Origin of the sequence: Photobacterium sagamiensis (assembly GCF_050337085.1) — a bacterium.
Taxonomy (GTDB): Bacteria; Pseudomonadota; Gammaproteobacteria; order Enterobacterales; family Vibrionaceae; genus Photobacterium; species Photobacterium sagamiensis.
In genome coordinates, this window is record NZ_JAKJSP010000048.1 from 1 (window position 1) to 52,662 (window position 52,662).

Consider the following 52,662-nt stretch of genomic DNA (forward strand, 5'->3'; position numbering starts at 1 on the left):
CCATGGGATCGATCAGAAAACCCTAGAACACTGGCTGATGCAACATTACATGATATTGGTCTATCTTCCGGTATACAGTCCGGAATTGAATCTGATCGAAATCCTTTGGAAACAGGCCAAGTATTACAGACGCCGCTTTATTACTTGGAGTAAAGAAACACTGGAAGCAGAAATCGCTGCCTTGTTAGATGGCTATGGCAACTTATTTGAAATAAGTTTTTCTTAGTTACTTACTTAAGGACTGTTTTCTTCTTTCTCCTGAAAGCGACGACCGTCTGGCTTCAGCAATTAAAACCGCAGAAAAATATAACTTCCTTCCTCTGGTAAGGTTATTTCGGCACACAAAACAGTTTATGGAACAAGAAATGCTGCTCACCTTGAATCATGGAGATAATGAATGACGACTCTGATACACAGTGAAGATCAATTAGGCCTTGAAGGCTTAGGGGAGCAAGGTGATGCCTTTGGACCGGTACGTATTGCTTTAATTGATAGTGCAGGTTATTGCTATTGCGAACTTCCGCTTGATTTACATATGCTGCTCATTGCGCCAGGGAATACAGGGAAATCCGCAGCACTTCAGGCGCTAAAACTCTTTCTGCTTCCTGAGGACTCTTTAAAAAAAGCCGAAAAAAAGTTTCGATTTGCACATAAATCTGGCTATTACTCTGGTGAGCAAAGCCATTCGTTCTACTTTCCTGCCGCCAACTCCATGTTGATTTTAGAAGTAGAGAATGCCTTTGGTTATCACTGCCAAATATTGTTTGTTGGACGCGGCGCTCTCCGTTATGAACGCTTGTTTGTTCCCGCCCGATTAGATGCCATTTCACCTTTTATCTGGAATAAGTCTGTAGGTGATTGTGGTTGCCCAGAAGCACAATTTTCACCAACATTGATGCGAGAACAACTAAAGAAAACGTATCCGGGAACAGTACACGCTCAGAATCGCGATCAGGTGAGCCAGCTTCTCTACCCTGAACGCGCTTTAGATCCTGAAACGGGACGCTTCGCTCTGTTGCCTCTCAAAAAAGTAGACCATTCTACCCTCAACGCTTTGCGCACCATGACCCATATGATGTTTGAAGATACGACCGATGGAAAGCAACTGGCAAAATCAATTGCAGCGTTAATTGAGGCATCAAAGCGTGATGAAACCGATAACCTTGAACTCGATCTTGAAGCTATCGAAGAAGAGCACCGCCGCCTAGAATCAGATACTGCTTATATTGCTAATGTCGAAGGGTTAGAAGATAAATATAATCTCCTACTTCAGCAATACAACAATTTAAATCGCCTGCATGATATAAATATTCGCTGGAACAGCTTGTTTTTTTCAGCACGAAAACTAGCGCAAACGCTGAATGAAAATAGCAAACCACTTGCAGAGAAGGTCTTTCACAGCAATGAAGCATTTGAACAAGCGAAACAAAGCCTCAAGCAAATAAGTACCCAAGCTAAAGAGCTGGAAATAACCATAGGTAACAACGGAGATCAGGTAAATAACGGCAAAGGCATTAAAGGTGACATTCAATTATTCAAATCACGCATTGATCAGGTAAATGTCATTTGCGCACGGCAGCCCGGCACTCAAATAAACGAAGTCATTCTGAGCCTTGAAGAATACCGGCAAGAGAGAGAGAAGCGCCTTTCCGTTCTTCAAAACAATGTAGATAATGCACATCGAAGACAGGAACTACAAAAAAATAAAGAAAACCTGGAAAACAAGCTTTTTGCGGATAATGAGAAGATTGAGCACATCAACCGCCTTCTTGGCAGCCACCTGACACCTCATGCACAAGACGTTATCGCGACATTAATCCCCGATATGATGATAGAAGTATTGTCTGACGAGGAGTTACGCCAAGCGATACCGAAAATTGAACATTTTGGCGAATTATTTAACGTTGATGATGAACAAATTTCCTTTCACCAACAATATTGGAAAAAACACCCCTTCAGCACAAAAAAACAACTGCAAAAAAACATTGCTTCTCTTGAAAGAAAACTACAAGACTGTAACAACCAAATCGTTGATATACAGCAGTATCAGTCTGAGCCAGCAAATGTACTGAATAAACTGAAGCGTGAAGTTACGGAAGCGAGAAATGACTTAGGGTTATTAAATGGCATTCAGCAAACCCGCCAAGATCTCCACGATAAAAAAGAACACCTGATTGAAGCGGAAAAGCAATTTACTCAAGCAAAACAAAAAATAATTGAGTGTCAAAGTCAGGTGACAAAAACTGACGCAGCACACAAAAAACATCAAGATGCTCAAACACTCTTATTGAAGCAATCTGATGAGATAAATGCCATTGTGACATCATTGGCTCAACTTCAAAAATACCATGAAGGTCGACTATATGAAGAACATGCCCTAGCGACGGTATGTTCGCCAACGAAAGAGCTTGTTGAAACATTGGAAAACGATATTGAACAGGCGAGGAAACTGAGAGAAAACGTACTAAATGGATTACGGGTATTCTTTGAACAGCAAATTATCCACGATCCACATCGTATTGCCATGAGCCAATCGCCAAGCGGACAACATGTTAAAGAAGGCATGGAATCGCTAAAACTGGTTTATCGCGAGCTTCCGGAAAAGAAAACGGCGTTAAAGCACGCCTATACCGAACATAATCACCTGCTCAATACAAAAACACAAACGCTGATTGATAATGTGACATTAATTGAACATTTCCAACGAAACCTCAATCAAGATCTCAACGAAACAAATATCAATAATTTATCTGGCCTAAAATTTTCCATCAGCCTCGATAACCGGTTCAAAAAACTGGTATCAGAAATACAGGCGGTCGACTTTTATGCTGAACAATCACTGGGTGAGAGTTTCTACCGCAGTTTGGTTAACTTCTGCCAAGAATTTTTCGCCCGAGGAGAAAGTCAGACATTAACACTAGAAGACATCATTCTGAATGTTGATATCAGCTATAAAATTATTGGTTCAGAACGTTGGCTCGATAAGCCACAGAGCAATAGTACAACCAGCCTAACGACGCTGGCGATAGTTCAATATTTGATGCAAAGGCTCTTCAAGCCCGGCGTTAAGTACCATATCCCCTATGTTATGGATGAGCTGCCAACTATCGATCCGCCCCAAATTCCTCCGGTTTTAAAAGAAGCTGAAACAAGAGGCTTTACTCTCTTTTGCGCTTCAACCCGGGCCGTCGGTGTTGATGTTATTGCTGCGGTTGGAAACCACTGCAATATTGGAGACATACAAGCTGACAAATTCTTTAGTCAGGAACGGCGCATCGTTTATTGGGGCGCATTGGAGTCATTAGGCCCTTTAGATGATCCAGAAATGCAATTAACTGAAGATGCGAAATTCGATGAACACATCTCTCACGCAGAGGTCATCGATGAAACACTTTGACACCCTAACAACGACAAAGATCCTTTTTGATCATGTACAGCTAATGGATCGCATTATCACGTTGATGGATAGCCGTGGCCATAACAATATCTTAATTCATAGCTACGAACTGATGTTGGCCGATTATATTCGCCGCTATGTTAATCAAGATGAATCAGAAAAAAGAAGAGTGAATATTGCCTTCAGTGTAAAGAACTTACAACAGGCAAACCTTCTTGCTGACTTGCACTTAGGTGAAGGCGTCATGGTTTTTCAACCCTCTTTAATCACCTTATTACGGCTATGTAACAGTGAGCTGGTAAAAGAGCTCAGTGATATTGAGTTTAAAGCTATGTTAAGCCGCTTAAAGGAGCTTCGGGACGCGTTAGATAACTTATCATTTAGCGATCAAAATGATGATTTTCGAGAGACCAGACAGTTCATCTTTGAGCATATCGTCGAAATACGCAGTAAACTACGTTCAAATGAACTAAAAATGAAACAGCTATCACAGCGATTAAGCCAGATTGCAAAAGAAACCACCCAGTCAGAACAAAACTTCATCGAAAATAAGCTGACAATGTTTCGCGAAGCAAGCCAGCTATCGCTCCGTTCCATTACACCCGCTCTTCAATTTCTTGACCCTCATTACGCGGTAGAAAAAGGTAACCTTCATCAAGTCATCGATAGCATTAGAGAAAAATTCGAAAGCCACCAACGCTATGAAGATGCCAATGATCTTTTACTACTGGGGCTAAATCTACTTCAAAGTTACCAACCTATCGAACAATGTAATCGTGAAGTTCAGGCTTTTCTCAGAAAGAACCACCGAACGGTCAGAGAATACAATGCGATGGAAGCGGCATACAGCGCCCTAAAAGCAGAGTATTCACAGACATTAACGAAACGACTCAATCGATTCTATATTCAAGATTCATCGTCATGGGTTAAGAATAATGATTTCGTGCTTGGGCTTAAAAATAATTCAAAAAATCAGCCTAAGCGACTAAATATATTTTCAACAGAAAGCTACCTTGATGGTTTTTGGCGTCAGCTACAACTGCGTATTGATGATGCAAAATTGATGTCATTTACTATCGGGCAAGCCGATTCTGCAACAATTAATCGAACACAAACCAATCGTCTCAGGCGTGACAGCCTTATTTTAGAAATAGCAGATAAAATGCGATTAGTTGATACGCCTGATCTTCATGCCCATATTCACCCCCGCCTGAGTATCATGCTATCGAGCCATCACTTAACCTACCAGCTCACGGATCTACTATTAGTTATCAATCGTTTCAAAACGACACGTAATAACATTGTTACAACATTAAAGCGCAGAAAAATTGCTGATGGACAACAAGCATACCGTTACCAAGTAATACGTTTTGAATCTCAGGGAGAAAACAGTAATGACAAATGAACATCAACGTTTCAGTAGTTTTGACCTTGTAAGCGCAAAAGATAGCCGAAATGTATACAAAGCCTTTCAAGCCGGCAAGGTCATCACCAAATTTCTGTTTAATAATGGCACAGGCTCTTATACAGAATCGCATCTATACCAGTCATTATTTAACCACTTAGATCACTACACAACTTTATATAGCCACATAGGATCTGAGTTGGTTTTTGAACCTGAAGGTGATTTTTTTTATATCCGTGGTCTAAATTTAGATGAAGATGAATCCGATGCAACGGCTTTGAAAATACAAGCAACATTGATTCTTCTCGGTAACATCTTTACCCGCCGTGGATTTAATCTTGAGCATCTATCCTCTATCCAATACGGTATTGATGACAACGACCTCATTTATTTAAAAGCGCAAAGTGGATCTCTTGATATTCTAAAAGCATGTAAGCTAGAAGGTTGGGAGGATGCATTGAGTTTTCTGGTAAAAAGAAACATTGCTTTTTATAACCACCATAACAATCTGATTTTAACGTCAGCTGGTCAATACTTCCTCAATAAACTTGTCGATAGTTACAGCTCTCGCCCTGAGAATGAAAGGCCTGTGGGATGAGATTAACTCACAGACTATCACTGGCTTGTTACTATAGCACTAGAGGTACTAACGCTTAAATAATCGGCCATTTATGATTTTCAATCGCCATTTCATCCGTTTTCATTGATGTCGCCATGATTTGCGCCATAATACTGGATATACATCCAGTCAATTAGTGAGGTGCAGATGAAAACCATAGCTACAGTAATGCCTCATGCTAGTCGTTTCTTTACACTTCACAGTGAACGGCAATAAGTGGCTAATTTCAGCACCCATCTGAACTATGCCGCTATCGCCAGTGGTCTTGCTGCGACGGCATTGCTGTCAGCAGGCCATATCCAACCGATCACCGCCTTATGGCTCGCTTTCGTAGGCGCGATTGGCGGGCTACTACCCGATATTGACTCTGACAATTCAACGTCGATGAATACATTATTCGGGCTGTTGGCGGGGATCTGCAGCTTTGTGATGGTGTGCCATATTTACCCCCATGTCACTATGCTTGAATTGATCCTGTATGCGGTTTCGCTCTATGCTTTTATCCGCTACGGTGCCAAATCACTATTTGAAAAAATCACTATACATCGCGGATGCTGTCATTCGTTGGCGTTTATTGTATTACTGGGGATGTGTATTGTTTGCTTATCCCGTTTGATGGGATATAGCGATACCACCAGCTGGCTATCTGGTCTCTTTGTAACCGCAGGTGGCGTATTGCATCTTCTTTTGGATGAAGTGTGTAGCGTCGATCTGGCAAACAGGAAGATCAAGTCATCATTTGGCACTGCGCTGAAAATTATTTCACTGCGAAACCCGGTGATCAGTTTGGCTCAAATCGCGGCTATTATCGCACTGTACGTATCGGCCCCACCCTATGATTCAACACTGAGTTTACTCGCAGATTGGCAACACTTTCAGTTCCGTCCCGCATGGCTAAATTTAAAAACCGTCTCGTATTGCCTGCGTGACTTTATTACCTCGACGGCTGATATTTTTCAGGGCTTTTCAAATACCGCATAGTGCCGCCCACACTTTATACATGAATCACCACCGCCTCGGCGGTGGTTTAAAGGATTATAAAACCAATTGGTATAACTACAGTATTTTGGATAAGAACTGCTGTAATCGAGAATGTTTTGCGCTATCGAAAATATTTTCTGGCGTATCACTTACCAGCAATTCCCCCTCTTCCATAAACAGCACTCTGTCGGCGACCTCCCGGGCAAATCCCATTTCGTGGGTAACCACCACCATAGTCATGCCATCTGCTGCGAGAGCTTTCATTACATCCAGTACTTCGCCGACCATTTCTGGGTCAAGCGCTGATGTTGGCTCATCAAACAGCATAATATCAGGCTTCATTGCCAATGCACGCGCAATGGCAACGCGCTGCTGCTGTCCACCAGAAAGGTGAGAGGGATATACATCCATTTTTTCAGCTAAACCAACTCGATATAGCAGGCTTTCTGCTTGCTCTTCAACCTCTTTCGCTGTCCGTTTGGTCACGGTTAATGGTGCCAGCATTACGTTGCCCTTCACTGTCTTGTGAGGGAACAGATTAAATGACTGGAACACCATACCCACATTTTCACGCAGGGCGTTAATGTCTGTTCCACGGGCATACATATCCATACCATCAATCATGATATTGCCAGAGTTGATATCTTCCAGCTGATTAAGCGTGCGCAGAAAAGTAGACTTACCCGAGCCCGATGGGCCGATAATCACGACCACTTCCCCCCGCTTGATGGTCGCACTGACCTTTTTCAACGCATGACAGTTATTCGGATATATTTTGTCGACTTGGGTCGCGACTATCATCTCATCGCCGTTGTAATCTCTAGTCACTGGACGCTAACCTTTTTTCAATGCGTTGAATAAACCAAGATAACGAAGTGGTTAAAAGCAAATATAACCCCGCTACCACGAACCAGATTTCGAACGTGGCAAAACTCCCGCTGATCACTTCACGACCGGCTTTAGTGAGATCTGTAATTGAAATGACAGAGACTAAAGAGGAATCTTTAATTAATGTGATCAACTGTCCGGCCATCGGCGGCAGCGTGCGTTTAAATGCCTGAGGCAATATCACATAAACCATTGCCTTGGGGTAACTCATGCCGAGAGAACGGGCCGCTTCCATCTGGCCTGGTGGAATGGATTGGATACCAGAACGAATAATCTCTGCGATATACGCTCCGGTGAAAATCGACAATGCAACGACACCGGCGGTAAACCGTTCCAAATCCATTATCGTACCTATGAAAAAGTAGACGATGAATATCTGTACCAGTAAAGGCGTGCCGCGGATAATTTCAACATAAAGAAATGAGAAGTTCTTGGTAACCGGATTATCCGATATCCGCATGAGTCCCGCGACTAAACCGAGAATGACAGCGAAGAATAAAGAAATAACCGATATTTTCAGTGTCACCCAAAGCCCGAACACTAATGGGCCGATTGACCAATGTTCTGAGCGCGCAATAATATCTCCCTCAAATACAATGTCGCCGTCTTCAACTAAACGTTCATCATAGATCTTCACCTGTTGAGGGATATCGTCGAAATCAAGATCAACGGCCAGTGAGCCATTGTCATTAACAACAACAGTTCCATCACCGCCAGCTCTGATTTCCAGAGGAGAGGTATCTAGCAAATAAGGTGTTACCCTTTCCCATTGCCAGTTGTAATTTATTTGTTTGGAGGATTGATACACACCAAGAAAGGAGAACCCGAGAATAACAAAAAAAATGCCGTGCCACAGCCAACGATTCGACGTCCTAAACATAACTTCTTCCATTAGGAGTTGGGAGATTAAAACAAGTCGGCCAGACGCTGCCGCCTGGCCGATGATGGTTATTGCACTTGCTTCAACCAACGGTCGTTTTTAAACCACTTAGCGTAGACGCGATCATACGTACCATCGCCTTTAATCTGACGAAGGAAGTTATTTAAAAAATTCAGCATATCGTTATCGCCCTGTACGACAGCCCAACCTAATGGTTCGAACGTAAATGGCTGCTCCAGATGCACAACTTTGCCTGCGTTTTGCGATGCATAAATAGCATTAAACGGCATGTCGTAAATAAACGCATCGGCCTTACCGTTTGCCACTTCAAGTACCGCATCAGACTGGGTTTCAAATACATTTAGCTTGGCTTTACTGATCATACGTTTAATTGCTTGCTCACCCGTCGTACCCAGCTTAGTCGCAATGGTGTATTTACTATCATTCAAATCTTTATAACTGGTGATTTTCCCTTCAAGCTCAGGATTAAGCAAAATACTCTGACCAACGACAATATACGGATCAGCGAAATTGACTCGCATATTACGCTTAGCATTGATTGTCATGCCGGCATTAATCATATGGCATTTACCCGTAAGCAGGGTTGGTATAATTCCGTCCCAGGCCGTATTAATCGGCACATATTTCACATCCATCTGACGTGCCATTAACTTACCGATATCGATATCAAACCCAATAAAAGAGCCATTTTTACTTTTCATTTCAAACGGCATATAACCAGCATCAAAACAAACCCGCAACTCACCTGATTTCGCAATATCATCGAGGATAGGACCGGCAGACGTTGTAGCTGACGTAGTAAGAAGTGCTAAAGCAGCGACAAAACCACCAAATAATTTGCGCATAGACATCCCTGTATAGTTAGCGCTGCATAAATATTTAATTTAAACAGCAAATTAGTTACAAATTCACCAGCATCAATACGACACCGTTGTTTTTATAACAAATTAACCACCACAAATTCAAACACTCACGAAACAAATAACAGTAAGGATATTAACAACAAGCACCTTTTGGCGATATGATTGATGGTAATACATGGCTATTAGAGTCATTACCACCCCATCAGTAACACCAGACCCGTGAATACTTTGAAAATGAGATAATATTCAGAATTTTAGAAAACTTATTCTTAGAATGGTTTTGTACTAATAATATTAAAAATTAAATGATATCCGTCACGTTATATGACTCATACGATTCGGCAATATGCGGCTGAATTCCGGCATCTCGAAACTGCAATGAGGATTTATTGATACTGTTCTGAAAGTCATGATGATGCGCATGTCGCATTTCGACACCAGCCCGGCTTAGTCACAGAGCAACCTCTCGGTATTTAGGGGCTTTCCTCAATCAAATATCAGAAATCATATAAGGGCGCCTTATCACGGCGCCCTTGGCGGAATTCAAAAAGTGGAATGAGTGATGGCCGGATCAGGGTTTAACTGGATAATTTTTTGATAAAAACATCAGCACTTTTGCCCAATACTCAGGATAGGCACCAATATCATGGCCTTTATCGGCAGCATATACATGCTCAAATGGGTAAGCATAACGGTGATCACGTAATCGCTGCATCACAGTTTCTGACATATCGTAAGAGGGCCAGACAGGATCCAGCTTGCCTGAAAGCAACAATACTGCCGCATTCATCTGCTCAACCGGGATTGCCGACATGGCCGCAATAGCTGGATCAGCCAGCGACGCCCGGAATGAGTTAACTAAAGTATCTTTAGGCACAAAAGGCGCGAAAGGGATCGGCTCACTGCCATGGGTCCAGGAACTGACTCCTTTCATACCAATCCCTTCAAACACATTGGACGCAGGCACAATTCCCACCACAGCTCTAATTTCCGGATATTTACTGGCCAGCAACAGGGACATCTCTCCACCTTTTGAGATTCCCATCACCGCAATATCCTGACTGTTCACGGCAGGCTGCTCTGTCAACCAATGATGGCCCTGCTCAAACACTTCTAAAGGAATATTTTCCAGGGTAGCCGGTAACCCTTCAAGCCCAAAATAGGCCATAGATAGTGCAGCATAGCCCTGCTGAACCAGATCTCGGCGATTTTGTTTGAAATCACCGTCGCCACTCCAGGTTTTACCGCCACGAGAGCCGCCCAGCAGGATCAAAGGCTGCTTGTTGGCTCTGTGTTTATTATAGAAATAGTCCGCCACGATCTCACCGTTATCCACGACACGACCGGTAAATCCGACATGTTCGCCAGTGGCTTCAGGCACCAGGGTCAGCGTGCCCGTCTCAGGAATTGCTGTTACCTGTGCGACTCCATTTTCAACCCGCACAATATCGGTATGAGCATCTTTTTGAATTCCAGGAGTAGGCTGATCTGGCCGCTGTCTACTTTCCACAAATTGCCAACCCGCAGGGACCGGAATGGCCACACTGACAATGTAATTGAAGTTAGCATTTGCAATCGTGTCTGTGATCGACACTTCAACTTGCTGTTCGGTCGAAGAGAGGACCTTGATATTGAGATCGCTGACATAGGACCATACATCTCCCTCTTGTTGCGTCGGTGGTTGGCCTTCATTCCACCATTTAGCCTGCCAAATTTTGCCATCAGACAGCATCATGTCGCCGCCGGTATATACCTTAGTCTGGCTCCACGACGATACCGTTTTTTCATGCTGCTCCATCCAGGCACTTTGCTCACCATCTATGGGTTTTTGCCCCTGTGACCACCATTTAGCCTGCCAAAGCTTGCCATCATAAAGGGCTTCATCCCCTTTATTGTAGATTCGAACATCATGCCAATGACTTATCGCCATCGCTTGCCCTGATACCGCCAAGGCCAGTAGTGATGCTAAAAAACGTTTTTTCGAAAATATATGAGGCACATGCATAGTAATTCCCTTTAAAGTCCTTTCCCTATATTCAATTAATTTATCATCAATTAATTGAATATTTAGTGACCAGGGAACAATATAACGATGAATGCAGCAGAAAATACAGCTAATATTCAATGTTTTGATAGAACGGATTTGTACAGAGTGGAGTGGGGTTCATCGCCTCAGTTGGATGTGTACTGAGGCGCAAGAAAAAAGCGCGAAGCATTAGGTACTTATGGCTTGAAGCTGCGGGAATTTTTGATATTTCAGAGGAATAACAATCGGTAAACATTTACTGCTGAAACAGCGACGGAAATGCTCCCACTGCCGGGGTAATTTCAACGTACAGCTTCATGTTATGTTTAACCCGTTTGATGTACTGCTGGGTTTCTTTGTAAGGGGGGATGCCACGGTACTTTCTTACCGTGCCCTCACCTGCGTTATAGGCCGCAAGTGCCATATCGATATTGCCCTGATACATTTTGAGCAACCGGGCCATCATTGCAGTTCCTACTTTGATATTCTGCTCAGGTAAGAACGGATTGATCTGCCAATGGCGGGAATTACTATCCATCAACTGCATCAACCCTTTAGCCCCCTTGTGACTCACTGCGTTCGGGTTAAAATTTGATTCCGCCTTGATGATCCCCAGGATCAGAGCTGCCGGTACGTTGTACTGTCTGGTGTAACGCGAAACCAAATCATAAAACCGTGGTTTTTTTTTCGTTTGCACGTCAGCAAACAGGCCTGCCCCCCAGCCCGAGGGAACATCAGCGACCAATGAATGTGAAGACTTCGGCTGATCGCTGGCAATAAGATTCAACACAATGTCGTTCTCTGGTATCGCCTTCGATGCGTTAGAAAATAGCAAGAGGAGTAGGAGTAGGCATGCGTGCTTCCTCATTGTTTGTTTTACCTATATGCCGGGGAGCTGTTATGTACCACATAAATCGCCGCAGAGTTTATAGCATTCTCCCTGGCAGGGATAGATCATAGATGGTGGGTCATAAAAATTTATGGCTGTTCTTTCGCAAACGCAGATATAACTCTTCCATCGATTCTATATACGAATTATCGCGATCCCAGAATGAAGGATAATCACCGCCTTTTTTGATAATAAGTGCCGGGATGATGGTCTCACTGACAGGTTCGATCTCAGACGGTATCGGTTCTTTTCCATGCCAAAAGCTTCTGACATCAACCAACTCTGGCACATCGGCCTTTTTAGGGCGAGTAAAATAGCTACTATGAGATGGCGGCACGCGCTCCTTGGTCTGAAGTGATTGCAGCAATACTTTTCCCAACGATGAGCGCGCCAGCTCTTGGTGTAACTTTTCACGCGACAGACCGCGTAGTTCGAACAGTAAAAACGGATCGTTATCTAACTGCTCACCCAACCGATAACAGACCCCGGCGATATGCTTACAAGGCACGGAATAGTCAGGGCAAGAACACGACACTTTAAAGTCTTTATAGCTGACTGGTAGCAAATTCAGTTTCGCAGCCTTAAATAACAGTTCAATGTCATCTGGCATCTCGTTCATCATCAGCTTGCAAATAGAGGCGGCGTTATCACCAATTGACGCCAGCACTTTATCCCACTCCTTTTGTGAAATAGGAGTTAGCGCTACGTTCGTTGTGTAAGTGGGCGCTACGTCGACACCAAAATAAGGATTCGCGTTACCCAAGATCTTAGCGGTTACTTTGCTGCCGCTGATGTCCCATTGTTTGACACGCTTATCTGTCCGATACGCCCGGCCTCGAGACAAGCGGCCACTGTCGGTAAAGCCTTCCAATGCATCGATAAATTTCTGGCCCCACCAGGTTTTACTTTTTGTGCTCATTGCCCTACTCCATTATCGACTGTTTGTTTAGCGCAATAAGCGATTTAAAGGCTTCATTGTCCAGTTTGGCTAACCAGCTTTCATCGTTGCCGACAATGCTGTCTGCTATCTGTTTTTTATCTTCAATCATCTCATCGATACGCTCTTCAAGCGTGCCCATGGTGATGAACTTATGGACAAAGACATTCTTTTTCTGACCAATACGGAAGGCTCGGTCGGTTGCCTGATCTTCAACCGCAGGGTTCCACCAGCGATCAAAGTGGAAAACGTGATTAGCCCTGGTTAAGGTGATACCGACACCACCCGCTTTGAGTGACAGAACAAATACCGACGGCTCAGTTGTCGGATCCTGGAATTCACTGATCATGGTTTCACGTTTTTTCCGTGAAACACCACCATGCAGGTAATAACAGTTAACGCGTTTTTCCCGCTCAAGATAGCGGATCAGCTGTTCGCCAATCTCAGTGAATTGGGTAAAGATAAGCACACTGTCACCTTCCGATTGTGCCTCTTCAATCATCTCGCCAATGCGTTCCAGTTTATGGGAACGCTCGGGCGAAAATTCACTGCCATCTTGTAAGAACTGCATCGGATGATTACAGATTTGTTTGAGCTTCATAAGCGTAGACAGCATTAAGCCCTGGCGTGCAATGCCTTCTTTTTCTTCAAGCTGTTTCGCCACATCATTCACGACCACTTCATAGAGCGCTGCCTGCTCTTTGCTGAGGTTGCAGTACTGCTTGTTTTCAACTTTATCAGGCAGATCTTTGATGATGTTCTTGTCGGTTTTCATGCGGCGTAAGATAAACGGCTCGATCAATTTTTTCAGCAATACTGATTGGGTCGCATTGTTAGCCTGCTGAATGGGTAATTCATAGGCTTTACGAAACTGTGCTTGGGTGCCGAGATAACCGGGATTTAAAAAGTTAAATATCGACCAGAGATCCATCAGTCGGTTTTCAACCGGGGTACCGGTTAAAGCCAGACGAGAGTTCGCGTTCAGCTTAAAGATCGCCTTAGTTTGTGCTGATTTCGGATTCTTAATATTTTGCGCTTCATCCAGTACGATACGGTGCCAGTCAACCATCTCTAGCAACTTAATATCTTTGCGCACCAGACTATAGGAGGTGATAACCATATCTTGCTCGAAGCAAAAATCTTCGAATTCATCGGCATCTTTTATCCGCTTGGTGCCATGGTGAATAGCTGTTTTCAGGTGCGGAGCAAATTTTTCGACCTCTTTTTGCCAGTTACCCATTACCGATGTCGGTGCAATCAGCAGCGTTGGCCCTGATTTTTCGTTTTCAGCGAGAACAAGATTCGCGATCACCTGGATCGTTTTACCCAAGCCCATGTCATCCGCTAAACAGCCGTTAAGCCCCAGTTGCTCAAGGTAACGCAACCATGACACGCCGCGCTTCTGATAATCACGCAGTTCGGCATTGAGTCGTTCCGGGTTGTCTATCGGTTCCAGTTCCGCATCATTAACCAGTTTATCCAGCATGGCAGCAAGGCTATCGCTTGGATCGAGCTCGAAGATCTCATCTTCTTCCGCCAGCTTTTTCAGCAATTCAGGCATCGATACCTGTGAGCTGTCATTGCCGTGTTGTTGCCAGAATTCCAGCATGTATTGCATTTTCTCTGGCTCTAATTCCATCCATTGACCACGAAACTGAATCAACGGGGTTTGCGCAGCCAATAGTTGATCCCACTCATTCGGTGTCAGCGGCTGATCGCCAATCGCGAGCTCATAACGGTAATCAACCAGATTATCTAACGACAACAGGCCTTTGCTACTTGTTGTAGAAGATGACGCACTTTTTCCCGTACCTGTTCGGAGTCGGATTTTGGCTCGCTGACGACCTTTCGGCGTCCACCAGGCCGGCACCATGACTTTAAAGCCGGCATCTTCCAATACCCACGCGCTCTCTTTTAAAAACTCAAACGCTTCATCCAATGTCAGTTGCACGCCCTCTGGTTGGCGCGTCGCCATGCCCTGCCATAACTTCGGGTAAATACGCGCAGCAGCACCCAAACTTAATAGCAACTGATGTTCAAAATCGTCTCCCATCACAGCTTCAAGATCGCTTTTTTCTTTCGCTGACAAGGCCCAATAAGCGGATAAATCCTGCTTGAAAGAGGGGGGCTGACGGGACACTGCGATAAAATGGATTGACCAATTGTCCGACTCTTCCGTCTCGGCTTCATGGAGCCGAAAACAGAGCTGAATACTGTTATTTTTAGTTAACTCACTCACTTCTTGCTGCCAGGCATGCCACTTTTCAAACTCAGCCTGCAAAACGTTTCCGGAACCCATTAAATGATTTGGCGAAAAGAAATCTTCCAGCAAAGTATTGGCAAACTTTTTCTGCGTGCTTTGCGGCGTTTTGGCGTTTGCTCTATCTAGAGTCTCGTTGATTGTTTCCTCGGAAAAGTGCCGCAGCAGGCTCTGTGGCTCGAACCCTTGCGAACAAACAAGGGGCATCTGTTTGATCGCGTGTTCTAATAAAGCTTCATAGCCAGCCGAAACAATCTGCCAATTCCGATAAATCTTGTTGTTAGCCCCCTCAACAGCCTTACTCTGCAAGAGGGCCGGAATGTATTGATCTTTATAGATCACTTGCTTGATTGACTGGCTAAAGTAGTACCAAAATAGAAAATCGCTGCCAAGACGCACGTCAGTAGTCTGATAACAACTAAGGAAATGGATTTGATTTATTGCCTGCAAGGGCAGATCCAGTGGTAAGCACTCAACCTGCCAAGTCTTTAGAGAAATTTCTTGAGGCGCGTCATTGCCAACCAGACCACTTCTCAGTTCTGGCGATGCTAATGGTGTCTCGTTGCTCTGATCACTGGAGCCTGACGGCAGCAGAATACCTTTATGACTAAACGGATAAATAAACGGATGAATAGACGAATGAGATAACGATGATTTCGGGCCCTGAGTAAATTTCAACTCAGTCTGCAGAAATTCATTTAACGCTATACCTTGTAAGTGGCGTGGATGAATATCACCGCCACTCTGACATGTCGCATGTTCCGTCTCAACCCAGATACAGAATTGACCCGTTTGAATGAAATCTTCCCCTGAAGAGGGGTTCCAAAAACCATGTATTATCTTCATTTTCTTATATTTATGATCAATCGCTTAGTCTTGTCCTCATTATGCATCACTTACGGTATTGGTGACTACCACAGTTACGCTTATACCCAAGTGACCTCAAGATGCAGGATTCAGAGTGAGCTCAGCGAGTTCAATTCAAGGGAAATGAGTACAGGAATGGTCATTCATTTCAAGCTCATTTGACGCAGAAGTGGGCTCGCTGACTCACTCCCAAAGGGCGAGTTTTATTGGCTCCTATGCTGCGTTGCTGATTTGTGACGTAGAACAACTATGTCTTCAAATCAGCGCCTTGCCTAGAAGCCAATAAATTCTCGCTGAAACGAGCATCTTGAGGTTACTTGGGTATATACAGTTCACTCACCGCCTCGCCCTAGCCCTCGCAACAACAATCAATCGGTTCACCAGCACGCTTTTCTTGGTCACTTGTGCTGATTTTAATTCACGAAGAACGCGCGCTATTTCTGAATCGAGATACTTTGCCGTTTTGGTTTTTACCAGCGCACGAATAACTTTTTCAGCATTTTTCGGGATCGGTTGTTCCAGCGCCCATACATAACTGTAAGAGTCACTTTCACTTAGTGGTTGTAAGGCTTTACTCAATTCAGCCATCGCCGCTTCTTGTAGGGGTTCATGTTTTACAGGCTCAGGCTCTAAAACGTCATCCAACCGACCCAGGCGCTTATAGTATTCATAAACAATGGGGGATTTATGATGTGGCAATTTGCCCGTTTGGTATAACTGAGGGCCCAGTTCGCAGGCGATGTCGACTTTGGCTTCCGGTACAAAAGAGCTCGCGTTTTTCATTTGCTGTGCTTTATTGCCGGAACTGTTTTTTGCACCGCTACTGGGCACACTGTAGTAGATTTTTGCGATGTTCTTGGCGCGGGTAAGCCCAACATAAGCCAGCCTGCGTTCTTCTTCCGTATCAGCAGAAATACTGACTGCCGACTTATTCACGTAAGGGAAAGCATCTTTATCCCAATAAGGCAGATAAACCTGATTATATTCACAACCTTTCGCACGGAAGATCGTTGTAAGCTGAATGCCTTGAGGGTTTTTGTTCATTGAGGCTGATTGTTGCGAATAATACTCAAAATACTGTAAGGCTTTTTCACAGTTTTGATCCATCGATTCCAGCACCGTCTCAATACTGTTTAATCGCTCAATCGCTTCCTCAATTTCTGAGGCTGTCGCTTCTGTTTTCCAGATCCAGTTGTCAAGCTGGCTTTCTCTTCGATACTGGCGATAGACATCTAAGGCTTTGAACGCCCCTTTTCGCGCTAATCGCACGATGAGATCAAGCCTGTCGGTCAAGTTATCAAATTTACTGTCACGGCCCGCAGTCTCGTGGTTCTTAATATACACAGCCCACTTTCCTGTTGGTATTACGGCCAGCTCGTCACAGATCGGACGCAGTTGCTTATTCGGTACATAACAGTGCGGAAAACATAACAGGTTAAACAGCAGCGTTGATTTCTGCTGATGACTCAATTCATCATAACGACCGGTTGCAACAGACATCAGATCGATCAGTAACTTCACTTCACGGCTATTGGCCAACACAGAGGGAACCGGCATCTGATAAGCAATCTGCTTGCTTAAAAATGCCAGTTCAAACAGTAAGGTCTGAGACCAGCGCCTGACCAGAATCGCAACATCGGAGGCATCACCACCACTAGTAATATATGCCTGAATAGATTGCACGATTTCCCCGACCTGACGCGCACTTCCCGTCACTTCAACTTGAGTATCGGCAACATTGTCGTGCGAGACGGTCAAAAAATCATGAAATCGTTGTTTGTTATTAGCAATAAGATGGCTTGCCGACAGCGCAAGGCTATGACCAAATCGAAATGTTCTCGACAGTGAGTAAGTACTCGCTGGCGAAAAATCGGTTTCGAAGTTGAGCATGAATTGCGGTGCACTTCCACGCCACTTATAAATACACTGATCGACGTCACCAACGGCAATCAGCTGAGCTTGCGGCCCTAGCAGCTGCTTTAATAATTGATACTGCGCCGTATTAATATCCTGGAATTCATCAACCACAATCAATTGGAATTGTTGATGATAGTAGTTCCGTATTGCCTCTGAGTTTTTGAGCACATTGACTGATTCGACAAGCCAATCATCAAAGAACAGTAATTTGTGTTCTTTCCGTAACGTCTCAAACTGCCAGTACGCATTAATAATAAACCGGTATTCACGGTTGATATCAGATAATTCGAACACTTCCTTCGGCGGCATCATATGCGCTTTGACTAAGCCAATAAAACTCATGAGAAGTTCGATTGACTTAGGATCTTTGATCATCTGCTGGCGTTGATACGCTTTCTCGTGCCCAGCCATCGTTCGAAGCACGGATTTGGCCAATCCTTTATCCCGATCACCCTCCTGAAAATCGAGCTGGTAACCCGTTTCTCTTAAGTATCCGGTCTGATTCAGCAGCTTTAGACAAAAACTGTGAAAGGTATGGACCGGGACGGCATCGGTGATCCCGGATGTTTGCAGCTTGTGTTGAAAATCGGTGCGAATATCCCGGTTAAACATCAGAACCAGCATCGAACTTGCCGGTATGCTAGCCAGTTTATGCTTGATAAGCCCCACCAGCGTGGTCGTTTTCCCCGTTCCGGCTCCCGCTACACATAAAGCATTTCCGGCTTGATGATGAATAAATGCTTTTTGCTCAGGGGTAAAACTTGCCATGGGTGCAACCAGATCTCAAAATCTCTCGAATAAAGAGGATTCTGCCATAGTTAAGCGCAATATTCCCAACTATGACAGCATCAGCAACTCATCGTTCCTATGAAAATGGCAAGCTGGAATCAAAGATTTAATCGAATTCGGTTAAACAGGCCAATGCAGGCGCGGCCATTGCTGCTGATCTTCATCAATATAGACCGTTATCTTGATCCTCGACGCGTAAGGAAGTTCAATGCGGCTTAAATGGGTATCGTCCTTCGGTAGCTTGAGCAGTTGCTGAATAAGTTGTCTCATTACACCAGCATGAGTAACCACTAACAGATGTTTCCCGGCGTGATCACGGAGTAGTTGCTGAAATGCATTTCGAATTCGGCTATCAAACGCAACCAGATCCTCACCATTGGGAGGCGTATGCGACCAGGGATCAGCCCAATACAGACTTAAGCGTTCTTTCTCTTGCTGCCATAACTGCGCGTAGGGAATACCATCCCAGTCACCAAAATCAATTTCTTGCCACTGATCGATAACTTTTACCGGCTTCTCTGCCTGTTGCCCGAATCGTTTGGCAAACGCTGCGCAACGAACAAGCGGTGAGGTAATAATGCAATCGATACCCGAAGTACTCTCTGGCTGGCGATCCAAAGCGTGCTGCATCTGCTCCCACCCTGCCGGGCTAAGAGAGACATCTGTTCTTCCTCGCATGCAGTCACTATCTGTTGGCTGGCCATGCCGTAATAACTCTATTGTTGTGGTCGTCATAACTACGCCTATTATATCTAATTACGGTTAAAATCAGGTTATACAAATGAGATTACGGCAGGCTCACCATTGCTCGTGATCCCCGCCCCTTGATGCCACGAAGGCGTTCCGGATATGATATTACGCAGTGCCCGTAACCATTCGCCATGACTGACCACCAGCACGTTACGTCCTTTATATTTTTCACCAACCTCATCAAGCCAGCTCATGATGCGCTGTTCAAGCTGTAACTCCGATTCAACCCCCGGAACATCCGCCATCGGGGTACGATAACGCTGATGATAGGCTTGCCAATGCGCCCCGCCAGCCTCGTGATCAATAATATTTTTTCCCTCTAAAATACCGAAACACCGTTCACGTAACCGCCAATCAGTCACTATATGACTGCCGGTAATATTAGCTGCAATACGTGCAGTTGCCTGTGCCCGCCCCAAATCGCTACTGTAGATAACCGCGTTTTGAAGCTTGGCACCCGGCAACGCTGCAAGCCGGCGCTTGGCTTGAGGGGTTAATTGACTATCGCGCCAGCCTTGAAGTTTCCGGGCCATATTCCATTGCGTCTGGCCATGACGTAACAAAATCAGCTTCATTGCTCTGCCACTTTGCCTAGAAATATATCGGCAACCAATTTTGGATTTGACGGGAAGTACCAATGGATATAAGAGGCAATCAGGTTGTTTTTCATCCATACCGGATCGGTTTTACGGCCACGCTGAGACACAGGTTGAGTTAAGACCTGCTCATTCGATTCGGTGGTTGAATAATGGAAAGTATGTCCACGTAATGTGTAGCTGTTATTGCGAGTGTTGTTATCGTGACTAAAAGTCGCTTCGACCATACCAAGTGCAGCCAGTTTCGGCTGCATGGCTGAATCGGCATCTAACACGCCGCTTAGTATGGTTGCTGTGCCATCTAACGTCGTCAGTGAGCGGTTGAGATAAAGCATCCCTCCACATTCCGCCAGACACGGTTTCCCTTGCTCAACATGCTGTTTAATCTGCGCAATTAGCGTCTGATTTTCCGCCAGCGCACCGGTCGATAATTCAGGATAACCACCGGGCAGATACAGCGCATCGCAATCAGGCAAACCATCACCCGAGACCGGTGAGAAGAATTGCACGTCTGCTCCCATCGCTTGTAGAAGCTCAATATTTGCCCGATAGATAAAGCTAAATGCGCGATCACGGGCTATGGCGATGGTTTTACCCGCTAAATGGGGCAAGACCGTATCAGCACTAACATCATCAAAAGCCATCGGTGCCGGTAACGTGACTTTACCAAATTCACCAATCAGTTCTGCCGCCCGATCTAATCGTTGCTCAAGATCTTCCAGCTCATCGGCCTGAACCAGCCCTAAATGACGTTCCGGTAAGGTGATCTCACTCTCTTTCGGTAACCATCCACAAAACGCTAGATTTTCCGGCAGGCTTTCTTGCAGCATTTTGGCGTGATGGACTGAGCCTACACGATTGGCGACCACACCAAACATCTCGATATCATCTCGATAATTGGCAAGACCATAGGCCAGTGCCCCGAACGTCTGTGCCATGGCTCCCGCGTCAATCACAGCCAAAACCGGAATGCCGAGCCGGGCCGCGATATCAGCACTTGAGCAGTGGCCATCGAACATGCCCATTACGCCTTCAATGAGGATCAGATCGGCTTCTTTCGCTGCCTCTGCAATTAACGCTTTGCAGTGTTTCTCGCCGCACATCCAAAAATCGAGCTGATAAACCGGTTGTTGCGAAGCAAACTCTAAAAAACGCGGATCGATAAAATCCGGCCCGGTTTTAAATACCCGGACCTTCTTTCCTTGTAAATGAAAGTGACGAGCCAGGGCCGCAACTACGGTGGTTTTTCCGCTGCCCGATGAAGGTGCGGTAACAACTAATGCCGGGCAATGTACGGTTGAGTTACTCATTGTTATTTCCACCTATAGCTCGAACTCTGGCCATAATTTTTTCAAATCCAATGACGTTTCAATGGCATCGGCAACGCGATCGATGCCTTCTTCACGTAATGTCGCAAAATCAACACCTTGCGCATTATGTAAACCGACCCATTGCAAAATGGCCTGACAAGCCTTTTCCGATTCAAAAATACCGTGAACATAGCTGCCGAAGACCTGATTATCCATATCCAGGGCGCCATCAGGACCGCCGTCTAACTGCACCGGTGCATCACTCGCGACTCCCTCGGTCACACCAGCATGAATTTCATAACCCGTAATATCTACCGGTTGCTGTTCAGGCAATTGCAACGTCCCTTTTACCTGACGCAAGTGCTTATGGGCTTTAAGCTCGGTATCAATGGCTAAATAACCCAGCCCTTCACTGACACCCGGCTCGCCTTCGATACCGGCAGGATCAGCCACCGTACGCCCGAGCATTTGATAACCGCCACAAATTCCCATGACCTTGCCCCCGAGACGCAAATGACGGGCAATTTGTTGCTGCCAGCCTTGCTCACGTAAAAAGGCCAAATCGCTACGAACGCTTTTCGAGCCCGGTATAATAATCAGATCGGCAGGTGGCAATGGCTGGCCTTTGTGCACAAATACTAAGTCAACGTTCGGATGCATACGCAAAGGATCGAAATCGGTATGGTTGCTGATCCTAGGCAGAACGGGAACCACCACTTTTAACAGTTCACCATCACCTTTATGCTGATTGATATTGATCGCATCCTCAGCTTCTAACATCAGGCCATGCAGATAAGGCAACACGCCTAATACCGGCTTTCCTGTCTTCTCTTCCAGCCAGGTTAAACCCGACTCTAGTAAACTGATATCGCCGCGGAAACGGTTAATAACGAAACCTGCCACGCGCGCTTGTTCAGATTCTGAAAGCAGCGCCAGGGTGCCATATAAGTGGGCGAATACCCCACCCCGATCGATATCTGCCACAATGATCACCGGGACATCCGCACGCTCAGCAAAGCCCATGTTGGCGATATCATGTTCGCGCAAGTTAATTTCAGCTGGGCTGCCGGCCCCTTCGATAATGATCGTTTGATACTGCTGCTGTAACCGGGCAAAAGAGTCCATGACATCGCCCATCACAACGGGCTTATAGTTGTGATAGGCCACGGCATCCATGTCTTGCCGTGCTTTTCCATGAACGATAACCTGAGCGCCGATGTCTGTGTTGGGCTTGAGTAATATCGGATTCATATCGGTTGTTGGTTCAATGCCACACGCAAATGCTTGTACGGCTTGTGCACGTCCGATTTCGCCGCCATCGATAGTGACAGCGCTATTAAGAGCCATATTTTGCGGCTTAAAAGGGGCAACGACAATACCACGTCTTGCCAGCACACGGCATAAACCCGCGACGAGAACTGTTTTTCCGGCATCGGACGTTGTTCCCTGAACCATCAAAGCTTGAGTTGTTAATTGCATAAATAGAATTCCAAAAAAGTGGTGATTAACTACATCCGTGGCGATTTATACCAATCAGTATTATTCCAGCCACGGCTTTACCGCCGCATCTAAGCTGTCCATGATTTGCTGTTGTGATAACCCGCTTTGCTCAGCCAGTACCAAACATCCCCCCAACCCGCAGCCCTCAACGACATACCCTTGCTCGTATAAATGCAGGGCGCGGTAAGATGAGCGACCAAAATCAGTCGTTGATGGTGTTACCGTATAAGCCGAAGGTAATTTCGACAGCACGGCCTGCGCATCATTGCCCTCGAGCACCCAACGCGTCATCGAGATCTTTAACCTGTGCTTGATGGCATCGGAGCCAATCGCCAGCAAAGGCGCTACAAACATCATTCCGCCCGCGAGTTTCAATTCCAGCGCAGTGTTGTCGCTGCAAGGTGTCATCAATAAGGCAGAAAGCGCGCGCTGGATGGGATCAGATGCTTGGTTATGTTGCAGAAACTGGTGGACATCACATGGCAAATGGGCAAATTCTTGTCCCAGCCGCGCGAGGAGTTGCTCTTTAATTGCCAGCTTATCGGGGTCTTTTGTACTCCCGGCCAGGGTTATTGATTGGTCCAGCCAACGTCTTAACCACAAAGTCGCAAACGTCGTACCTCCCACGCCGCATTCCGCAATGACATGTCCTTCTCCGGCTTTCGCCTGACGTGCTAATTCAGGAAGGAGTTGCTGGTGGATCAAGCTTGCTTCTTCGCCAATATCACAGCGGTGGCAGACAATCTCATCCATCATGCTGCCGCTAAAATCAGGCAACTGCTCAAGCCCCAGCTGATAACAATGGAGACGGATTTTTGTGCCTTGCTTCTGCAATGCTCGCAACACGCCATGTACCAAAATAGCCGGAGTTACAGATTGCGAACCTATCACCGGCGACGCTGACAACTGTCCGCCTAATGTGGTATTTGCACGCCCGCATGCAATCAGTTCGGTATCTCTGGTTGGCGTTAGCTGCATCAGGTTTTCACCCACGCCGGCATCACTGATCTGATGCAATTCGGGAAGAGGTGCGGCCGCATTAAAAATAATGAAGTTAATCCAATTCATTGGTAGCGCCTTTCAGTACCTGCGGCAAGCCTGCAATCACAAAGACCACCCGATCAGCCTGCTTGGCAATTGCCTGATGTAGCCATCCGGCCTCATCAACAAAGCGACGCGACATTTCCCCCATCGGGACAATACCCTGCCCGACTTCGTTTGAAACTAAGATGACTTGGCCCTGAGCCTGATCTAATGCTTCTAACAATTGTGCTTTGGCATCAGACCACATGAGATCGTGCTCGCCAAACAAACAGTTGGTTAGCCATAACGTCAGGCAATCAACCAGCAAGCAGCTGTCGGGAGTACTGTGACAACGTATCGCTTCAGCCAGTGCCAGCGGCTCTTCAATAACCTGCCAATGTGCCGGTCGTTGTTGCTGATGATGGATGACACGTTGTGCCATTTCGTCGTCATGCACTGTGGCGGTCGCAATATATTTCACCGTCAGCCCAGAATCCTGTGCCCGGCGTTCGGCATAGCTACTTTTGCCAGAACGTGCACCACCGAGAATAAGTTCAACTTGAGCCATTCTCTTCTTCATCTCATATTCCTTCCGACCGAGTGATTATTGTTGGGTGATTTTCGATAACGTTAATTCAAGTTTTTTCCATTCTAACTCATTGCTTGGCAAGCCAAAACGCAGTGCATCTTGCTCATCACACAATCGAGTTAAGATAGCGTGCTGACATAGTTGATGGTGAATCATGGGAGCATCCGGCAATGCGACAGTCTGAAACAACTCGGTGCCACTGATCTTGCCTGTGAAATAATGCGTTAACAATGTGCGTAATCGTGAAGAGCTATCAGCCAAACGCTGGCACATATGTTGTTGCCAAATACTATCAAGTAGCGCCTCGCGGGTGATCCAACGGCTCGGGCCGGGGATCGTCCACGGACCCATTTTTTGTGCAATTGAGTCAAGCAATCCCTGTTGTCCGAAAAGAAACCCGACCCGGGCGCCGGCAAGACCAAAAAACTTGCCGATCGAACGCAGGACAATCACATTGTCATCGAGAGGACGAGTCAACAGAGATTGTTCTGGAGTACAATCGATAAATGCTTCATCGACAATCAACATGCCTTGCCGCTGTTGCAACTGTTGTTGCCACAACCGAAGTTGCTCCAGTGGCAGTCTGACACCAGTTGGGTTGTTCGGATTGATACATACAACAATGTCTGCTCGTGCTAATAGCGAAGTACTCGGAATATCTTCGTAATATTCAATCTGCCACCGTGCCCCGTCTACGCCGCAATAGCTTTGCCAGGCATGCTGATGTTCCTTGTAACCCACCCGCGGTAAGGCAACCACACCGAGTCGCCCCCGCTGCTGCGCGACAACCTCAGGCAATGCCATAATTGCAGCTTGTGAGCCCGCAACTGCCAGCAGTGATCCACAGCCATAATATTCAGCGGCGGCCTGCTCCAGTCCGTCATTGAGTTCGGGTAACCGATTCCATGCATCGAAAGGTACCGGCGGACAAGGATACGTAAACGGGCTGACCCCGGTAGAGAGATCGAGCCACTCTGCAACTGGCATCTGATATTGCTGTGCAAATTTTATTAAGTTGCCACCATGTTCTAACATCATTGCCCCGCTTGATTATCCAAGACCGATAAGAAGTAACACTAACACCCAGATCCAAGCGCCATGATTGACCAGACGGTTGGCCTGAGGAATAACCTGATAACCGGCAAACTCACCGCATCCCATATAGATTTTATCGTGACGTTTTCCATGATAAATTGCCGGCCCGCCAATGGAGGTATTGAGCGCGCCAGCACCGGCGCACATCACCACCCCGCCATTGGGGCTTGAACATTGAGGGGCTTGCTCTTTCCAGCATTTCATCGCCGACTGCAAATTACCCTGTATGCCATAAGTCACGGCAGTCAGACGTGCGGGTAGCCAGCCCAGCAGATCGTCAAGTTTGGCTGCCGCAAAACCAAAGTCATAATAGCGCTCGTTTTTATAGCCCCACATAGCATCTAAGGTGTTGGCCATCCGAAAAATCAAAGCGCCCGGCGCCCCTGCAACTACAAACCAGAACAACGCGCCAAATACCGCATCATTGCCATTTTCCAGTACTGACTCAACGGCCGCTGACGTGATCTGATCGGCATCCATGGTTGTCGTTTCGCGGCTGACAATTAAACCGATTTTTTCGCGCGCTAAGATGAGATCACCATTTTTTAACGGGCGATAAATCTCGCTGGCATGAAAAACTAAGCTGTTACCGCCAATGGTCAAATAGAGCACCACAACATTGGCAGCTAACCATAGCCACGGTGAAAGGTAAAATAGCCATACCAGCAGCAGGCAAGCCAGTAATGCAATCGGCAGTACCGCCAGGCCCCATGCCACCATGCCACTGATCCGGATCCGTAGCGGTGAAGGCGATGGCGTCGTGGCAGCCATTGAGGACAATGAATGGCTTACTGAAGATGAAGTAGCCTGCTTACGGCACTGCTTCTCAACCCAATTCGCCCAACGGCCAAAGCCAACCAGCGGATGAAACCGGCTCGGCTCACCGAGAATACGGTCCATCAATAGTGCCGCGGCCACCATCGCCGCAGCAACTACAAGCCCGGAGCCGGCAGGCAGATGCAGCCCGTCAAGCCACATTCTTCACCTCATCGTCTTTATGAAGCGCAGCTTCAAATGTTGCGAGATCCCACTGACGATTAGGCAGAGAGCCAGCCCAATGTCGTGCGGTCTCGTTTAACGGGATAATCGTGGCTTGTTTCAATCCCGGTTGCTGGCTAAGCAGCGATTCCGCCTGAATAATATCCTCCACCATTAGCCAGTTAATTTCCGGTAACTGGAAGCGTAAAGGCACCGGACGTCGGCAACCAATATAGCGATGCAAGCTGTTATGAGCGGCCTGGCACTCCGTCTCTGACGGTACCGATAGCACCACACAGTTCTCAGAAACAGCCTCCGGTACGGTTTCAGCGATGATACCAATCTGTTTCAGCGCTTGTGCCGTCTCTGCGTTCTCGGCGCCAATTGGCATCGCAAAACGGCGAAGATCCCATTGATAGTCATTCACCCCTTGCCACCACAAAGTCACCGCAGCAACATCGGCAAATTTTAGTGCCGGTAACTGACAAAGTTCAGCAAGCAAATCTTCATCAACATAGCTTTCCAATTGACATGAAGGGGCTTCAAATACTTCCGCGCCAGCCGATTTAAGCTGCGCTGAATGTGAGTCATTCATATGAAAGGAAGGGCCACACAACAAAGCACGCTCGCCAGAGAGCGGCAGTAAATGACGCCACCCCAGCTCATCAGCCTGTGCGACCACGCCTCCCATGACCACGAGTGCCGGATCATGATTATCAAGAGCCAGAACGAGTTCACCAATGGTCGCTAAGGTTCCTTTGGTAACGGTATGGCTGGCACAAGTTGCAGAAGAGATATGAGCAACTGGTGTGGTCGGGCAACGGCCCTGCTCAATCAGCTTCTGCGCATGCTGAGCCAGTTTTTTTGCGCCCATGTAGATCACTAACGTGCCACTTGACTGGCCTAATGCCGCCCAGGAAGAGAGCGCTTTTGAGCTTTGATGACCACTGGCAAACGTAACATCAGAAGCAATACCGGCACTGGTTAAAGGAAAACCCGAATAAGCCGCGGCACCCAGCGCTGCAGTTATTCCCGGTACAATTTCATAATCAATACCGTGCTCGTTTAAGTTACGGCACTCTTCCGTTGTGCGGCCGAAAATACACGGGTCGCCCGCTTTTAAGCGCAATACCTGCTTGCCCTGAAGGGCAAAATTAATCACATCGGGGTGCATGCCGTAATCAATATGACAATGGCGATAGCCCCGATAGCCGACTTCATAGAGCTGCACATGATCAGGTACGCACGCTAAAATTGCCGGACTGACTAACTTGTCGTAACACACCACATCGCAGCTATGCATTAAATTAAAAGCGCGGCGCGTCAACAAATCAGGATCACCCGGTCCCGCACCAACCAGAAATACCTTACCCTCGCTCATCATGGTGCTCCTGATCTGTTTGTAGATAGCCCGTTTGTAGAGCTGTTTGTAGAGATCCCGCTTCTGGCTCACCTTCAATTACCGTCGCCTTACGGAAATCATGGGAGAAGCTAGGATCATAGAGTTTAGAGTCAGCAAAATCATCAATAGCAAACACTTTACTGACGATGATCATCGCCGTTGAGCGGATCTTGGCTTCATGCATTTTTTCGGCAATATCGGCTAGGGTGCCGCGAATGATACGCTGCTCCGGATGAGATGCTTTTTCGACAACGGCAACCGGCCAGGTCGAAGGATAGACATCTTCAAGCTCTCGTACGACTTTGCGGATCAGCGTGGCACTGAGGAATAAGCACAAAGTGGCTTCATGAGCCGCCAGTGATTTTAGATTTTCCTTCTCGGGTACCGGCGTACGACCGGAGGCGCGACTGAGAATAATGGTCTGACATTCCTCAGGAAGCGTCAGTTCCTGACCAAGTGCCGCAGCAGCAGCCTGAAAAGAAGACACACCCGGTACCACTTTCCAGTCAATACCCAGTGCTTTTAAGCGACGTGTCTGCTCGGCCAATGAGGAGTAAATCGATAAATCACCGGTTTGTACACGCGCGACATCATGGCCCTTTTCAAATGCATCCACATAGACCTGAGTCATTTCATTGAGATCCATACCGGCAGAGTTCAGCACGAGCGCATCAGGATGTGCCCTTTCGATTACTGCTTTCGGTACAAGGCTGCCGGTATAAAGTACCACCGGGCAAGATTCGACTAATTTAGCCCCTTTGACTGTGATTAAATCAGGATCACCCGGACCCGCACCAATAAAGTAAACTGTCATAATTCTATTCCGTTATTATTCTTCTGAAGTGTCGATGGCAAGTGCACGACCGCGTTTTTGTCCCGGTAAGGTGACACCATCATCTAATTGATATTTATTGCGATAACCGCGAGGAGTCACGATCCAGTCGTGATACTGAAAACTACTGCTATTACCCACAATCACGGCGGCGTTCATGCCAAAATCCAGCTCGGTAAAATGCGCTAGGGTCGACAGGCTCACCTGCTGATCATCACGATAAGCGGCATTGACCACAGCCACCGGCGTCGTCGGCTCACGATATTGCAGCAAGATACGCTGCGCATTCTCGATATGGCTTTTACGCTTACGTGAACGAGGGTTATAAAAAGTGATCGCAAAATCCGCGTCTGCCGCCGCGTGGATCCGTTTTTCAATCACCGGCCATGGTGTCAGCAAGTCAGATAATGAAATCGTGCAGCTATCGTGACCAAGAGGCGCCCCAACCAGAGAAGCACAGGCATTGGCCGCAGTAATACCCGGAACGATTTCAATTTCTGGTCCCTGCTCTGGATCCCAACCCTGTTCAGTCAATAATTCCAATACCAGCGGTGCCATCGCATACATGCCGGCATCGCCTGAGCAAACTAAGACGACATTACGTCCGGCTTTCGCTTGTACAACGGCTGCGGCAACCCGATCCCATTCACGAGTCATTCCGTTTTGAATCACTTCCTGCTGATCAATCAGATCTCTGACTAAATCCACATAAGGGCGGTACCCGGCAACAACATCAGCATCCAAAATGGCTTGTCGTGCACGCAGTGACATTAAATCCAGGCTACCTGGGCCAAGTCCGACAAGAGTTAATTTAGCCACAACACACCTCCGTTTCTGGCGCACGTAAACGGACTAAACCATCCGCAATTTGTTGTTCAACTACCGCAATCAATTCGGGTAAATCAAGTAAGCAAAACTTATCACCGCTGATCGGCGTTGCTGCTGACACATCGAAAACCGGCTCAAGATCTTGTTTGATATCAGCCAAGTCGTTGACAAAGTGATTGCCGGAAACAAGCAACAAAGGCACCAAACGCAATCGAGGCTTAACCTCACTGCTAGAAACTGAAGGCCGTGCATTTTGAGAAGCCTGTAACATTTCCTTTTCTAACGATTCAGAAATCAGGCGGTATGGCCACGCTCCTTCTAATGAGCAGGTGAAATTCTTCGTCGATAACTTCGACAGTAAGCTGTCACAATAGTGGATAGCCTGATGACCGGGATTGTCCAATAATGGCGCGCCATGATGAATGAACAAATTCACATCGCTATCGTTAGCAAAACGGGCATTCAATGCTGCTAATATCGCACTGGTGTGAGAAGTGTGATGCATAATCGCCGGAGTATGTTCAATGTTCGCCAGCGAGAACTGACGGAAGCCTTGCACCATATTACACAGCTGTAGGTGTTCATCGGTTGGGAACAAGTAGCAAGAAACCACTAGAATTCGCTGGAAACCTTCCATATCAAGATCGGCCAGCACCTGCGGCAGACCTTGATATTGCTCTCCCTGCAGTGCCAGTTTTTTAACTACCATTTTCGAACTAAACGCTATTTTCACTGCGCAGTCCGGATAGCGCTCAGCGATCCGTTGTTGCAAAATAAGGTAGCGTTGCTGCTCTACTACCGAGCCAAAGCAACTTAAGACAATTGCCGTCCCTTTGGTATGGTGTCGTAATCGTTTCATTGTTGTACTGTTCCTTGTGAACCTTCAAATATCTCGCCTTTTGAACCACTCTCAGGAGAGTCAATCGCAGCGATAAGTTCCGGTTCCAATATTGAAGTCAATGGCACTCGCTGGGCCAATGCCGCGAATAACTCACGCCATTGCGTTATCGATAAGTTTTCGATATTTCGCAGCCAGCAGCCGTTATTAATCGGTGTTTCGTTCGAAGTAAGACGTTCATAAATCACCAACGTGGCACGGTTGCGACAGGCACCAGCACACATGGTTCGGCTGAGCTTTATCCGGTTATCACCGCTGGCAAGTCCCATTTCCTTGAGCATGGCGCGCAGATCATGGGTAAGATTTTTGCTGCCTTCCTTACTGCAACGTCCACCTTCGCAAAGTAATAGATGATGGCGGTGATGAAGCATGGGCCGGTCTAAATCAACGTGCTTTGGTTTGCATTGATAACCTTTCACCACCTCGCTGCCATGCGCATTGACTTTCGCTGACGGTTGCCCCAACCAGTTTTTCCAGTTGTGCTTCACCAGGGCTTCTTCTTTCTCAATACGACAACATGCCAGCGTCATATTGTAGCTACCTTTTTTGAACTTCCATTTCGCAACGGCCAGCTTGCTGGTCTGGCTCTGTTTCAATGCTGCCGCTTCAGCCACCGATGCCACACCGGTTACCTTCTCGACATAGGCCGAAGGATTCTCAATACCTGTCACGGTGCTAAGTTGCTCGGCTGAAAAGGTCACAAAAGGCCATTGCTGCTGTTGTGATAAATCAAGCAAAGCTTGTTCGTCCGCTTTTAAATCGATGCTGGCAATCGCTGTCACACTGTCAGGGGCAAGATTATACTCTGCCAAAAAAGCATCCACGCCAGCTTGTATAGTCGATAGCGGCGTATTGCGATCACAGCCAATACCGAGTACTAATGACTTAGGACGCCACAACACGGCTTTATGCTGCCAGGGCTGATAAAGGTCTGGTGTCGCCTGATCGCTGATTAATACCAGACCCTGCCACCCTTCGCTTTCAATATCAGCGAGTTCATGGTGACAACGAATATGTCTTGGCATCATGCGCTTATATGGCCACCAGTTCTTTTCGCCAGCCTGCTGAACGACCAATACCGGTTGATCGTTGACGACAGCCGCAGACACCGATGTGATCGCCGCTTCACACTTAGGATCCAGCGTCCAGCCAAACGGCGCGCCCATCATATCGACCGACAAGGTATTAGCAGCATCTGAGGCGGTTGTGACCACTGGCGTCGCTTTTAAAATCTGCGCAACACGGTGCGCCATGGTATTGGCTCCACCACGATGGCCGGATAATACGGGGATCGCGAACTGGCCCTGGTCGTCGACGCAAATCACCGCAGGATCATGGCGTTTATCTTGCAGTAACGGCGCGATAATACGACTGACAATACCGGTCGCGAAGATACAGATATGGCAATCGTAGTGGTGAAAATCCGGTGCGACGAATTGCGCTAACGGCAAAGTCAACGGTGCCGCGGAAGGGCAGTGTTCACGCCCAATCTCGGTGACAAATACATCCGCAAACGGCAATTCACGCTGCAAGCGCTGAGCCTGCTTCGCACCATTGAGGGTAATAGCATAAATTGCTATTTTCATGCGGTACCCGCACTGCTCAATGCCACATCATTGACCGGCACGTTTCCTCTCAAAATGCCGCGGCGGTTACGAATAGACAGCTGCACCATTGAGAAGTAGCGATGCCCTTCGGGAACATCGCGCAAATCTCGATAGATTTCTTGCTGCTCAGTTGTGGCATGAGAAACATATGTCGCACAATCGAGCAGGCCCATATCTTCAAGCATTGCCGTCAGTTCCGGGATCACCCGGCCCGCTTTAATCAGCATTATGGTGTCAAACTCATCCATAAGACGTGGCAGGCATTCCATACCATATGTTGCCGGCACCACGCAGAAACGCTCCTGACCATCTGCCAGCGGAATTTTGGTTTGTGACGGAATAGCCGTAATCGAGGTGATACCAGGGACAATTTCCGGGTCCAGCTCCGGCATGATGTCATTGAGCTCTTCCTGAATATATGCCCAGGTACTGAATACAGACGGATCACCTTCTGTCACAAATACCACCCGCTTGCCGGCAGCTACAAAATCTGCAATTTTCTGTGCCGCTCTACGCCATGCAGGTACATTCACCGACGCATCACGGGTCATAGGAAAATGCAGGAAGCAACACTCTGCAGTTAATTGATCCTCAGCAACAGCGCCCGTTACAATCTGCCATGCAAATGAATCGGCTTTACCTAAGTTTTTTTCCGGAATCGCAATCACGTCAGCTTCTCGCAACAAGCGTACTGCTTTTAGGGTAAGTAGCTCGCTGTCGCCGGTACCGACACCGATAGCAAAAAGTTGACCAGCAGATTGATTATTCATTGTTATTACCTTGTAGAGTCACGGACTTTTCAAATATAAAAAGATGGATAGGGTTTTCAGCTTGATAACGGGTGTAATGTGCTAACGGCACGCCCTGAGAAATTGCCGCTAGTTGTACTTTAGGGTTAAGTTGATGCTGCTTGCTCCATTGATGGATCTCGACAACCGAGTCAATGGTGACAGCCGTTGTAACAAGCACGCCTTCCTCAGACAGGCATTCCCAGCAATGCGACAGAATATCTGCCATCGCACCTCGGGTTCCCCCGACGAACACCGCATCAGGCGCGGGTAAATCTGCTAATGCTGCGGGCGCTTTACCTTTGACGAGGGTGACATTGTCGGTGCGATGAGCTGCGATATTGGCCTCGATGGCCGGATAACAAGCTTCATTGCATTCCATCGTGAACACCTGACCTTGCCAGCACTGCTTAGCCGCTTCGATCGCGATAGAGCCCGAGCCAGTACCGATATCCCACACGGTTGCGGCAGGACGAAGTTTCATTTCCGCCAGGGCTAAGTGGCGGATCGGTTGTTTGGTTATTAATCCCCGCTGCGGCATTCGCTTTTCAAACGCTTCATCATCGGCAAACTGTCCGAATTCACCCCAGAACTGACGGGCCGTACGTTTAGCAATAACCACATTTAGCGGGTCAAAAGCATCTCCGGCCAATTCGGCCAGTTCAGCAACAGTGTATTGCCTGATGCGCTCTTCCGGTGAGCCAAGCTGCTCGCAGACACTTAATTGCCAGGAGGTTTCTCCGTAATGCAATAAATGCCGGGCAATAGCCGGTGGGGTATTTTTACTGTCTGTCAGCAACGCAAAAAGATCGCCATGCTGCAACTGACAAACCAACCCGGTAATGCCTCGACCGTGCAATGACAGGCAACGCGCGTCCTGCCATGGCAATGCCAAACGAGCAAAAGCCAATTGCATGGAGGATGGTGATGGAATAAAGCACAACTCACGTCGATCAAGATGTTTTATCAAGGTACTGCCGATGCCATAGAACAGCGGATCACCAGAAGCGAGTATCACCACATCACCCTCTTCGCTCTCATCAATGATCTGATTAAGCCAAGGTCTGAAACCTTCGCTCATATCCAGCAAGCAGCCTTTAAATTGAGGAAACCAGCGTAATAGTCGAGGATGTCCGGCAAGTACCCGAGCTTGAGCAACAGCATTCACCGCACGGCTGGTTAAACTGGCGCAACCATCTTCTGGCACACCAACAATGGTAATGGCCGCTTTCATACCGACTCCGTGAGCAAGGCATGAATAGTAGAGACCACCAGCGGACTGCCACCTTTTCGACCAAGGCTGGCGATATAGGGTATGGTATTTTGTTCAGTCAAATCCTGCTTGGACTCTTCTGCTTTCACAAAACCAACCGGAATACCTACAATCAGCGCTGGCTTAGCCTCGTTTTCAGCAACCATTCGTAGCACTTCGTAGAGCGCCGTCGGGGCATTACCCACACCGACAATCGCACCATCTAATAGCCCCTGATCGCGAGCATGGCGCATAGCCCAGATTGCACGGGTTTCTCCCTCTCTTTTGGCAATCTCAATCACCTCAGGATCGCTGATAAAGCAATGCGCCCGATTGCCATAAACGGATAACCGCTGTTGGCTCAAACCACTTGTTATCATGGTGACATCGGTAATGATCGGTGCGCCCGCTTTCAGGGCTTCGATACCTGCCGTTGTGGCATCATCACTAAAGCGGAATAATTCTGCGAACTCAAAATCACCCGTGGTATGTATTGCACGGCGTACCACCGCCCACTGAGCCGGGGTAAGGCTATGGCCGCCATGGATCTGCTCGATTTCACGATCAATGATGTCAAAAGAGCCTTCTTCAATTTGGCGGCCTTGCTGGGTCATTTGCTGCATCTCTTTCATTGCGCAGTCCTTGTTCTAATTTATAGGGCACTTGGCTCACTCGATAAGTTGGGAGCTCACACAGTGTTTGAGCTAAGACGGATATTGAGCTAGCAGGCTGCCGTCAAAGTCGATTAAACGAAATTCAATCATGACCTTGTCTGCCACATAATCAGTGGCATGCCCGGCGGCATGGCAGCACAGATCCTGCAAATACTTATTAAAGGTGTGATGGTTGCGATCAGGGAAGTACTCGCTGACAAGGTTGAGCACATGACGCCCCGTATTGGCGTTGGCTATCTGCTCGCACAAGGTCTCATCAGCACCGTGCTGCGCAGCAATCTCAGCTAGTTGAGAGAAATTAATGGCATGGCCGGACACATGAGTCATCATATGGCCCGCAACCATTTTCCCCAGCTTGCCGATCATCGCAACCACCGTCACTTTCTCGACGTGGTAACGCTTGGCGGCGCGTAATCCCACCCCGACAAAATCACCGGCCTGAATAAACGCCATCGAATTAAGATGGGGCAACATTTCCATTGCTGAACGCTCTGAGCGGCTTCCCGTCGTAAGCACCACATGATTAAGCTGATTGGCACTGGCAACCTGAACCGACTGGCGGACCGAAGCAGAAAAAGCAGAGGTTGAATAAGGTTTTACGGTGCCGCGGGTACCAAGAATCGAAATACCGCCAATCAGCCCAAGTCGTTCACTAATGGTCTGTTTGGCGCATTCCTCTCCTTCCGGAGCTCGAATTTCCAGTTTCAGTCCCGGCTGAAGATGTTGCTCTGGCTTACACGCCAGCCATTCGGCCATTGCCATATCATGGATATTTTTACGCGGTACCGGGTTAATTGCCGCCATACCGACAGGCAGTTCTAGCCCCGGAAGCGTGACTTTTGCAACGCCTACGCCACCATCGAGATGAATGCCCGGCTCAGAATGCCATAACGCCATACATTGAATTTCGATACCGTGCGTGCAATCGGGATCATCACCGCCATCTTTGATCACACTTGCCAACACGCCTTCAGGTGTACGCTCAAGTCGGCATAGCTGAAAACTTGTCTGCTCTTTGTTAGGCAGGGTAATTGTCACTTGGTCGATCAGTTCTGCGGTCAATAAGCAGTGCACCGCTGCACGGCTGGCAGCGGCTGCGCAAGCCCCCGTTGTAAAACCAGAACGCAGTTCACCTCGGTGTTTTGATCGCTTAACTTGAGTGATCACGCGCCCTCCCCCAGCATTTCTGCTGATTGATTGACGTTTTTTGAACACTCAGCGAGAGTTGGCACTAGCGTCAGTTTCCCATCCTGAAGACAATACTCACGCTGAACTAACTGCGCGCGAAGCCGGGCGTCATGACTGATCAAAATCAGGGGCAATTGGCACTGCTGCAGGATCTCAACCAGACGTATTTGGTTCGCCTGATCCAAATCATTGGTCGGTTCATCAAGGATCAGTACCTCAGGATCCATGGCTAAAACGGTGGCTAGTGCCACTAAACGTTTCTGCCCTCCGGATAGCTGGTAGCTGACACGTTCAGCCAGATCGCTGATACCAAGCTGATTGAGCGTGGCCATCGCTTTTTTTCGCGCTTTACAGGCGCTGAGGCCTTGGTTCAACGGGCCAAAACTGACATCATCAATCACGGTCGGACAAAACAACTGATCATCAGGATCCTGAAAGACCAGACCAATACGGGAACGGTGCCGTCGAAACATCGTTTCGTTAAGACGATTGCCTTTATAACAACTGTCACCAAACAGCCGAACATCACCACGCTCCGCAGGAAGCAGCCCCATCATCAGTAACAACAAGGTACTTTTGCCGCATCCGTTGCTCCCGGTTATTGCGACACGCTCACCGGCTGAGAGAGTGAAATCAAGCTGATCGGCACAACACTGCCCGTTGGGGCGAGAATAACTCACCTGATCCAACGCAATTAATTCAGTCATAACCACTCCTGTACACCGATAGTGATTGCCAGCCAATTTGCAACAATCGTCAGGTGGAAAATAATCGCGACCACAATCAAATAGCCGCCAATAAACCGTTTATCATCTCCGGACAATGCCGCGGTGTGTTCGGTCGGGAAACGGCCATTGAAGCCACGACACTTCATTGCCAGCCAGATCCGATCAGCACGATCCATTGCCCGCACCAGCATCATGCCAAACAGGTAGCCGTAACTGCGCCATGTATGCAGTGAGTTATTGGGACAGAAACCGCGCGCTTTCATCGCACAACGCAAACGCGTAAATTCCTGTTGCATCACGCTGATGTAACGAATGCTTAATTGCATCATCAACACCAACTTATGCGGCATTTTCAGCTCGGCAAGCGCACGACTCAAGGTCAGCGCATTCAACCCGGCACACTGCGCCATTAATACAATGACGATAATGTTTGCTTTGAGCAGAATCATCGCAGCTAGCGTGATCCCTGCATGACTCGCAACAACACCACCAACAGTAAACGCGACCTCTCCCGGCTCAGTAAATGGAAGCAGGATGACGGTTAGCACAATGAAACCATCAACCGCAGCAAGGCGTTTCAATCCCGCGATCATAGTAATAGCGCTACGTTGCCATAGATGAATGGCCAGCAGCCCATAACCCAGCAAGGGAAGCCAATACTCACTGAATACCACCGCACAGGCGATCGCCAGTGCCAGCAATAAACGCAACCTTGGCGCGATGTTTACCGGATGCGCTGGTATCACCGTTGTCGCAAGCAATGCATCTAGCATTTGCGGCGCGACCGGAAGAGAACAAACAGCCCGAACAAACCAAAGATATAACCCATTCCTCCCAGAATATCGTGTACTCTGACCTTCGATTCGTACTGATCGAGTTCTTCACGCAGCGGACGAATCGCTCTGGCAATCGCCTGCTCTAACTGGGCGGGGGTAAGCGAGCTTGCTGCGGGTTGCACTGATGCCTCAGTTCCCGTAGCCACCATCGCTGTCACGGCCACATCTTCAGGGGTAAATTCTGTTGCTGAAACGCTATAGGTTGTAACATGCCCTTGCCCTGCATCGGCTCGAACCAAGTAATCGCGTGCAGCCATTACCTCAAAGCGGAACTGTCCCTCTTCATTACTCTGTGTGGTTGCAACAATTGCTTGATCCGCCACCAACTCAATCGTCGAGCCAGCGGCTCCTTGGCCTCCAGAAAAATAAACTTCTCCTTCTATCGCCTTGCCATCAACCCAGGCAAATACTTTCATTCGGTGGGCATACGCATTACCAGAGCACACCGCGATCAGACCCAAGCTCAATATAATCAAACCAAAAGAATGCGTAATCGAGCGGCAGACTTTATAAAAATTAGCCATGATGGTTTCCTTTTACATCACAGAGAAGAAGATATTGCGGCAGTAGGACGAACCTTACATAGCAACTTATAAGCGAAAGCAGAAACAACACCTTCCATTAAGGCAACAGGCAAATGTCCAAACATCACCAGCTTGGCACTGGTAATAAAACCATCACCAGACAGGGCAAGCGACAATGCCACAAACAGAGCGGTCAGTAGTACTGCACCAAAACCGGCAACAAAACCAACGGCCACCGCAGGCAAACGGCGCAGCCAGGGTTTTAAAATAAGACCAACAATAATGGCCGGCAGCGCGATATTGAGGCAATTGATACCAAGCACAACAATGCCGCCGAAGCCAAAAAAGACCGCCTGGAAAATCAAGCCGATCAGCACAACCGGAAACGCAGCCCATCCAAGCAATAAACCAATCAAACCATTAAAAATCAGGTGGACACTCGAAGGGCCAAGCGGAATATGGATCAGCGATGCCACAAAAAAACAAGCTGCAAGTACCGCTGCCTGTGGCAGTTTTTCATCCGATAAACTGCGCAAACCCCACGCCGTACCAATCACCGTAGTAATAATCCCTACGGTTAAAACAGGGGTAGCCAGCACGCCATCAACAATATGCATTTCATACTCCTAGTTAATGTCTTGAACTTGTACCCACATCACACCGGCACGTTCGTGAGGATACTCTTTACCATCAACGGTGATTGGCTGCTCATCTTCTACCAGTGCCGCCATTCCCCACCAGCCCTGCTTTGGCAAAGCGATTGAAAATTCACCTAATGAGTTGGTAACAACCTGCTGTGTTAAATACGCATCACTTGGCACTTGCATGCCCTGTTTGTTGTAGTACTCAACTTCAACGCCAACGTCTGCTGCCGGTTCGTTATTAACCAATACGCGACCGGTAAAAACGCTGTTGGTCCACAATGCATAAGGACGAGTCAGTGGCATAATTTCAACCGGGGTATTTAGCTGAGGTTGCCAGTCACCTCCTGCTGCAAATGCATCGACCACCACTTTGGCAAACTGCGATATCGCCACATTTTCAGTTTCATCAATGTAAGGCTTTTGGTTGGCATAAAATGTATAGGTGCCGGGACGACGTAAGGGGAATGACAGCGCCCAACCCGTTGAGTTGCCGTATTTTTCCTGGGTTAACTTAGTCGTTAAGTCAGTTTTTTTATTATTGAGCACATAACCAACCACCTCTGGCCTGACAATATCCATTGTCGGTCCCATCGACATAGGGTGGGTGAAGTAAACCGGAAAGTGGAGCGCCCTGTTGTCACCGACATCGACAACTTGCTGCTCAGGAAATAACGTCAAGAAATGGGCTTGTGCCGCGAAGGAAGTGAGAGTCGCCGAGAATATTAAAGAAAGAAGAATAATGTTTCGTTTCATACCTGATACACATAATTAGTTAATTAAATTGTGCGCTAGATATAGGAGTAAGAGAACGGTTGATAGCAATAAAATGCATATTATCGACCCTTCATCACTGAGTAAACCCGCCCAGTATCTAAAGCGTATTTTGATAGCAGGTTTCCTGACTTGCGAATAAAACACATTACCCTCCTTCCCGAAATAATCAGTGGTTTTAGGTAATGCTCATCGCTCACAGTTGCGGGTACAGTCCAGGTTTTTAACCTGATTCCCTCTTAGCCGTTAAGGCACTATCGTTGAAGCCCTATTATTTAAGCACTATCAATAAGATTGATTCTTGATTCAAATCAATAACACTTAACTGGAATAACAAACTTAATTAATCGGTACAGGCGATAATGATTAATATTGCAACCTGCAATACAATCCCGTCAAAAAACCAATCACCTATTAAAATATATCTAACAGTATTAATAAATGTCGAAGGCATTTATTGTTATTCAGTTAAACCAATTAACTATAATAAATTATGCTTCACTTTTTATGGGCCTTCATTATTTCTAAGAACTACAGTAAAGAAACCATTATCATATGTTTTACGTATCAATCACTTTCAAATGCAACGAGGTATCTAATAATTTAACTTTTGGTTTCTTCTATTATTCAGTGAAACATCTTCATTCAACAATCCAAGTTCTGGGTACTATTTTAACCGTTCAAACCTGAATTTCTAGTGAATATATGAATAGGTATATAACAATCCTGACATGAGTCAGAATTTAAAAACCTTTATATGAATAGATACATAACAGTCTTGTTATAAATAAAATAGGGTACATCACAAAAAGTGAAAGCTTATTATTACGACTATATTTATTTCATAGTAATTCACAAAGATTCTCTTTATGATCTCTAAAAAACAACAAGAACAACAATAAAACGATAAGAGTTGGAATATATACAATTCCTTATATCTTAGGGCGTTTGCTTTAAGTGTTTGTAATACAACCAAACCTCCAATTACATAATTATTAGAAATTACCAATATGATTAGCTATTTGAAAAACACCAAAAACAGAACCATCCCTCCCCCCTCAATAACAACAGGAGTCGTTGCGCTCATTTCAAGTTTCGCCCTGGCAGGAAATGCTGCAGGGTTTGAATTTGATAAAGACGGAGACAACCTTGTCGGCTACAAAGGTACAGTCGTCGAGATAAGAGGCGGCTATTTTATTCCGACCAATAGTGCAGATCTGGATGAACCTGCGATGAGCTTTACCCATCCAGAAACAGGAGAAGTGACTGAAACGGAGTTGATTGACGATACCTTTATTTACAGCATTTTTACTGATAATCAATTTACCTGGGGAAGTGTCGATCTCCGCTACGGCAGCGGGCTTAAGGATGGCGCCAACAGGGATGGCCAACTTTTTCGCAGCAGCATCTATATCAACACACCATGGCAAGTGTTAAAGCTCTATGGCAACTATGCCCATCAATATTTTGTCAACGGCCGTCATGAATCACACATTCGCTATGGTATTGGTTTGGGCGCTCCGATCCTCAATGGTCAGCTTCTGAAAGGATATTTGGCAAAACGTTATACCGATGTCACATCAGGTGGTCATCAGCTTTTTGAGGGCGATAACGGCTATGTTCTGGGCCTGAAAACTGACTATAAGTTCAATAAAAACTGGGCATATCACTTTATTGGTGAATATGCCTGGGACAAGAAATTTACGGAAGTTACGCAGGAAGCCTACCCTGGCCCCTCATTTCTTCCTATTTATGATTTATCCGCTGAAAACCTGAGGAAAACGTCATACAAGATGAGTCACTCTATCACCTATCGGGTAACGGATGGCTTCGATGTAGGTGTGGAATATCTGCTTATGAAAGGCGAAGGGATCCTCTTAAAAAATCCTGGTTCATTTGGTGCCTTCATTCAATACGCTTTCTGAGGGTATTGAGCTGAAAACATTCCAACTAAAGTCAGGTGTTCGACTGAACAAATGGGATAAACCCGTTATTAAAACTGCGAAATATTCAGGACTTAGGTATTTATCTTATTAGAGGAGGTTATGAACGGCTACCAATGGGATTAATTGAAGCCTGCAGAGAAATAACTGAGTCTTTTTTTTGAAAAAAAAGCATAAATACCTATTTTCCACCCAACACAAAGTTAAGTTGAATATGATGACCTAAAATATCATATGACACTAGATTCATTTATAGAGGCTATGAAACGATGAGTGAATTAGATAAAAAACAAGGCAGTGAAGCACAAGACCTTGAAGAATCAAAAGGTAAAACTTCAGCACCGGACTTGAATGATACACTCGAAGATCCGAATCGCAGAAAGCTGTTCAAACGTGCGGCTGTCGGTGGTGGTGTGGCACTACTTGGTGGTTCATTGGCTTATGGTGCAGGCCGGCAATCCCTGCAAGGTAAAATAACAGAAAACTACCCGGAAATTGACGAAACTATATTTAAACCGAAAGATCAACGTGACACGGTTCTGACTTTTGTGTCCAGCAAAGCGCTGAACGACAAACACCCGGAACGTAATGCTGATTACAACCGCTTGCAAAATAAAGAATTGAATTTCCTGACCGGCTTCAAGGATATGTACAGTAAGCCTTGGGATAACAGCAGACCCGGTTATACCCAATTAGATCGTGCACTGCAAAAAGCAGGCTGGGAGCCACTGAATTTATCGGGCAATCGCCTATCTGCCAATTTACAACCCAACACCCCATTTCACAGTTGGGATCAATCAGACGTTGAGAAAGAACAGTTTCAGTTTGCGACTAAAAAGCAGGCCAGTGATGCACTTCGAAGTGCAGCCCGCGTATTTGGCGCAGTTAAATGCGGCATAGCCAAACGTGATAAGCGCTGGGATTATGATCCACTGTACGATATCAAAACGGATACAGAACTTTCCTGGGAGAACGATTTTCCTTTCGAGCCCAAAACCGTCATTGTTATGCTCGCATCAATGGACTATGACTGTATGGCCACCGCTCCTGCCTGGACTGCAGATGCCACCGCATCTGATGGGTATTCGCAAATGAGCGTTAAAGCAACGCAAATGGCGAAGTTCCTCAAAGGGCTCGGTTACCAGGCCGTCGCGGCAGGTAATGATCTTGGCAGCAGTGTGCCATATGCAATTATGGCAGGCCTCGGTGAAGGCGGAAGAAACGGCGCATTGATCACTCCTGGGCTAGGCCCGCGTGTTCGTATCATGAAAGTTTATACCGACTTTGAGTTTGTAGAATATGATCAACCTCGTAGCTGGGGGATCACTGAATTCTGCCTCAGTTGCGGTAAATGTGCAGAGGCATGCCCAAGTAAAGCGCTTCCATTACCTTCTGCTAAAAACGGCGGTTACGGTTTTGAACCCTCTTACGAGTTTAGTGACGAGCCGGGTTATACGTGGAACAACCATCACGGCATTAAGAAGTTCTACAGCGATGCTAAGAAGTGCTACAACTTCTGGGTAGAGAATGGCAGTGGGTGTGCAGCGTGTATTGCGAGTTGTACCTTTAACGAACCCGATTTCTGGCACCACTGGTTTATTATGGCAATCAACCCGTATATGCCTAAATTTCTCCATTCCGCAATGGCACAAGCACATCCCGCGTTTGGTTACGGACATACCAACGATCCGGAAAGAGTTGAGAAGTTCTGGAAGACGGGCGAAGGGATGCGAACCAATATTAGCCTGAAAAATAATATCGGCACATCGAATAAGAGTTAACGGAGGATCACAATGGAACTAATGCAATGGTTTTTTATGGGCGTGCTGTTCACGTTGAGTGTAATTGCGCTGGCATGGCTTTCGGTCAAAGTGTCGCTTAAGTGGTATGTCTGGACCGGCATGATCACTGGCGTTCTTTTAATATTATTCGGCCTCGGATGGGCCGGGGCTTCGTTCCTGGAAGGGATTGCCCAGTCAGGTGCGATGAGCTTGATACTTTTCAGTGGTTCTGGTGTGATTATGATGATTCTGATCTGGCGCCACATGATCGCGCCTGAGTTTGTCAAACAGAGCCATCCCAAAAACTAAACATAATAGCTAAAAATACGCTCTTAAAAGCAGATCTTAACTGATCTGCTTTTTTTATTACACAACACATAAGCACCATGTCGCACATCCGCTTAAAATGGATGTTTTCACACTTTTACAAGCTATTACACAACAAACACTTATACAATAAAGTCATGCCATGCTCACATATTTTCAATACTTCCCTTCAGGAATCATCCCACATGCCGATAAAATGATCGGTAACACATAAAAAGATGCTTTTACATGCGTTAAGGGAATAACCTAATGAAATTTAGCCATAAAGTTGTAGCGACCTCCTCATCTATTCTACTAGTTGCACTGTCATTACTGTCTGCCAATCAATATTTTAATATCAAAGGGGAAATTGAAACGCTTGTGACGAAAAGTGTTGATGAAATAGTGTCTGGAATTAGCAATACCGTTAACTCAGAATTAAACAGTCGAAAGGCGCTTGCCCGTTATGCCGCCAGCATGGTCGAAGAGGATTTGTCACTTAATAACATCGAATCGGTGATCAGCCAACCCACGATTAAAAATACCTTTTTGCTGACAGGGTTCGGCTTTGAAAGTGATGGTTCTTATACCAGTAATGATCCGAATTGGAACCCGGGTGCATCATGGGATCCAAGAAGTCGCCCTTGGTATAAAGATACCAAAAATGCCCGGGATCTTATCATTACTGCCCCCTATGCAGACTCTGTTACTAACGAGATTTTAGTATCAATCGCGACGCCGATCATGCAAGCAAGTCAGTTCAAAGGCGCCATCTTTTTTGACGTCAGCCTGGCGGGCATGGCTGAAACAGTGAACAAGGTATCGCTATTTGATGCTGGTTACCTATTTTTAGTCTCAGATAACGGCACTGTCATTGCTCATCCTGATACCAAAATGAACGGCCAGCCAATGTCTGCATTCTTAAGCGGGATCTCTATTTCAAATTCTATCCAAACCACTGAACTAGACGGGGCTCTGATTGATGTCTCTTTTGCCAAAATTGAAGGACAGAGCTGGTTTATTGGCGTTGTGCTTGATAAGAGCATCGCTTATGCCGCTGTTGATGAGCTAAAAACCAATTCCATTGTGTATTCACTGATCGCGCTAGTACTGGGTATCATTGCACTGTTGCTACTGATCAAAGTGTTAATGCGCCCTCTTCAAGCACTTAACGCCGCTATTCAGGATGTGGCTTCCGGCCAGGGCGACCTGACCCAACGTCTTGAGACCAATACTGATGAAGAGTTTGCTGAATTAGCGCGAGGGTTCAATGCCTTCACTGAAAAACTCCAAAACCTGATCATTCAAACCAAAGGTCTCAGCCAGGATATAATGAAAGGTACCGAGCAAACGGCTGCTGGTGCCAAACATTCCGCTGAAGCCATGTCGATACAACTGGAAGAGTTAGAACAGCTGGCGACCGCGATGAATGAGATGGCCTCGACATCTTCTGATGTAGCAGGCAATGCGCAAGGTGCAGCTGCTGCCGCACAAGAAGCGGATAGCGCAGTGATCGATGGCAGCAATATTGTTTCGCACACCTCAACCGCGATTTCTGACCTGTCCGTTCAAATCGACCAGGCTGTCGATGTGGTTAAACAGCTTGAACATGCCACAAGTAATATTGAAACCATCTTAAAAGTGATTAACGAGATTGCCGACCAAACCAACCTGCTTGCGCTTAATGCGGCCATTGAAGCAGCACGTGCAGGTGATTCTGGTCGAGGCTTCGCTGTGGTTGCCGATGAAGTTCGTACCCTGGCTCAGCGTACTCAGCAATCGACCACAGAAATTCGCCAGATGATCGAGCAACTGCAATCAGGGGCAAGTTCTGCCGTGACGGTGATGGGACAAAGTAAAGAAACAGCAAGTAGTACAGTGATCAAAGCGCATGAAGCTGACGAAGCACTGGAGCGTATCCGTATTGCGATCCAGCAGATTAGTGATATGAATATGCAAATCGCCTCTGCCGCTGAAGAACAAAGCCTTGTTGCCGAAGAGATAAACAGTAATACAATTAAGATTAAAGATCTTTCGGTGCAAGTTGCTGACGCTGCAGGTAGCAGCAACGATGCGATGGAAACCCAAATTAATACTGTACGGGAACAAGATAGCATCATGAATAAGTTTATCGTCTGATTAAACTTGTTCTCTATTATAAAAAAGGCCGATACTCGGCCTTTTTTATCACTCAAATAACTGAATCCGGATAACTCAATAAGCTTCACTACACGACTAACAATAAACACAATTATATATTTGGTAATTATCTTATCCTTCCGCAACGAGAAACCTTTACAACAAACCTTATTCACTACCAATATGCACATTAACGCACTAAATCTGCGCACTTAATATCATTGCATTATTAATCGAGGTTATATTGACACGGAAACATTACAATCTTAGATCAAATTTAACTCCAACCTAACAATCGCTTATTTATACATTTCTTCATATTTGCCCTTATTTTTATTTATTAGATCGCTAGCTATTAATACTAAATAGTAACTCATTCATATATTTGTATGGGGTCAAAAACTTAGCAAATATAAGGTTTAATACTTAAGTACTAATTGAATACCACTGAATGACTATTCTATGATCTCTTTATAGATAGATTTGTTAAATACAAAACAACTTAAAGATTCTATTTAGACATAAATAAAAATAGCAGGTGGTATTATGAGTAGTGTTACGAATCAAGAAAGCGGGGAAAAGCGCTCAAGGGAGTGGCAATCCTTTCTTTTCATAACCGTTTTCCTCTTCCCAATCCTCAGCGTAATGGCTGTGGGCGGGTACGGTTTTATTGTCTGGATGATGCAGATCTTTCTCTTAGGTCCTCCTGGTCATGGTTAATCAAAAAACCACGTTGGATTTACTGAAATAATTTTAGAGAGAACAGGTCATGAAATCATTTATAAACAAAGTCTGGGTATCAGTATCTCGCCCAAGTCTACACATTAGCCTGGGTGTACTAACCTTAGGCGGCTTCATCGCCGGTGTTATCTTCTGGGGAGGATTTAATACCGCGTTAGAAGCAACAAATACCGAAGAGTTTTGTATTAGCTGTCATAGCATGGAAAACAACGTGTATCAGGAACTGCAAGAAACGGTTCACTGGAAAAATAATTCTGGTGTTCGTGCAACTTGTCCTGACTGTCACGTCCCCCATGACTGGACTGCAAAAATCGCCCGTAAAATGCAGGCAAGTAAAGAAGTTTTCGCCCAAGTATTTGGTGTCATTGACACTCGTGAAAAGTTTGAAGAAAAACGAATTACGCTTGCACAACACGAATGGGATCGCTTTTCTGCCAACAAATCTCTTGAATGTAAAAACTGTCATGACTACGACAGCATGAATTTCGAGAAGATGAAACCAACGGCCCGTATCCAGATGAAACAAGCGGCTGAACGTGATCAAAGCTGCCTGGATTGCCACAAGGGTATCGCCCATAACCTTCCTCATAACATGGACAGCACTGGCGGCATGATCGCTCAACTTGAGCAGCTAGCGTCAAGTACCAAGTACGAAAAAGGCCAGGACTACGTCAGCGTTCGTCACCTTCCGATGTATGAAGACAAAGCCATGGCAACTGAAGCTGGTTTGCTGAACCCTGCATCGAGTGTCAAAGTGGTTGATGAAGCCGGTGATGCTATTTTGGTAGAAGTCGCAGGCTGGCGTAAAGTGAAAGGCTTTGGCCGTGTGATCCAGGAAGACTTCGGTATGAACATCCCTGTCGGCTCTTTACTCAAAGAAACGGCACAAAACGATGCCCTGATCGAGAAGTTTGAAATCAAAGAAGATGAACTGACCGGTCTTCCTTGGCAGCGTATTAATACCAAGCTGTGGATGAAGAAAGAAGCGCTGCTTGCTGATGTTCAGCCTGTCTGGGAACAAGCGAAGCAGTCTTATCAGACCAACTGTTCAGTGTGTCACACTCAGCCAGCTGAAGATCACTTCGATGCTAACACCTGGCCAGGTATGTTCAACGGTATGATGGCCTTTGTGAACTTCGACACCGACAGCAAAGCGCTGGTACTGAAGTACCTGCAAAAACACTCATCAGATTTTTCTGAAGCTAAACACTAAGCGATTGATGGAGTAATAAGAGTATGTCTGTTAGCAGAAGAAGTTTTCTTAAAGGCATTGCAACAACAAGCGCCGTATCTGTCATTGGCCCTAGCCTGTTAGCTTCGTCAAAAGCAATTGCCGCTGAAACAACCGGAACCTGGAAAGTATCAGGTTCACACTGGGGCGCATTCCGTGCCCACATCTATGCGGGTAAGGTTCAGGAAATCAAACCGCTGGAGATGGATAAATACCCTACCGAGATGCTCGATGGCATTAAAGGGATCATTTACAGCCCGTCGCGTGTTCGTTACCCGATGGTGCGCCTTGACTGGCTGAAGAAGCATAAGTACAGCGGTGAAACCCGCGGTAACAACCGTTTTATCCGCGTTACCTGGGATGAAGCATTAGATCTGTTCTACCGCGAGCTTGAGCGCGTTCAGAAAGATTACGGTCCATGGGCACTTCACGCAGGCCAAACGGGCTGGCGCCAAACAGGTCAGTTTCACAGCTGTACCAGCCACATGCAGCGCGCTGTAGGTATGCACGGTAACTTCATCACTAAAGTCGGTGATTACTCTACCGGTGCCGGCCAAACCGTACTGCCGTATGTCTTAGGTTCAACAGAGGTTTATGCACAAGGTACCTCTTGGTCTGAAATTCTGGATCACAGTAAGAACATCGTACTATGGGCAACAGATCCCGTTAAAAACCTGCAGGTTGGCTGGAACTGTGAAACCCACGAGTCATTTGCTTACCTTGAGCAACTGAAAGAAAAAGTAACGAAAGGCGAAATCAACGTACTGTCTGTCGATCCGGTTAAGAACAAGACGCAACGTTACTTAGGTAACGAGCACATGTTCATCAACCCGCAGACTGACGTAGCATTCATGCTGGCCGTTGCGCATACGCTGTACACTGAAGATCTTTACGATAAAAAATTCGTAAAAACTTATTGCTTAGGCTTTGATGATTTTGTCCCTTACCTGACTGGTGAGAGCAAAGATAAGATTGAGAAAACCCCTGAGTGGGCAGCAGAGATCTGTGGCGTAACGGCTGATGAAATCCGTGACTTTGCCCGAATGCTGGTTTCTGATCGTACTCAGATCCTGTTTGGCTGGTCTATTCAACGTCAGCAGCATGGTGAACAGCCATATTGGATGGGTGCTGTTATCGCTGCAATGGTTGGCCAGATTGGTCTGCCTGGTGGCGGTGTCTCTTATGGTCACCACTACAGTTCAATCGGCGTTCCGTCGACTGGCTTTGCAGCGCCTGGCGGCTTCCCGCGTAACGTTGACCAGGGCCAGAAGCCGAAGTGGGATAACGACGACTTCAACGGCTACAGCCGTACTATCCCTGTTGCACGCTGGATCGACTGTTTGCTTGAACCAGGCAAAGAGATTAAATACAACGGCTCAAAAGTGAAGCTGCCAGATTACAAAATGATGGTGATCAGCGGCAACAACCCATGGCATCACCACCAGGACCGTAACCGTATGAAGCAGGCTTTCCAGAAGCTGCAGACGGTTGTGACGGTTGATTTTGCCTGGACAGCAACTTGCCGTTTCTCTGATATTGTTCTGCCAGCCTGTACCCAGTTTGAACGAAATGATATCGATATTTACGGTTCATACAGCGGCCGCGGTTTGCTTGCGATGCACAAACTGGTTGATCCTCTGTATCAGTCAAAAACTGACTTTGATATCTTCACAGAACTGTCCCGCCGTTTCGGTCGCCACAAAGAGTACACCCGTGGTATGGATGAGATGGAATGGGTACGCTCACTGTACTCAGACTGTCGTAATGCGAACAAAGGCAAATTTGATATGCCTGAATTCGATGAGTTCTGGGAAAAAGGTGTACTTGATTTTGGTGAAGGTAAACCGTGGGTTCGTCATGCTGACTTCCGCGAAGATCCGGAAATTAACGCATTAGGTACCCCATCCGGCTTTATCGAAATCTTCAGCCGTAAGATCGACCGCTTTGGTTACAAAGAGTGCCAGGGGCACCCAATGTGGTTTGAGAAGAACGAACGTTCTCACGGTGGTCCGGGCTCGAAGAAACACCCATTCTGGATGCAGTCTTGTCACCCGGACAAGCGCTTGCACTCACAGATGTGTGAATCTGAAGAATACCGTGCAACCTACGCGGTTAAAGGTCGTGAGCCAATTTACATCAACCCAAAAGATGCTGCCGCTAAAGGCATTAAAGACGGCGATCTGGTTCGCGTATTTAATGACCGTGGTCAGCTACTGGCTGGCGCTGTGCTTACCGACAGTTACGCTCCGGGCGTTGTTCGAATCGAGGAAGGCGCTTGGTATGGTCCGCTGAACGAGAAAGTCGGTGCCATCTGTACTTATGGCGATCCGAATACCCTGACTCAGGATATTCCATCATCAGAGCTTGCTCAGGCAACCAGTGCAAATACCTGTCTGGTTAATTTTGAGAAGTATACTGGCGTGGTTCCACCAGTGACTGCATTCGGTGGTCCAATCGAAGTCAGCTAAGGCAAATCTGAACAATATGTAGCTAACGACAAAGCCACCTGTATTTTTTTAAAATGCAGGTGGCTTTTTTCCTATCGATTTTCTTCACTCTCTCTTATACCTAAGCCATTTAATATATTCTCCCCTCCACTTTAGCGTTTCATCTATATTCAGCAGTTCAAATTAATACTTTTGTCTATGCATCAAATGGTTGATGATTTTAATATTGAGGCGTAAATTGATGTTATAACAAATAAGAGAGAGTCTGAACGTGCTTGCTTATATCCTTGAAATGGTGTGCATTGTCGCTTTTGCACTCAGTGGTGTAATGGTTGATTCAAACAGGGGGAAAGATATTCTCAGCGTATTGCTGCTAGGCTGGGTTACGGCCTTAGGTGGTGGAACACTTCGAGATATCATCATTAATGCCGATCAAGTATTTTGGATTCGTGATCCTACCTATTTCTGGGTTGCACTGGGAAGCAGCTGTGCCGGCTTTTTTCTAATTACCGAAATACGAAAGTCAAAAGTAGAGAAGATGGTTATTTTATTCGACACAATAGGTGTCTCGATGTTTTCTGTTCTGGTGACCGCAAAATTGTATTCAACAGGCTATGCCGCTTACGTTGCCATCTTTATGGGCATGGTCACAGCCGTTTTTGGTGGCGTGATCAGAGACATTCTCTCCCACCGCTTAAACATGTTTAACAACACCGAACTCTATGCGACACCAATAATTATGGGTAGTAGCTTGTATATTGTAATGCACAATGTGGGGGTTATTGATTACATCGCATCCATCTTTTGTATGACACTCATTGTCGTTATGCGGTTATATGTGATGGTTAAGCGTGTCAGGTTTCCAGATTTTTTAATCTTAAAATAACAGCCTGACCATTTTGATGGTTGCTTACTTACAGTAATATACGCTGCACAATGGGCGGTAAAGCGTGACAATTCTCGGAGTGAGAGATCTCCACCTAACATTCAAACAGTAAGTGTTCTCTTGCTCGCTTGGGGGCATACCGCTTTAGAATAACGACTCTAATTTTTGGTGATTTCACCGCTAAATTCAGCCTTTCCTATCACACATTTGCCCCAAATCAAGTTAGAGTCATGACTCATTTACAATCTGTTAATACCGATTCCCCCTAATTATGCTCATGTCTGGCAGAGTCTAGGACGAGTGAATTAAGATACACAAAAGGCCGCATCTGCGGCCTTACATGTTTTGTTTTGTTTGAGACGCTTTACGGGTGTTATGGTAAACAACGATAAAGAACTACTAATCTGTCAGCTCACTGAGTTCCTCTTTCCCCTTACAATTTATTTCATTTCCGAAAACTTCCTGCATCCAAATCTCGGCTTCAGCTAATGTGTAAAATGTTCTAAATCGCATATCTTTCATAAAGACAGTTTCACATTTAAACAGTTGGAGCGTTAAATCTGATTTGGTTACGAGAGCAAACGCTGTAAAWTTTGGCATAAGTTCTTTTATGTATAGGTATACAAGTGGATCGATTGAGGTGTTTCTTAGCCTGATATCAATGAGTCCAAAGTTGCCGGAAATATTATTTTTAACGACATCATTCAGTGCATCTACCTCACATTTGGATATATTCATGTATTCCACAGTCTCGGCGATCACGATGTTTCCACAAACTTTAAATTTCACTGGTGATGACATGGATACCTCAATAAAAATATCTACAAATGAAACCAARCGRGCAGTGTAGCTCCGATAAAAGGCGGGGGATAACGACCGTCAGGCCAGACGTTATAGGTAACGTGAAATCGTGAMRYYGTGACGCTGTGACGGAGARTACCCGACTGATTTGGTAGGATTTAAGTCTTACCCACGGACAAGAAAGGCCGCCTRGGGCGATCTCTCAGAACTACGGTTAACGGGCATTACGTTAATGCATAACGTTGATAAATGGCTTTCCACATCCCTGTAAATCCCTATGGCCGTACCGAATGCTCAACTTTAAAGCACAGCCCGAAAAGCCTGTGATACTGTATGCCACAGCGCTCATATTTGATACCAAGCGATATGTGATCGGCTAACGGCCAGATACAAAAAAAAGCCGCCAGAAGAAGCGGCTTGATCAAAAATCACCAATGAAAAGGACGCTCAACTGATAGGACAGGCATACTTAAGAAACCGATAGGACAGGCATACTTAAGAAACCATCAATCCTGTTAGTTTCACTCCATAGCAACACCAATCCCAATCTGATCCTCTGCCCCTTTTAAAGTCTGGCATATGAACTATGGTCATTATTCAACCAGCAAGGATTGACTCATGACCACCGCCAGAAAACAACAAATAAGCCTGGAATCAACACCCTACTACCACTGTGTTTCACGCTGTGTGCGGCGCACCTTTCTCTGTGGTTACGATGAAGCAACAGAAACGTCTTTTGAACACCGTCGCGAGTGGATTGAAACGAAGATCAAACAACTCAGCAGTATCTATTGCATTGATATTTGTGCCTACTCAGTAATGAGTAACCACTACC

Annotated in this window: 44 protein-coding genes, 1 pseudogene and 1 riboswitch; of the genes and pseudogenes, 14 read left to right on the plus strand and 31 right to left on the minus strand. The window is 46.4% G+C overall.

The genetic code is table 11. The features are described from left to right. From L4D76_RS20975 to L4D76_RS20995, 5 genes and pseudogenes are all read left to right on the plus strand, one after another. Positions 1-124, plus strand: a pseudogene (locus tag L4D76_RS20975) (transposase); the annotation flags it as partial. A 273-nt stretch (positions 125-397) separates the two neighbouring features. Next, positions 398-3,397 (plus strand): hypothetical protein, encoded by a 3,000-nt coding sequence (locus L4D76_RS20980; protein WP_428442823.1) that lies wholly within the window; start codon positions 398-400, stop codon positions 3,395-3,397. Then, complete coding sequence (locus tag L4D76_RS20985) at positions 3,384-4,802, plus strand: hypothetical protein (RefSeq protein WP_428442824.1); 1,419 nt, start codon at positions 3,384-3,386, stop codon at positions 4,800-4,802. Before L4D76_RS20980 ends, L4D76_RS20985 begins: the two co-directional genes overlap by 14 nt. Next, positions 4,792-5,400 (plus strand): condensin complex protein MksE, encoded by a 609-nt coding sequence (locus tag L4D76_RS20990; protein ID WP_428442825.1) that lies wholly within the window; start codon positions 4,792-4,794, stop codon positions 5,398-5,400. The genes L4D76_RS20985 and L4D76_RS20990 overlap by 11 nt, the downstream gene beginning before the upstream one ends. A 237-nt stretch (positions 5,401-5,637) precedes the next feature. Beyond that, positions 5,638-6,402, plus strand: coding sequence for a metal-dependent hydrolase (locus tag L4D76_RS20995; RefSeq protein ID WP_428442826.1), 765 nt, complete (start codon positions 5,638-5,640; stop codon positions 6,400-6,402). A 75-nt stretch (positions 6,403-6,477) separates the two neighbouring features. Here the strand turns inward: L4D76_RS20995 and L4D76_RS21000 are convergent, their stop codons facing one another. The 30 genes from L4D76_RS21000 to L4D76_RS21145 all read right to left on the minus strand — a co-directional run bounded on the left by L4D76_RS21000 (position 6,478) and on the right by L4D76_RS21145 (position 39,534). Next, positions 6,478-7,203, minus strand: a complete 726-nt coding sequence (locus tag L4D76_RS21000) for an amino acid ABC transporter ATP-binding protein (RefSeq protein ID WP_428442865.1) — start codon at positions 7,201-7,203, stop codon at positions 6,478-6,480. 19 nt (positions 7,204-7,222) lie between these two features. Next, positions 7,223-8,170 (minus strand): amino acid ABC transporter permease, encoded by a 948-nt coding sequence (locus L4D76_RS21005; RefSeq protein ID WP_428442827.1) that lies wholly within the window; start codon positions 8,168-8,170, stop codon positions 7,223-7,225. 68 nt (positions 8,171-8,238) lie between these two features. Beyond that, the gene (locus L4D76_RS21010) at positions 8,239-9,036 is read right to left on the minus strand and encodes a transporter substrate-binding domain-containing protein (RefSeq protein ID WP_428442828.1); all 798 of its coding nucleotides are present in this window, start codon (positions 9,034-9,036) and stop codon (positions 8,239-8,241) included. A gap of 589 nt (positions 9,037-9,625) precedes the next feature. Then, positions 9,626-11,059 carry an acyl-CoA thioester hydrolase/BAAT C-terminal domain-containing protein gene (locus tag L4D76_RS21015; protein WP_428442829.1) on the minus strand — a complete coding sequence of 478 codons (1,434 nt, stop codon included), beginning with the start codon at positions 11,057-11,059 and terminating at the stop codon, positions 9,626-9,628. 277 nt (positions 11,060-11,336) lie between these two features. Beyond that, positions 11,337-11,870 (minus strand): lytic transglycosylase domain-containing protein, encoded by a 534-nt coding sequence (locus L4D76_RS21020; RefSeq protein WP_428442830.1) that lies wholly within the window; start codon positions 11,868-11,870, stop codon positions 11,337-11,339. Between the two features lie 178 nt (positions 11,871-12,048). Then, positions 12,049-12,888 carry an SWIM zinc finger family protein gene (locus L4D76_RS21025; protein ID WP_428442831.1) on the minus strand — a complete coding sequence of 280 codons (840 nt, stop codon included), beginning with the start codon at positions 12,886-12,888 and terminating at the stop codon, positions 12,049-12,051. Positions 12,889-12,892: 4 nt separating this feature from the next. Next, entirely contained in the window at positions 12,893-16,012 is a 3,120-nt protein-coding gene (locus L4D76_RS21030) for a DEAD/DEAH box helicase (protein WP_428442832.1), read from the minus strand. Between the two features lie 357 nt (positions 16,013-16,369). Next, complete coding sequence (locus L4D76_RS21035) at positions 16,370-18,718, minus strand: ATP-dependent helicase (protein ID WP_428442833.1); 2,349 nt, start codon at positions 18,716-18,718, stop codon at positions 16,370-16,372. Positions 18,719-18,859: 141 nt separating this feature from the next. Continuing rightward, positions 18,860-19,474, minus strand: coding sequence for a histidine phosphatase family protein (locus L4D76_RS21040; RefSeq protein ID WP_428442834.1), 615 nt, complete (start codon positions 19,472-19,474; stop codon positions 18,860-18,862). Positions 19,475-19,512: 38 nt separating this feature from the next. Then, entirely contained in the window at positions 19,513-20,064 is a 552-nt protein-coding gene (locus L4D76_RS21045; RefSeq protein WP_428442835.1) for a histidine phosphatase family protein, read from the minus strand. Then, positions 20,061-21,395 carry a cobyrinic acid a,c-diamide synthase CobB gene (locus L4D76_RS21050; RefSeq protein ID WP_428442836.1) on the minus strand — a complete coding sequence of 445 codons (1,335 nt, stop codon included), beginning with the start codon at positions 21,393-21,395 and terminating at the stop codon, positions 20,061-20,063. The genes L4D76_RS21045 and L4D76_RS21050 overlap by 4 nt, the downstream gene beginning before the upstream one ends. 12 nt (positions 21,396-21,407) lie before the next feature. After that, positions 21,408-22,874: a cobyric acid synthase gene (locus L4D76_RS21055; RefSeq protein WP_428442837.1), complete on the minus strand. Its 1,467-nt coding sequence runs from the start codon at positions 22,872-22,874 to the stop codon at positions 21,408-21,410. A gap of 60 nt (positions 22,875-22,934) precedes the next feature. Beyond that, positions 22,935-23,963: a nicotinate-nucleotide--dimethylbenzimidazole phosphoribosyltransferase family protein gene (locus L4D76_RS21060; RefSeq protein ID WP_428442838.1), complete on the minus strand. Its 1,029-nt coding sequence runs from the start codon at positions 23,961-23,963 to the stop codon at positions 22,935-22,937. Continuing rightward, the gene (gene cobU, locus L4D76_RS21065; protein ID WP_428442839.1) at positions 23,950-24,498 is read right to left on the minus strand and encodes a bifunctional adenosylcobinamide kinase/adenosylcobinamide-phosphate guanylyltransferase; all 549 of its coding nucleotides are present in this window, start codon (positions 24,496-24,498) and stop codon (positions 23,950-23,952) included. The genes L4D76_RS21060 and cobU overlap by 14 nt, the downstream gene beginning before the upstream one ends. Positions 24,499-24,522: 24 nt before the next feature. Continuing rightward, positions 24,523-25,545, minus strand: coding sequence for a threonine-phosphate decarboxylase CobD (gene cobD / locus L4D76_RS21070; protein WP_428442840.1), 1,023 nt, complete (start codon positions 25,543-25,545; stop codon positions 24,523-24,525). 12 nt (positions 25,546-25,557) lie between these two features. After that, positions 25,558-26,580 (minus strand): adenosylcobinamide-phosphate synthase CbiB, encoded by a 1,023-nt coding sequence (gene cbiB, locus L4D76_RS21075; protein ID WP_428442841.1) that lies wholly within the window; start codon positions 26,578-26,580, stop codon positions 25,558-25,560. Beyond that, the gene (cobA, locus tag L4D76_RS21080) at positions 26,570-27,964 is read right to left on the minus strand and encodes a uroporphyrinogen-III C-methyltransferase (protein ID WP_428442842.1); all 1,395 of its coding nucleotides are present in this window, start codon (positions 27,962-27,964) and stop codon (positions 26,570-26,572) included. The genes cbiB and cobA overlap by 11 nt, the downstream gene beginning before the upstream one ends. Beyond that, on the minus strand, positions 27,948-28,796 hold the full coding sequence (gene cobM / locus L4D76_RS21085) for a precorrin-4 C(11)-methyltransferase (protein WP_428442843.1): 849 nt from the start codon (positions 28,794-28,796) through the stop codon (positions 27,948-27,950). Before cobM ends, cobA begins: the two co-directional genes overlap by 17 nt. A gap of 15 nt (positions 28,797-28,811) precedes the next feature. Further along, positions 28,812-29,633, minus strand: a complete 822-nt coding sequence (gene cobJ, locus L4D76_RS21090; protein ID WP_428442844.1) for a precorrin-3B C(17)-methyltransferase — start codon at positions 29,631-29,633, stop codon at positions 28,812-28,814. Then, complete coding sequence (locus L4D76_RS21095; protein ID WP_428442845.1) at positions 29,626-30,501, minus strand: sirohydrochlorin cobaltochelatase; 876 nt, start codon at positions 30,499-30,501, stop codon at positions 29,626-29,628. The genes cobJ and L4D76_RS21095 overlap by 8 nt, the downstream gene beginning before the upstream one ends. Then, entirely contained in the window at positions 30,498-32,126 is a 1,629-nt protein-coding gene (locus L4D76_RS21100; RefSeq protein WP_428442846.1) for a cobalamin biosynthesis protein, read from the minus strand. Before L4D76_RS21100 ends, L4D76_RS21095 begins: the two co-directional genes overlap by 4 nt. Continuing rightward, entirely contained in the window at positions 32,123-32,917 is a 795-nt protein-coding gene (cobI, locus tag L4D76_RS21105) for a precorrin-2 C(20)-methyltransferase (RefSeq protein ID WP_428442847.1), read from the minus strand. The genes L4D76_RS21100 and cobI overlap by 4 nt, the downstream gene beginning before the upstream one ends. After that, entirely contained in the window at positions 32,910-34,169 is a 1,260-nt protein-coding gene (gene cbiE / locus L4D76_RS21110) for a precorrin-6y C5,15-methyltransferase (decarboxylating) subunit CbiE (RefSeq protein WP_428442848.1), read from the minus strand. Before cbiE ends, cobI begins: the two co-directional genes overlap by 8 nt. Next, on the minus strand, positions 34,166-34,819 hold the full coding sequence (locus tag L4D76_RS21115; protein WP_428442849.1) for a precorrin-8X methylmutase: 654 nt from the start codon (positions 34,817-34,819) through the stop codon (positions 34,166-34,168). Before L4D76_RS21115 ends, cbiE begins: the two co-directional genes overlap by 4 nt. A 72-nt stretch (positions 34,820-34,891) precedes the next feature. Next, complete coding sequence (locus tag L4D76_RS21120) at positions 34,892-36,028, minus strand: cobalt-precorrin-5B (C(1))-methyltransferase (protein ID WP_428442850.1); 1,137 nt, start codon at positions 36,026-36,028, stop codon at positions 34,892-34,894. Further along, positions 36,025-36,756, minus strand: coding sequence for an energy-coupling factor ABC transporter ATP-binding protein (locus L4D76_RS21125; protein ID WP_428442851.1), 732 nt, complete (start codon positions 36,754-36,756; stop codon positions 36,025-36,027). The genes L4D76_RS21120 and L4D76_RS21125 overlap by 4 nt, the downstream gene beginning before the upstream one ends. Then, positions 36,753-37,550, minus strand: a complete 798-nt coding sequence (locus L4D76_RS21130) for an energy-coupling factor transporter transmembrane component T family protein (RefSeq protein ID WP_428442852.1) — start codon at positions 37,548-37,550, stop codon at positions 36,753-36,755. Before L4D76_RS21130 ends, L4D76_RS21125 begins: the two co-directional genes overlap by 4 nt. After that, on the minus strand, positions 37,544-38,137 hold the full coding sequence (locus L4D76_RS21135) for a carboxypeptidase-like regulatory domain-containing protein (RefSeq protein WP_428442853.1): 594 nt from the start codon (positions 38,135-38,137) through the stop codon (positions 37,544-37,546). The genes L4D76_RS21130 and L4D76_RS21135 overlap by 7 nt, the downstream gene beginning before the upstream one ends. Before the next feature lie 17 nt (positions 38,138-38,154). Further along, a complete protein-coding gene (gene cbiM / locus L4D76_RS21140) occupies positions 38,155-38,754 on the minus strand; it encodes a cobalt transporter CbiM (protein ID WP_428442854.1) in 600 nt (199 codons plus the stop codon). 9 nt (positions 38,755-38,763) lie between these two features. Then, a complete protein-coding gene (locus tag L4D76_RS21145; RefSeq protein ID WP_428442855.1) occupies positions 38,764-39,534 on the minus strand; it encodes a DUF4198 domain-containing protein in 771 nt (256 codons plus the stop codon). A gap of 118 nt (positions 39,535-39,652) precedes the next feature. Beyond that, positions 39,653-39,826: riboswitch (cobalamin riboswitch) on the minus strand. Between the two features lie 736 nt (positions 39,827-40,562). Here L4D76_RS21145 and L4D76_RS21150 point away from each other — a divergent pair. The 8 genes from L4D76_RS21150 to L4D76_RS21185 all read left to right on the plus strand — a co-directional run bounded on the left by L4D76_RS21150 (position 40,563) and on the right by L4D76_RS21185 (position 51,026). Next, positions 40,563-41,477 carry a nucleoside-specific channel-forming Tsx family protein gene (locus L4D76_RS21150; RefSeq protein WP_428442856.1) on the plus strand — a complete coding sequence of 305 codons (915 nt, stop codon included), beginning with the start codon at positions 40,563-40,565 and terminating at the stop codon, positions 41,475-41,477. 287 nt (positions 41,478-41,764) lie between these two features. Then, complete coding sequence (locus L4D76_RS21155) at positions 41,765-43,276, plus strand: reductive dehalogenase (RefSeq protein WP_428442857.1); 1,512 nt, start codon at positions 41,765-41,767, stop codon at positions 43,274-43,276. A 12-nt stretch (positions 43,277-43,288) separates the two neighbouring features. Beyond that, the gene (locus L4D76_RS21160) at positions 43,289-43,585 is read left to right on the plus strand and encodes a hypothetical protein (protein WP_428442858.1); all 297 of its coding nucleotides are present in this window, start codon (positions 43,289-43,291) and stop codon (positions 43,583-43,585) included. 267 nt (positions 43,586-43,852) lie between these two features. Beyond that, positions 43,853-45,721 carry a methyl-accepting chemotaxis protein gene (locus tag L4D76_RS21165; protein WP_428442859.1) on the plus strand — a complete coding sequence of 623 codons (1,869 nt, stop codon included), beginning with the start codon at positions 43,853-43,855 and terminating at the stop codon, positions 45,719-45,721. A 546-nt stretch (positions 45,722-46,267) separates the two neighbouring features. Then, on the plus strand, positions 46,268-46,441 hold the full coding sequence (gene torE / locus L4D76_RS21170) for a trimethylamine N-oxide reductase system protein TorE (RefSeq protein WP_428442860.1): 174 nt from the start codon (positions 46,268-46,270) through the stop codon (positions 46,439-46,441). A gap of 49 nt (positions 46,442-46,490) precedes the next feature. Beyond that, positions 46,491-47,675, plus strand: a complete 1,185-nt coding sequence (gene torC / locus L4D76_RS21175) for a pentaheme c-type cytochrome TorC (protein WP_428442861.1) — start codon at positions 46,491-46,493, stop codon at positions 47,673-47,675. A gap of 23 nt (positions 47,676-47,698) precedes the next feature. Next, positions 47,699-50,161: a trimethylamine-N-oxide reductase TorA gene (gene torA / locus L4D76_RS21180; RefSeq protein WP_428442862.1), complete on the plus strand. Its 2,463-nt coding sequence runs from the start codon at positions 47,699-47,701 to the stop codon at positions 50,159-50,161. Positions 50,162-50,411: 250 nt separating this feature from the next. Then, positions 50,412-51,026, plus strand: a complete 615-nt coding sequence (locus tag L4D76_RS21185) for a trimeric intracellular cation channel family protein (protein WP_428442863.1) — start codon at positions 50,412-50,414, stop codon at positions 51,024-51,026. Positions 51,027-51,425: 399 nt separating this feature from the next. Here the strand turns inward: L4D76_RS21185 and L4D76_RS21190 are convergent, their stop codons facing one another. Beyond that, positions 51,426-51,827, minus strand: a complete 402-nt coding sequence (locus L4D76_RS21190) for a hypothetical protein (RefSeq protein ID WP_428442864.1) — start codon at positions 51,825-51,827, stop codon at positions 51,426-51,428. A 618-nt stretch (positions 51,828-52,445) separates the two neighbouring features. Here L4D76_RS21190 and L4D76_RS21195 point away from each other — a divergent pair. Further along, positions 52,446-52,662: transposase (locus tag L4D76_RS21195; RefSeq protein ID WP_489686030.1), on the plus strand; the 217-nt coding region annotated here is incomplete at its 3' end.

What these genes read in the sequence shown, in the direction of transcription:
- L4D76_RS20980 (WP_428442823.1), top strand. Translation starts at nt 398, where the DNA reads ATGACGACTCTGATACACAGTGAAGATCAATTAGGCCTTGAAGGCTTA.
- L4D76_RS20985 (WP_428442824.1), top strand. Translation starts at nt 3,384, where the DNA reads ATGAAACACTTTGACACCCTAACAACGACAAAGATCCTTTTTGATCAT.
- L4D76_RS20990 (WP_428442825.1), top strand. Translation starts at nt 4,792, where the DNA reads ATGACAAATGAACATCAACGTTTCAGTAGTTTTGACCTTGTAAGCGCA.
- L4D76_RS21000 (WP_428442865.1), bottom strand. Translation starts at nt 7,203, where the DNA reads ATGATAGTCGCGACCCAAGTCGACAAAATATATCCGAATAACTGTCAT.
- L4D76_RS21005 (WP_428442827.1), bottom strand. Translation starts at nt 8,170, where the DNA reads ATGTTTAGGACGTCGAATCGTTGGCTGTGGCACGGCATTTTTTTTGTT.
- L4D76_RS21010 (WP_428442828.1), bottom strand. Translation starts at nt 9,036, where the DNA reads ATGCGCAAATTATTTGGTGGTTTTGTCGCTGCTTTAGCACTTCTTACT.
- L4D76_RS21015 (WP_428442829.1), bottom strand. Translation starts at nt 11,059, where the DNA reads ATGCATGTGCCTCATATATTTTCGAAAAAACGTTTTTTAGCATCACTA.
- L4D76_RS21025 (WP_428442831.1), bottom strand. Translation starts at nt 12,888, where the DNA reads ATGAGCACAAAAAGTAAAACCTGGTGGGGCCAGAAATTTATCGATGCA.
- L4D76_RS21030 (WP_428442832.1), bottom strand. Translation starts at nt 16,012, where the DNA reads ATGAAGATAATACATGGTTTTTGGAACCCCTCTTCAGGGGAAGATTTC.
- L4D76_RS21035 (WP_428442833.1), bottom strand. Translation starts at nt 18,718, where the DNA reads ATGGCAAGTTTTACCCCTGAGCAAAAAGCATTTATTCATCATCAAGCC.
- L4D76_RS21040 (WP_428442834.1), bottom strand. Translation starts at nt 19,474, where the DNA reads ATGACGACCACAACAATAGAGTTATTACGGCATGGCCAGCCAACAGAT.
- L4D76_RS21045 (WP_428442835.1), bottom strand. Translation starts at nt 20,064, where the DNA reads ATGAAGCTGATTTTGTTACGTCATGGCCAGACGCAATGGAATATGGCC.
- L4D76_RS21050 (WP_428442836.1), bottom strand. Translation starts at nt 21,395, where the DNA reads ATGAGTAACTCAACCGTACATTGCCCGGCATTAGTTGTTACCGCACCT.
- L4D76_RS21055 (WP_428442837.1), bottom strand. Translation starts at nt 22,874, where the DNA reads ATGCAATTAACAACTCAAGCTTTGATGGTTCAGGGAACAACGTCCGAT.
- L4D76_RS21060 (WP_428442838.1), bottom strand. Translation starts at nt 23,963, where the DNA reads ATGAATTGGATTAACTTCATTATTTTTAATGCGGCCGCACCTCTTCCC.
- cobU (WP_428442839.1), bottom strand. Translation starts at nt 24,498, where the DNA reads ATGAAGAAGAGAATGGCTCAAGTTGAACTTATTCTCGGTGGTGCACGT.
- cobD (WP_428442840.1), bottom strand. Translation starts at nt 25,545, where the DNA reads ATGATGTTAGAACATGGTGGCAACTTAATAAAATTTGCACAGCAATAT.
- cbiB (WP_428442841.1), bottom strand. Translation starts at nt 26,580, where the DNA reads ATGTGGCTTGACGGGCTGCATCTGCCTGCCGGCTCCGGGCTTGTAGTT.
- cobA (WP_428442842.1), bottom strand. Translation starts at nt 27,964, where the DNA reads ATGATGAGCGAGGGTAAGGTATTTCTGGTTGGTGCGGGACCGGGTGAT.
- cobM (WP_428442843.1), bottom strand. Translation starts at nt 28,796, where the DNA reads ATGACAGTTTACTTTATTGGTGCGGGTCCGGGTGATCCTGATTTAATC.
- L4D76_RS21095 (WP_428442845.1), bottom strand. Translation starts at nt 30,501, where the DNA reads ATGAAACGATTACGACACCATACCAAAGGGACGGCAATTGTCTTAAGT.
- L4D76_RS21100 (WP_428442846.1), bottom strand. Translation starts at nt 32,126, where the DNA reads ATGAAAATAGCAATTTATGCTATTACCCTCAATGGTGCGAAGCAGGCT.
- cobI (WP_428442847.1), bottom strand. Translation starts at nt 32,917, where the DNA reads ATGAATAATCAATCTGCTGGTCAACTTTTTGCTATCGGTGTCGGTACC.
- cbiE (WP_428442848.1), bottom strand. Translation starts at nt 34,169, where the DNA reads ATGAAAGCGGCCATTACCATTGTTGGTGTGCCAGAAGATGGTTGCGCC.
- L4D76_RS21115 (WP_428442849.1), bottom strand. Translation starts at nt 34,819, where the DNA reads ATGAAAGAGATGCAGCAAATGACCCAGCAAGGCCGCCAAATTGAAGAA.
- L4D76_RS21125 (WP_428442851.1), bottom strand. Translation starts at nt 36,756, where the DNA reads ATGACTGAATTAATTGCGTTGGATCAGGTGAGTTATTCTCGCCCCAAC.
- L4D76_RS21130 (WP_428442852.1), bottom strand. Translation starts at nt 37,550, where the DNA reads ATGCTAGATGCATTGCTTGCGACAACGGTGATACCAGCGCATCCGGTA.
- L4D76_RS21135 (WP_428442853.1), bottom strand. Translation starts at nt 38,137, where the DNA reads ATGGCTAATTTTTATAAAGTCTGCCGCTCGATTACGCATTCTTTTGGT.
- cbiM (WP_428442854.1), bottom strand. Translation starts at nt 38,754, where the DNA reads ATGCATATTGTTGATGGCGTGCTGGCTACCCCTGTTTTAACCGTAGGG.
- L4D76_RS21145 (WP_428442855.1), bottom strand. Translation starts at nt 39,534, where the DNA reads ATGAAACGAAACATTATTCTTCTTTCTTTAATATTCTCGGCGACTCTC.
- L4D76_RS21150 (WP_428442856.1), top strand. Translation starts at nt 40,563, where the DNA reads ATGATTAGCTATTTGAAAAACACCAAAAACAGAACCATCCCTCCCCCC.
- L4D76_RS21155 (WP_428442857.1), top strand. Translation starts at nt 41,765, where the DNA reads ATGAGTGAATTAGATAAAAAACAAGGCAGTGAAGCACAAGACCTTGAA.
- L4D76_RS21160 (WP_428442858.1), top strand. Translation starts at nt 43,289, where the DNA reads ATGGAACTAATGCAATGGTTTTTTATGGGCGTGCTGTTCACGTTGAGT.
- L4D76_RS21165 (WP_428442859.1), top strand. Translation starts at nt 43,853, where the DNA reads ATGAAATTTAGCCATAAAGTTGTAGCGACCTCCTCATCTATTCTACTA.
- torE (WP_428442860.1), top strand. Translation starts at nt 46,268, where the DNA reads ATGAGTAGTGTTACGAATCAAGAAAGCGGGGAAAAGCGCTCAAGGGAG.
- torC (WP_428442861.1), top strand. Translation starts at nt 46,491, where the DNA reads ATGAAATCATTTATAAACAAAGTCTGGGTATCAGTATCTCGCCCAAGT.
- torA (WP_428442862.1), top strand. Translation starts at nt 47,699, where the DNA reads ATGTCTGTTAGCAGAAGAAGTTTTCTTAAAGGCATTGCAACAACAAGC.